At 72.7% G+C, this 49994-nt stretch carries 47 protein-coding genes (1 of these 47 running past the window's edge); 25 read left to right on the forward strand and 22 right to left on the reverse strand.

Annotated elements, in window-relative coordinates; all coding sequences use genetic code 11:
• The 3 genes in view from QWJ41_RS13860 to QWJ41_RS13870 are tightly spaced (at most 20 nt apart) and all read left to right on the forward strand, a layout consistent with a single transcriptional unit that may run on beyond the window.
• Positions 1 to 493: the 3' portion of a lytic murein transglycosylase gene (locus QWJ41_RS13860; RefSeq protein ID WP_302709003.1), read on the forward strand. 263 nt of this gene lie to the left of the window's left edge; 493 of the gene's 756 nt are visible here — the last part of the coding sequence; its start codon lies beyond the left edge, outside the window; the stop codon is at positions 491 to 493.
• Between the two features lie 20 nt (positions 494 to 513).
• The gene (gene tsaB / locus QWJ41_RS13865; RefSeq protein ID WP_302709004.1) at positions 514 to 1152 is read left to right on the forward strand and encodes a tRNA (adenosine(37)-N6)-threonylcarbamoyltransferase complex dimerization subunit type 1 TsaB; all 639 of its coding nucleotides are present in this window, start codon (positions 514 to 516) and stop codon (positions 1150 to 1152) included.
• Complete coding sequence (locus QWJ41_RS13870; protein WP_302709005.1) at positions 1149 to 1622, forward strand: GNAT family N-acetyltransferase; 474 nt, start codon at positions 1149 to 1151, stop codon at positions 1620 to 1622. The genes tsaB and QWJ41_RS13870 overlap by 4 nt, the downstream gene beginning before the upstream one ends.
• Here the strand turns inward: QWJ41_RS13870 and QWJ41_RS13875 are convergent.
• The gene (locus QWJ41_RS13875; RefSeq protein ID WP_302709006.1) at positions 1619 to 2344 is read right to left on the reverse strand and encodes a GNAT family N-acetyltransferase; all 726 of its coding nucleotides are present in this window, start codon (positions 2342 to 2344) and stop codon (positions 1619 to 1621) included. The two genes, QWJ41_RS13870 and QWJ41_RS13875, sit on opposite strands and share 4 nt — an antisense overlap.
• 73 nt (positions 2345 to 2417) lie before the next feature.
• On the opposite strand from QWJ41_RS13875, the gene tsaD reads away from it, so the two are divergent.
• Positions 2418 to 3464 carry a tRNA (adenosine(37)-N6)-threonylcarbamoyltransferase complex transferase subunit TsaD gene (gene tsaD, locus QWJ41_RS13880; RefSeq protein ID WP_439117329.1) on the forward strand — a complete coding sequence of 349 codons (1047 nt, stop codon included), beginning with the start codon at positions 2418 to 2420 and terminating at the stop codon, positions 3462 to 3464.
• A 13-nt stretch (positions 3465 to 3477) separates the two neighbouring features.
• Here tsaD and QWJ41_RS13885 read toward each other — a convergent pair whose 3' ends face one another.
• Positions 3478 to 4740, reverse strand: coding sequence for a hypothetical protein (locus tag QWJ41_RS13885; protein WP_302709008.1), 1263 nt, complete (start codon positions 4738 to 4740; stop codon positions 3478 to 3480).
• The gene (locus tag QWJ41_RS13890; protein ID WP_302709009.1) at positions 4740 to 5162 is read right to left on the reverse strand and encodes a hypothetical protein; all 423 of its coding nucleotides are present in this window, start codon (positions 5160 to 5162) and stop codon (positions 4740 to 4742) included. The genes QWJ41_RS13885 and QWJ41_RS13890 overlap by 1 nt, the downstream gene beginning before the upstream one ends.
• A gap of 130 nt (positions 5163 to 5292) precedes the next feature.
• Between QWJ41_RS13890 and QWJ41_RS13895 the strand changes: the two genes are divergently transcribed.
• Entirely contained in the window at positions 5293 to 5919 is a 627-nt protein-coding gene (locus QWJ41_RS13895; RefSeq protein WP_302709010.1) for a hypothetical protein, read from the forward strand.
• Positions 5920 to 5922: 3 nt separating this feature from the next.
• Here the strand turns inward: QWJ41_RS13895 and QWJ41_RS13900 are convergent, their stop codons facing one another.
• Both QWJ41_RS13900 and QWJ41_RS13905 read right to left on the reverse strand, forming a co-directional pair.
• Positions 5923 to 7104: a WD40 repeat domain-containing protein gene (locus QWJ41_RS13900; RefSeq protein WP_302709011.1), complete on the reverse strand. Its 1182-nt coding sequence runs from the start codon at positions 7102 to 7104 to the stop codon at positions 5923 to 5925.
• The gene (locus tag QWJ41_RS13905; RefSeq protein ID WP_302709012.1) at positions 7101 to 7691 is read right to left on the reverse strand and encodes a SigE family RNA polymerase sigma factor; all 591 of its coding nucleotides are present in this window, start codon (positions 7689 to 7691) and stop codon (positions 7101 to 7103) included. Before QWJ41_RS13905 ends, QWJ41_RS13900 begins: the two co-directional genes overlap by 4 nt.
• 138 nt (positions 7692 to 7829) lie before the next feature.
• Here QWJ41_RS13905 and QWJ41_RS13910 point away from each other — a divergent pair, with 138 nt between their 5' ends.
• The gene (locus tag QWJ41_RS13910) at positions 7830 to 8942 is read left to right on the forward strand and encodes an S-(hydroxymethyl)mycothiol dehydrogenase (protein ID WP_302709013.1); all 1113 of its coding nucleotides are present in this window, start codon (positions 7830 to 7832) and stop codon (positions 8940 to 8942) included.
• Positions 8942 to 9556 (forward strand): MBL fold metallo-hydrolase, encoded by a 615-nt coding sequence (locus QWJ41_RS13915; protein WP_302709014.1) that lies wholly within the window; start codon positions 8942 to 8944, stop codon positions 9554 to 9556. Before QWJ41_RS13910 ends, QWJ41_RS13915 begins: the two co-directional genes overlap by 1 nt.
• A gap of 17 nt (positions 9557 to 9573) precedes the next feature.
• Here QWJ41_RS13915 and QWJ41_RS13920 read toward each other — a convergent pair whose 3' ends face one another.
• Complete coding sequence (locus QWJ41_RS13920) at positions 9574 to 10743, reverse strand: class I SAM-dependent methyltransferase (RefSeq protein WP_302709015.1); 1170 nt, start codon at positions 10741 to 10743, stop codon at positions 9574 to 9576.
• Between the two features lie 197 nt (positions 10744 to 10940).
• On the opposite strand from QWJ41_RS13920, the gene groES reads away from it, so the two are divergent.
• Together groES and groL are read left to right on the forward strand one after the other, a co-directional pair.
• Positions 10941 to 11237, forward strand: a complete 297-nt coding sequence (gene groES / locus QWJ41_RS13925) for a co-chaperone GroES (RefSeq protein WP_179614115.1) — start codon at positions 10941 to 10943, stop codon at positions 11235 to 11237.
• 102 nt (positions 11238 to 11339) lie between these two features.
• On the forward strand, positions 11340 to 12962 hold the full coding sequence (gene groL, locus QWJ41_RS13930) for a chaperonin GroEL (RefSeq protein ID WP_302709016.1): 1623 nt from the start codon (positions 11340 to 11342) through the stop codon (positions 12960 to 12962).
• Positions 12963 to 13136: 174 nt separating this feature from the next.
• On the opposite strand, the gene QWJ41_RS13935 is transcribed toward groL, so the two are convergent.
• Positions 13137 to 14624: a hypothetical protein gene (locus QWJ41_RS13935; RefSeq protein WP_302709017.1), complete on the reverse strand. Its 1488-nt coding sequence runs from the start codon at positions 14622 to 14624 to the stop codon at positions 13137 to 13139.
• Positions 14625 to 14744: 120 nt separating this feature from the next.
• On the opposite strand from QWJ41_RS13935, the gene QWJ41_RS13940 reads away from it, so the two are divergent.
• From QWJ41_RS13940 to rnhA, 7 genes are all read left to right on the forward strand, one after another.
• Positions 14745 to 15668: a GNAT family N-acetyltransferase gene (locus tag QWJ41_RS13940; RefSeq protein ID WP_302709018.1), complete on the forward strand. Its 924-nt coding sequence runs from the start codon at positions 14745 to 14747 to the stop codon at positions 15666 to 15668.
• A gap of 56 nt (positions 15669 to 15724) precedes the next feature.
• Positions 15725 to 17227 (forward strand): IMP dehydrogenase, encoded by a 1503-nt coding sequence (guaB, locus tag QWJ41_RS13945; protein WP_302709019.1) that lies wholly within the window; start codon positions 15725 to 15727, stop codon positions 17225 to 17227.
• Positions 17228 to 17244: 17 nt separating this feature from the next.
• Complete coding sequence (locus tag QWJ41_RS13950; RefSeq protein ID WP_302709020.1) at positions 17245 to 18153, forward strand: cation diffusion facilitator family transporter; 909 nt, start codon at positions 17245 to 17247, stop codon at positions 18151 to 18153.
• A gap of 34 nt (positions 18154 to 18187) precedes the next feature.
• Positions 18188 to 19294, forward strand: coding sequence for a GuaB3 family IMP dehydrogenase-related protein (locus QWJ41_RS13955; protein ID WP_302709021.1), 1107 nt, complete (start codon positions 18188 to 18190; stop codon positions 19292 to 19294).
• 31 nt (positions 19295 to 19325) lie between these two features.
• Positions 19326 to 20156, forward strand: a complete 831-nt coding sequence (locus QWJ41_RS13960) for a carbon-nitrogen hydrolase family protein (protein WP_302709022.1) — start codon at positions 19326 to 19328, stop codon at positions 20154 to 20156.
• Positions 20157 to 20222: 66 nt separating this feature from the next.
• Positions 20223 to 23003: an alpha-amylase family glycosyl hydrolase gene (locus QWJ41_RS13965; RefSeq protein WP_302709023.1), complete on the forward strand. Its 2781-nt coding sequence runs from the start codon at positions 20223 to 20225 to the stop codon at positions 23001 to 23003.
• Positions 23004 to 23030: 27 nt separating this feature from the next.
• Entirely contained in the window at positions 23031 to 23495 is a 465-nt protein-coding gene (rnhA, locus tag QWJ41_RS13970; RefSeq protein ID WP_302709024.1) for a ribonuclease HI, read from the forward strand.
• 64 nt (positions 23496 to 23559) lie between these two features.
• On the opposite strand, the gene QWJ41_RS13975 is transcribed toward rnhA, so the two are convergent.
• Together QWJ41_RS13975 and QWJ41_RS13980 are read right to left on the reverse strand one after the other, a co-directional pair.
• Positions 23560 to 23697 (reverse strand): hypothetical protein, encoded by a 138-nt coding sequence (locus QWJ41_RS13975; RefSeq protein WP_302709025.1) that lies wholly within the window; start codon positions 23695 to 23697, stop codon positions 23560 to 23562.
• Positions 23697 to 24131, reverse strand: coding sequence for a hypothetical protein (locus QWJ41_RS13980; RefSeq protein ID WP_302709026.1), 435 nt, complete (start codon positions 24129 to 24131; stop codon positions 23697 to 23699). The genes QWJ41_RS13975 and QWJ41_RS13980 overlap by 1 nt, the downstream gene beginning before the upstream one ends.
• A 214-nt stretch (positions 24132 to 24345) precedes the next feature.
• Between QWJ41_RS13980 and QWJ41_RS13985 the strand changes: the two genes are divergently transcribed.
• From QWJ41_RS13985 to guaA, 5 genes are all read left to right on the forward strand, one after another.
• On the forward strand, positions 24346 to 25458 hold the full coding sequence (locus tag QWJ41_RS13985) for an Rv3169 family protein (protein ID WP_302709027.1): 1113 nt from the start codon (positions 24346 to 24348) through the stop codon (positions 25456 to 25458).
• A gap of 57 nt (positions 25459 to 25515) precedes the next feature.
• A complete protein-coding gene (locus QWJ41_RS13990; protein WP_302709028.1) occupies positions 25516 to 27006 on the forward strand; it encodes an aldehyde dehydrogenase in 1491 nt (496 codons plus the stop codon).
• A gap of 92 nt (positions 27007 to 27098) precedes the next feature.
• On the forward strand, positions 27099 to 28721 hold the full coding sequence (locus tag QWJ41_RS13995; RefSeq protein WP_302709029.1) for a succinic semialdehyde dehydrogenase: 1623 nt from the start codon (positions 27099 to 27101) through the stop codon (positions 28719 to 28721).
• Between the two features lies 1 nt (position 28722).
• The gene (locus tag QWJ41_RS14000; protein ID WP_302709030.1) at positions 28723 to 30441 is read left to right on the forward strand and encodes a GMC family oxidoreductase; all 1719 of its coding nucleotides are present in this window, start codon (positions 28723 to 28725) and stop codon (positions 30439 to 30441) included.
• A 293-nt stretch (positions 30442 to 30734) separates the two neighbouring features.
• Positions 30735 to 32330: a glutamine-hydrolyzing GMP synthase gene (guaA, locus tag QWJ41_RS14005; RefSeq protein WP_302709031.1), complete on the forward strand. Its 1596-nt coding sequence runs from the start codon at positions 30735 to 30737 to the stop codon at positions 32328 to 32330.
• Between the two features lie 12 nt (positions 32331 to 32342).
• Here guaA and QWJ41_RS14010 read toward each other — a convergent pair whose 3' ends face one another.
• The 5 genes from QWJ41_RS14010 to QWJ41_RS14030 form a co-directional block, all read right to left on the reverse strand.
• The gene (locus QWJ41_RS14010) at positions 32343 to 32738 is read right to left on the reverse strand and encodes a LapA family protein (protein WP_302709032.1); all 396 of its coding nucleotides are present in this window, start codon (positions 32736 to 32738) and stop codon (positions 32343 to 32345) included.
• Positions 32739 to 32969: 231 nt separating this feature from the next.
• Complete coding sequence (locus QWJ41_RS14015) at positions 32970 to 33368, reverse strand: VOC family protein (protein ID WP_302709033.1); 399 nt, start codon at positions 33366 to 33368, stop codon at positions 32970 to 32972.
• A gap of 33 nt (positions 33369 to 33401) precedes the next feature.
• Positions 33402 to 33851 carry a DUF5709 domain-containing protein gene (locus tag QWJ41_RS14020; protein WP_302709034.1) on the reverse strand — a complete coding sequence of 150 codons (450 nt, stop codon included), beginning with the start codon at positions 33849 to 33851 and terminating at the stop codon, positions 33402 to 33404.
• A 59-nt stretch (positions 33852 to 33910) separates the two neighbouring features.
• Positions 33911 to 34957 (reverse strand): mechanosensitive ion channel family protein, encoded by a 1047-nt coding sequence (locus QWJ41_RS14025; RefSeq protein WP_302709035.1) that lies wholly within the window; start codon positions 34955 to 34957, stop codon positions 33911 to 33913.
• Between the two features lie 34 nt (positions 34958 to 34991).
• Positions 34992 to 36230 carry an ROK family transcriptional regulator gene (locus QWJ41_RS14030; RefSeq protein ID WP_302709037.1) on the reverse strand — a complete coding sequence of 413 codons (1239 nt, stop codon included), beginning with the start codon at positions 36228 to 36230 and terminating at the stop codon, positions 34992 to 34994.
• A 185-nt stretch (positions 36231 to 36415) separates the two neighbouring features.
• On the opposite strand from QWJ41_RS14030, the gene QWJ41_RS14035 reads away from it, so the two are divergent.
• From QWJ41_RS14035 to QWJ41_RS14045, 3 genes are read left to right on the forward strand one after another with little or no spacing between them, the layout of a single operon-like run.
• Positions 36416 to 37522: a substrate-binding domain-containing protein gene (locus QWJ41_RS14035; RefSeq protein ID WP_302709038.1), complete on the forward strand. Its 1107-nt coding sequence runs from the start codon at positions 36416 to 36418 to the stop codon at positions 37520 to 37522.
• Positions 37522 to 38346: an ATP-binding cassette domain-containing protein gene (locus QWJ41_RS14040; protein ID WP_302709039.1), complete on the forward strand. Its 825-nt coding sequence runs from the start codon at positions 37522 to 37524 to the stop codon at positions 38344 to 38346. Before QWJ41_RS14035 ends, QWJ41_RS14040 begins: the two co-directional genes overlap by 1 nt.
• Positions 38339 to 39610 carry a sugar ABC transporter permease gene (locus QWJ41_RS14045; RefSeq protein WP_302709040.1) on the forward strand — a complete coding sequence of 424 codons (1272 nt, stop codon included), beginning with the start codon at positions 38339 to 38341 and terminating at the stop codon, positions 39608 to 39610. The genes QWJ41_RS14040 and QWJ41_RS14045 overlap by 8 nt, the downstream gene beginning before the upstream one ends.
• 117 nt (positions 39611 to 39727) lie before the next feature.
• Here QWJ41_RS14045 and QWJ41_RS14050 read toward each other — a convergent pair whose 3' ends face one another.
• From QWJ41_RS14050 to QWJ41_RS14060, 3 genes are read right to left on the reverse strand one after another with little or no spacing between them, the layout of a single operon-like run.
• A complete protein-coding gene (locus QWJ41_RS14050) occupies positions 39728 to 42271 on the reverse strand; it encodes a bifunctional FO biosynthesis protein CofGH (RefSeq protein ID WP_302709041.1) in 2544 nt (847 codons plus the stop codon).
• A 59-nt stretch (positions 42272 to 42330) separates the two neighbouring features.
• Positions 42331 to 44430, reverse strand: a complete 2100-nt coding sequence (locus QWJ41_RS14055) for an MMPL family transporter (RefSeq protein WP_302709042.1) — start codon at positions 44428 to 44430, stop codon at positions 42331 to 42333.
• A gap of 50 nt (positions 44431 to 44480) precedes the next feature.
• A complete protein-coding gene (locus tag QWJ41_RS14060; protein ID WP_302709043.1) occupies positions 44481 to 45629 on the reverse strand; it encodes an acyl-CoA dehydrogenase family protein in 1149 nt (382 codons plus the stop codon).
• Positions 45630 to 45726: 97 nt separating this feature from the next.
• Between QWJ41_RS14060 and QWJ41_RS14065 the strand changes: the two genes are divergently transcribed.
• Positions 45727 to 46458 (forward strand): MerR family transcriptional regulator, encoded by a 732-nt coding sequence (locus QWJ41_RS14065; RefSeq protein ID WP_302709044.1) that lies wholly within the window; start codon positions 45727 to 45729, stop codon positions 46456 to 46458.
• 19 nt (positions 46459 to 46477) lie between these two features.
• Here QWJ41_RS14065 and QWJ41_RS14070 read toward each other — a convergent pair whose 3' ends face one another.
• The 5 genes from QWJ41_RS14070 to QWJ41_RS14090 all read right to left on the reverse strand — a co-directional run.
• Positions 46478 to 46921 carry a ferritin-like domain-containing protein gene (locus QWJ41_RS14070; RefSeq protein WP_302709045.1) on the reverse strand — a complete coding sequence of 148 codons (444 nt, stop codon included), beginning with the start codon at positions 46919 to 46921 and terminating at the stop codon, positions 46478 to 46480.
• A 73-nt stretch (positions 46922 to 46994) separates the two neighbouring features.
• A complete protein-coding gene (locus QWJ41_RS14075) occupies positions 46995 to 47654 on the reverse strand; it encodes a methionine ABC transporter permease (protein ID WP_302709046.1) in 660 nt (219 codons plus the stop codon).
• Positions 47654 to 48733 carry a methionine ABC transporter ATP-binding protein gene (locus tag QWJ41_RS14080; protein WP_302709047.1) on the reverse strand — a complete coding sequence of 360 codons (1080 nt, stop codon included), beginning with the start codon at positions 48731 to 48733 and terminating at the stop codon, positions 47654 to 47656. The genes QWJ41_RS14075 and QWJ41_RS14080 overlap by 1 nt, the downstream gene beginning before the upstream one ends.
• 7 nt (positions 48734 to 48740) lie before the next feature.
• Entirely contained in the window at positions 48741 to 49706 is a 966-nt protein-coding gene (locus QWJ41_RS14085; RefSeq protein WP_302709048.1) for a MetQ/NlpA family ABC transporter substrate-binding protein, read from the reverse strand.
• A 97-nt stretch (positions 49707 to 49803) separates the two neighbouring features.
• Positions 49804 to 49994: hypothetical protein (locus QWJ41_RS14090; RefSeq protein WP_302709049.1), on the reverse strand; the 191-nt coding region annotated here is incomplete at its 5' end.

The raw sequence follows: 49994 nt of genomic DNA on the forward strand, positions 1-49994 counted from the left end.
CGCCCAGCTCTCGGGAGTCGGTGGGTGCGAGGTCGGATGGACCACCCTGGCCGGCATCGGCTGGATCGAGTCGCAGCACGGCACCCTGGGCGGGCGCACCATCGACGCCGAGGGCCGCTCCTCGTCGGCGATCCTGGGCCCGGCCCTCGACGGCTCCGGTGACTTCGCCGCCATCCGCTCCACGGCCGCCTCCCGCGCCTGGCACGGCGACGCGACCTGGGAGCACGCCGTGGGTCCGATGCAGTTCCTGCGCTCGTCGTGGGAGCCGTGGGCCGCCGACGGCGACCGCGACGGCACCATCGACCCGCACGACCTCGACGACGCCGCCGCGACCGCGGCGCGCTACCTGTGCGCCGGCGGGCGCGACCTGGCCCGGGGCGACGGCTGGGCCAGCGCGGTGCTGTCCTACAACCACTCCGACGAGTACGTCGCGGCCGTGCACGCCGCCGCCAGCGCCTACGCCGAGCGGGCCGCCGGGCGCCGCGCGGGCTGACCCGGGCTAGCCTGCCGCTCATGCTGCTGACCTTCGACACTGCGACGCCGCGGGTGGCCGTGGCCCTGCACGACGGCTCCGACGTGGTCGCCGAGCTCGAGGCCGAGCGGGCGATGAAGCACGGCGAGCAGCTCGCCCCGCTCGTCGACGCCGTGATGCGCCAGGTGGGGGTGGTCCGCCAGGACCTCACCGCCATCGGTGTGGGGGTCGGCCCGGGGCCGTTCACGGGCCTGCGGGTCGGGCTGGTGACCGCGCGCACCCTGGCCTTTGTGCTCGAGATCCCGGTCTACGGCGTCTGCACCCTCGACGTGCTGGCGGTCGAGGCCGTCGACACCGGCGCCGTCGACCGCGACTTCGTGGTCGCCACCGACGCGCGCCGCAAGGAGGTCTACCTCGCGTCGTACGACGCCGACGGCACGCGGCTCGACGGTCCGGTGGTCGACAAGCCCGCCGAGCTGGCCACCGACCTGCCCGTGGTGGGGGAGGGCGCCCTGCTCTACCCCGAGGCGTTCCCGCTCGCGGTCGGGCCGCAGCGGCCCAGCGCCGGCTGGCTGGCGCGGGTGGTGGCGCAGGAGCGCGCCGAGCTGCTCGACCCCGAGCCGATGTACCTGCGCCGCCCCGACGCGGAGGTCACGCGCAGCCGCAAGACGGTCTCGTGACCGTCCGCGAGGCGCGCCCCGACGACCTGGTGGCGCTCGTCTCGCTCGAGCACGACAACCTCGGCGCCGACGCCTGGCCGCCGGGGCTGTTGCAGGAGGGCGTCGAGGGCCGGGTGCCCTACGCGACCTACCTGGTCGCGGAGGTGGAGACCCCGACGGGTCCGGTGGTCGCCGGGCACGCCGTGCTCAGCGTGGTCGGCGACATCGCCGAGCTGCAGCGCATCTCCGTCGACGCCGAGCAGCGTCGCGCCGGCCTGGCCACCGCGCTGCTCGACACCGTCGTGGCCGCGGCCCGGGCCGGGGGCGCCGACCGGCTGCTGCTCGAGGTGCGCGAGGACAACGCCGGGGCGCTGTCCTTCTACGCCGCGCGCGGCTTCGTCGAGGTCGACCGACGCCGGCGCTACTACCGCGACGGGGCCACCGCCGTGGTGCTGCGCCGCGGTCTCGGCCCGGCCTGCGGCGGCTCCTAGGAGAGCACGGCCGAGCGGAACGTGTGGACGGTGCGGTAGCCGAGCCGCTCGTAGAGGCGGATCGCGGGTGCGTTGTCGGTGTAGACGCCGAGGCTGGCGGTGCCCGAGGCGCCGGCGAGCGCGCGCCGCGTCAGGGCGGTCGAGACCAGGCGGCCCAGGCCGCGCCGCTCCTCGGTGGGCAGCACCGTGATCCCGCGCAGCTGGCCGGTGCCGTCGTGCTGGCGGTTCAGCGCGCCGGCGGCGACCAGCCGGTCGCCCTCGACGACGCCGAGCCAGGCCTCGACGCCGGGGCTGTCGGGGCGCGCGAACGAGCCGGGGTTGCCCGTGTCGAGCAGGGCGACCAGGTCGTCGCGACGCCCGACCTCCACGACCTGCGGGGTCGGCTCGGTGGGCTGCTCGCGGGTCAGCATCCAGTCCCAGCGGGTCGCCGCGTCGTGCTCCCAGCCCGCCGGCAGGGCGTCGTACGCCGCCGCCTCGACGGTGATCCGCCACGGGCGCGGGTGCCGCGCGGCGACGTCGGCCATCAACGGCGCGAGGGCCTCGGCGGGCCCCAGGCAGACCATCTGCGGGCCGGGGGCCGGGCCGGTCCAGCGTGGGTGGTTCTCGACCACGGCCGCGGCCCCCGCCACCCAGGCGCGCGGGGCCAGGGCCGGGTCGACCTGGTGCCGCACGAAGCGGTGCTGCGAGGTGGTGACCAGCTGCTCGACCGAGATCTCCTGCACGGCCAGATCATGCCCGGGGCCCGGTGACGATCTGGGCGCGGGGCCGGTGGGCTCGCGTGCGACGATGAGCCGCGTGAGCGAACCGCTGGTGCTGGGGATCGAGACGTCCTGCGACGAGACCGGGGTCGGGATCGTGCGCGGCCACACGCTGCTGGCCGACGCGGTCGCGAGCAGCGTCGACGAGCACGCCCGCTTCGGCGGCGTGGTGCCCGAGGTGGCCAGCCGGGCGCACCTCGAGGCGATGGTGCCCACGATCGAGCGGGCCTGCGAGACGGCGGGCATCTCGCTGCACGACGTCGACGCGATCGCGGTGACCAACGGGCCCGGCCTGGCCGGTGCGCTGCTCGTCGGGGTCGCCTCCGCCAAGGCGCTCGCGCTGGGCCTGGGCAAGCCGCTCTACGGCGTCAACCACCTGGCCTCCCACGTGGCCGTCGACCAGCTCGAGCACGGCCCGCTGCCCGAGCCCTGCCTGGCGATGCTGGTCAGCGGCGGGCACTCCAGCCTGCTGCGCGTCGAGGACGTGACCGTCGGGGTCGACCCGATGGGCGAGACCATCGACGACGCGGCGGGCGAGGCCTTCGACAAGGTGGCCCGGCTGCTCGGGCTGCCGTTCCCCGGCGGGCCGCACATCGACCGGATGGCACGCGAGGGCGACAGCGTGGCCATCGACTTCCCGCGCGGGCTGACGGCGCGCCGCGACCTCGAGCGGCACCGCTTCGACTTCTCCTTCTCGGGCCTCAAGACGGCCGTGGCCCGGTGGGTCGAGGCCCGCGAGCGGGCCGGTGAGCCGGTGCCGGTCGCCGACGTGGCGGCCTCGTTCCAGGAGGCGGTCTGCGACGTGCTGGTGCGCAAGGCGCTCGACGCCGCCTCCAGCGAGGGCATCGACCACCTGCTCATCGGCGGCGGGGTCGCGGCCAACTCGCGGCTGCGCCACCTCGCCGAGGAGCGCGCCGAGCGCCTCGGCATCCGGGTGCGGGTGCCCCGCCCGGGCCTGTGCACCGACAACGGCGCGATGGTGGCGGCGCTGGGCGCCGAGATGGTCGCCCGTGGGCGCACGCCGTCGTCGCTCGACCTGCCGGCCGACTCCAGCCTGCCGGTCTCCTCGGTGCTCGCCGGCTGAGCAGGAGCCTGGGTCAGTCGAGGACCGGGGCGTGACCCTCGTCGTCGGTCCAGTCGTCCTCGGTGGCGTAGAAGGCCTGGTCGGGCCGGTCCTGGTCGCGACCGCGTTGGCGGCCTCGCCCGGCGGCGCTGCCCACGCCACCGGCCGCGGCAGCACGTGAGCCGGCCGGACCGGCGGAGCCACGAGTGCCCGCAGCGGCCCCGCGCGCGCCGGTGGCGGGGGTGGCTGCAGTGGTCGTCGTGCTGCGCCCCAGCGTCGCTCCTCCCGAGGTCCGTCCCGCGCCGATGGCCCGGGCCGCGGCGGGGCGTGCGGCCGTGGACCCGGCGGCCGCCCCGCCCACCGGCGTGACGGAGGCTCCTGCGGCCAGGCGCCCGCCCAGGAGCGCCGCACCACCCATCACGGCGCTGCCGGCGATGCCGCCGCCGATGCCCGCGGTCAGCCCGCCGGCGCCACCGATGCCGCTGGTCCCGCTGGTCCCGGTCGAGCCGGGGTCCGTGGGTTGCTCGAACGGGTTGTCCCCGCCGTCGGACGTGGCGGTGCCGGTGCCCTCCGGGTCGCCCGGGCCGGTGTCCCCGACGAGGGTGCCGCCGGCCGATGCCTGCTGGGTGCCGTACGGATAGGTGTGCGCGCTGCCGACGGGCTGGCCCCAGCCGGCGCTGCCGCCGGTCGTCGCGGCCCCGGTCGCGCCGGGTCCGCCGCCGGCGCCCCCGGACGAGCCGGCGGCGCCACGCATGACCCGCTCGTCGGGCTCGCCGTGGATGCGCCGCATCACCTCGGCGGCCTCGGTGTAGGTGGTGTCGACCTCGTCCGCGCGCTGCTTGGCACGCATCTCGCGGTCCGCCATCGCGGACTGGTAGGAACCCATCTGCCGGCTGTAGCTCTGCTCGGCACGGATCGTGTCGGGGGAGTCCGGGACGCCGGGCGTCCTCTCCGGTGCCTGGGGCTCGCTCGGGGCGGAGGCCGCCAGTGCGCGCTGCTCGGCGGCGGCGGCGCTCAGCGAGGCGTTCGCCCGGTCGAGGGCGTCGGAGGCGTCGCGCATCTGCTTGCTGCGCGTGCGCGCCTTCTCGGCGACCCGCTCGAAGGCGGTGACGGCGGCCGCGCTGACCTCGGAGCCCTCGCCGAAGCCGTTGCGGACGTCGTCCAGCGCCTCGAGCAGCACCTGCCCGACCCGCTCGAGCTTCGTGCTGCCCTCGCGCCACCGGAACCCGGAGGTGGAGATGTCGGCGAGGTTCGCCCCGGCCACGGTGCGGTGGAGGCGCTGCTCCTGCTCACCCATCAGGCCTGTGCTCGCTGCTCGTTGCGGGCCCGGTCGTAGGCGGCGTCGCCCTCGGAGCTCACCCAGGCGTCGTTCATCATCTCCACCGCCCGCTGTGCACGGACCAGCTCCTCGGCGGTCGCGTCGTCGGCGTCGCGGATCATCCCCGCGGCCTGCCGGACCCCGGTCGCGAACGCCGTCAGGTCGGCGATGATGCCGTGCACGGTCTCGGCCATCACCTGTTGGGCGCGGTCGTGGTGCAGCCCCAGCTCGTCGGCGCGGTCGCCGCGTCCCAGGGAGGGGAGCGCGATCGGCGCGCCGCTGGCGAAGCGCTCGCCCCAGCTCTCGGCGGTGCAGTCCTCGAGAGCCGCGATGACGCGGTCGATGGTGTGCTGCTCGACCTCGATGGACGACAGTGCTGCGGAGAGCCCTGCGACCAGCATCTGTGACGCCTCCGTGGGGTGATGGACGAGACAGGCGTTGGATACCCGCGGGCGTGAAAGGTCAAACCCGGCTGGGTGGGGCCTGGCGGTACCGTCTGACGACCTCGTCACCCGTCGACTCGGAGCCCTCGTGATCAAGCCTGCCTCCCCGACCCCCCTCGTGGCCCTGCTGCTGGGCGCGACCCTGGCGCTCGGCTCGTCGGCCTGCGGCTCCGGCGAGGGGCCGGAGGCGGCCCCCGCGTCCTCGTCCGGTGCACCCGTGTCCCCGAGCGAGTCGGAGGCCTCGCCCAGCGCCGCGCCCGAGACCGGAGCCGAACCCGAGGCGGAGCCCGCTACCGGGCCCCGGGTGCGGCTGCCGGTGCTGCAGGTCCGGCTGCCGGACGACACCTGGACCCCGTCGCCGGTGCAGGGCGGCTTCGGTGGAGGGTTCACCGAGGACGGCACCGGCCAGCTGTTCGTCAACCAGTTCCCGACGGTCTCGAGCAACCCCAGCCTCGACCAGCTCGCGGAGATCCGGCTGGAGCAGCTCCGGCGCGACGAGTCCTTCCCCGTGGCGATCGGCGACGAGGTCACGGTGGACGGCATCGGCGGGGTCAGCCTCGAGGGCAGCGGGGGCGGCACCCACGTCTTCGTCCTCGAGACGCTGGTCCTGCAGCCCGAACCGCTGGCGGTGGCGGTCGAGATCCGCACCCGGGGAGGCCAGGCGCTGCACCGCGAGCGCGTCGAGTCGGTGCTGGCCTCCTGGCAGTGGCGCTGAGCGTCACTGCGACATCCGGAACTCCGCCTCGATCTCGGGGTTCCCACCCGGCACCGGACCCACCAGGGTGCTGGGTCCGCTGCCGTCGACCGGCACCTCGAGCAACGACCACTGGTTGTCGCGCAGGCCCGCGACCGAGACCAGCAGCGCGTCGGTGGAGGCCCAGCCGGTCCGGCTGACCACCCGGCCGTCGTCGGGCTCGTGGGCCAGCACCGTCTCCAGCGACAGGTCGAGCACCCGGAGGTCGCCCAGCATGTTGTTCTCGGCGAAGGCCGCCTCCACGTGGCGCCCGTCGGGGGAGAACGAGAGCCCCCAGACGTCGCAGGACCGGGCCGTGGTGGTCGCGGCAGCGACGTCGTACAGACCGACGCAGCCGTACTGCTCGAGCTCGCCCGGGGGCTCGGAGTAGGCCCACAGGCCACCGTCGGGGCTGACGTCGTGGACGCGCGCCGGCCGGCCCATGTCGAAGGGCTCGGCGCCGTCGAGGGTGACCTCGTGCGTGGTGGTGGTCCCGTTGCCGGTGAGCACCGTGCAGCCCCCGGCGGCGCAGCCGCTGCCGAGCACCGCGTCGACCGTGCGGAAGGTCCCGGGGAAGGGCGGCGGCGTGGCCAGCACCGTCGGCTCGGTCGTGCCCGACTCGAGCACCCGCACGGCACCGTCCTCGCCCACCCAGGCCACCGTGTCGCGCGTCGGTCCGGCCACGAAGTGGTTCACCTCCGCCGGGTACGACGCCTGCGGCTGACCGTCGGCTCCCAGCACGTCGATCTGCGCCCCGGCATTCGCCGCGACGACGACCCGGCCGTCGCCGAGCACGGTGTAGTCCATGACGTCGCCGTCGGGCAGCTCGAGCTCGACGGTCGTGCCGTCGGGGCGGGTCAGCGTGCTGCCCTGCAGTACCGACGAGAGCGGCGCGGTGGTCACGTCGGGCGCCTCGGTGGCCGACTGCGAGGGACCGGCCGGGCCGGGACCGTCGGTGCGGTCCAGCGCGCCGCCGACCAGCAGCACCGAGGGCACCGCGACGGCGACGGCGGCCACGGCGACCCCGGCCAGCAGGGCGTGGCGGCGGCGTCGGATGCCGCGGGCGCGGCCCTGCACGTCGGCGAGGGTGAAGGGCGTGTCGTGCAGGTCGGCGACCTCGCGCTCGAGCGCTGCACCGATCTCCTGGTCGTGGCTGTGGCGGTTCATCGCTCCTCCTCCCGGGGGTGCAGGTGGTCGGGTGTGCGCTCGCGCAGCATGCGCAGTGCCCGGTTCGACTGGGACTTCACGGTGCCGACGGAGATGCCGAGGGTCTGCGCGGTCTCCGCCTCGCTGAGCTGCTCGTAGTAGCGCAGCACCACCACCGCGCGGGCCCTGGGCGGCAGCGACCGCACGACGTCCCACAGGGCCGCGGAGCCACCGTCGTCGTACTGGTCGTGGTGGACGGCGGTCTCGGGGAGCCGGTCGGTGGCCCGCTCGCGACGGTGCCAGGGGCGACGCCAGGCCGACGTGGTCTCGTTGACGACGATGCGCCTGACGTAGGCGTCGATCGCGCCGCGGTCGCGCACCTTGTCCCACGACAGGTAGAGCTTGGCCAGCGCGGTCTGCAGGACGTCCTCGGCCTGGTCCCGGTCACCGCAGACCAGGTACGCCGTGCGCAGCAGCGCCGCCTGGCGTGCCGCGAGGTACTCGGTGAACTCGGCGTCGCGGCGCTCGCTCCTGCCGCGGGGCGGTGCCTGGTCGGTCTCCACCACGCTCACCTCCTCGGCCCGCCGGACCGGTGCTCGTGCGCTCATCGTCTCCTCCTCGGTCCCACACCCACCAGACGCAGCACCGGCGCGGAAGGTTGGAACCGCCTCCCCGGGGGTGCCCTCGTCCCCCTGGATGGGGTTGCATGGACCGGTAGTCATCCGGACCGATCGAGGAGATCGCACATGCAGCAGGTGAAGGCCGTCGTCGCGCGCGCCAAGGGCGCGCCCGTCGAGGTGACCACGATCAACGTCCCGGACCCCGGCCCGGGGGAGGCCGTGGTGCAGGTGCAGACGTGCGGCGTGTGCCACACCGACCTGCACTACCGCGAGGGCGGGATCAACGACGAGTTCCCGTTCCTGCTGGGCCACGAGGCCGCGGGCGTCGTGGAGTCCGTCGGCGAGGGCGTCACCAGCGTCGCGCCCGGCGACTTCGTGGTGCTCAACTGGCGGGCGGTGTGCGGCGACTGCCGCGCCTGCAACCGCGGGGAGCCGCAGTACTGCTTCAACACCCACAACGCGACCCAGAAGATGACGCTGGCCGAGGGCGACGACGCCGGCACCGAGCTGTCGCCGGCGCTGGGCATCGGCGCCTTCGCCGAGAAGACCCTGGTCGCCGCCGGCCAGTGCACCAAGGTCGACCCCGAGGCGCGTGCCGCCGCGGTCGGCCTGCTCGGCTGCGGCGTGATGGCCGGCATCGGTGCGGCCATCAACACCGGGCAGACCACGCGCGGCCGCTCGGCCGCCGTGATCGGGTGCGGCGGCGTCGGTGTCGCCGCGGTCGCCGGTGCGGCGCTGTCGGGCGCCAGCCCCGTCATCGCCGTCGACATCGACCCCAAGAAGCTCGAGAAGGCCCGCGAGCTCGGCGCCACGCACACCGTGGACTCCTCGCAGGTCGACCCGGTCGAGGAGATCAAGCGCATCTGCGCCGAGACCTACCCCGGCGCCGAGGGCGCCGACGTGGTGGTCGAGGCCGTGGGCCGCCCCGAGACCTGGAAGCAGGCGTTCTACGCCCGCGACCTGGCCGGCACCGTGGTGCTGGTCGGGGTGCCGACGCCCGACATGAAGGTGCCCGACCTGCCGCTCATCGACGTCTTCGGGCGCGGCGGGGCGCTGAAGTCGAGCTGGTACGGCGACTGCCTGCCCAGCCGCGACTTCCCGATGCTGGTCGACCTCTACACCTCCGGGCGGCTCGACCTCGACGCGTTCGTCACCGAGGAGATCGGCATCGACGACGTGGAGGCCGCGTTCGACAAGATGCACCACGGCGACGTGCTGCGATCGGTGGTGGTGCTCTGATGACCGCCCGCGTGGACCACGCCGTCGTCTCGGGGACCTTCTCGCTCGACGGGGAGACCCACGAGGTCGACAACAACGTCTGGGTCGTGGGTGACGACGACGAGTGCGTCGTCATCGACGCCCCCCACGACGTCGACGCGATCATGGAGCTGGTGGGCGACCGCGCGGTGCGCGCGATCCTGCTGACCCATGCCCACGACGACCACTGCCGCGTCGCCCCCGAGCTGCGCGAGCGGGTGGTGGCGCCGATCATGCTGCACCCCGACGAGCGGCCGCTGTGGGAGCTCACCCACACCGACCACCTGTGGGACGTCGACCTGGGCGACGGGTTCGAGATCCTCGTGGGCGGCACCCGCCTGCAGGCCATCCACACCCCCGGCCACGCCCCGGGCGCGGTCTGCTTCCACGCCCCGTCGCTGGGGTGCGTCTTCACCGGCGACACCCTCTTCCAGGGCGGCCCCGGTGCGACCGGACGCTCGTACAGCGACGAGGACGTCATCAAGACCTCGATCCGACAGCGGCTCTTCGACCTGCCCGAGGAGACCGTGGTGCACACCGGGCACGGCCCCGACACCACCATCGGTGCGGAGAAGGAGGCCCTGGGCACCTCCTGACCGTCCTGGGAACCGGGTCAGAGGGGGCGGACCAGCAGCGCGGTGCCGGCGCCGGCGACGCGGGTCAGCACGATCGTGGCCTCCGCGTCGCCGGCGAGGGCGAGCCGCCTGCGCAGCTCCTCGGGCACCACGTCGACGCCGCGCTTCTTGATCGTCAGGCGACCCACACCACGCTCGCGCAGGGCGGCGCGCAGCGCCTTCTCGCGGTAGGGCAGCTGCTCGAGCACCTCGTAGCCGCGGGCGAACGGGGTGCGGGCATCCACGACGTCTGCGTCGGTGGTGACGTAGGCGATGTGCTCGTCGAGCAGCCCGCCGTCGCAGGCGGCGGCCACGGCGGTCACGAGGCCGGCGCGGATCACCGCCCCGTCCGGCTCGTAGAGATAGCGCCCGACCGCTCGTACGCCGGCGCCCGGGTCGTCCTCGTCGGTGAGCGTGGCCAGGCCGCCGTCGCCGATGACGGTCGCGCGCCGGCGGGTGGTGGCCAGGCGGCCCGACCACAGGGCGGCCTCCTTGACCTCGCCGTGGTCGCTGACCCACTCGGCCTCGACGCCCTCGGGCACCAGGTCGTGGGGGATGCCGGGTGCGACCTTGACGCAGGAGTCGCGGGCCAGCAGGGACTCCACGAACGACCACGGGGGAGTCCAGTCGTCGACGTCGAAGCTGCGCCCGCGCGCCGAGCGGCGCGCGGGGTCGGCGTACGCGACGTCGAAGGGGGAGGTGTCGATCGTGGTCGCGTCGACCACGCTGACGACGCCGTCGAGCCCGAGGGCCGCGAGGTTGGCGCCCGCGACCGCGACCCGCACCGGGTCGAGGTCGACCCCGACGCTCACGATGCCGGTCTCGGCCGCGGCGAGCAGGTCTCCGCCGATGCCGCAGCCGAGGTCGACGAGGCTCAGGGCGTCGAAGGCCCGCAGGCGTGCGGCACGGTGCCGGGCGACGGCCAGGCGGGTGGCCTGCTCGAGCCCGTCGGGGGTGAAGTAGAGGCGCGCGGCCAGGTCGCCGAACTTCGCGACCGCCCGGCGTCGCAGCCCGGCCTGGGTCAGCGCGGCCGCCGCGTGCTCGGCGCCGGCGTGGCGGCGCAGCGCCGTCTGGGCGCGAAGCGGGTCGGCCGGGTCGAGCTCCTCGGCGCGGGCCAGGAGCGCCTGGCCGTCGTCGGTGAGCAGCCACCGGAAGGCGTCGAGGTCCATCGGGCGATCCTGTCACCGCCCTCCCGCTCTGGCACTCCTCGAGGGGGAGTGCTAGTTTTTGAGCTGGCACTCTCCCCGTGAGTGTGCCAGCGCTCATCAGGTCGGCGCGACCCCCGCGACGGCGTGCCAGGGCCTGCGAGCACCCCTTTACGTTTTCCACCAGCCAACGTGTGCAAGAAAGTGGAGGTCGATCCAACGTGTCGATCAACATCAAGCCCCTCGAGGACCGCATCGTCGTGAAGACGCTCGAGGCGGAGCAGACCACCGCCTCGGGTCTCGTCATCCCCGACACGGCCAAGGAGAAGCCCCAGGAGGGCGAGGTCGTGGCCGTGGGCCCGGGCCGCTTCAACGAGGACGGCGACGAGCGCGTCCCGATGGACATCTCCGTGGGCGACAAGGTCATCTACAGCAAGTACGGCGGCACCGAGGTCAAGTACGGCGGCGAGGAGCTGCTGATCCTCTCGGCGCGCGACGTCCTCGCGATCGTCAACTGATCCACCGGCCCGGGCGTCATGCCGACCGGTCGCCCTGCGACCCGCGTCGCATGGCGCCCGGGCCCGTTTCATCTCCCACACCACTGACCTAGGAGCATCCACATGCCCAAGATCCTGGAGTTCGACGAGAACGCCCGCCGCGCGCTCGAGCGCGGCGTCGACGCCCTCGCCAACGCCGTCAAGGTGACCCTCGGCCCCAAGGGCCGCTACGTCGTCCTCGACAAGAAGTGGGGCGCCCCCACGATCACCAACGACGGCGTGACCGTCGCGCGGGAGATCGAGCTGGACGACCCGTTCGAGAACCTCGGTGCCCAGCTCACCAAGGAGGTGGCCACCAAGACCAACGACATCGCGGGTGACGGCACCACCACCGCGACGGTGCTGGCCCAGGCGATGGTCCACGAGGGCCTGCGCGCCGTGGCCGCGGGTGCGAACCCGATGGGTCTCAAGCGCGGCATGGACGCTGCGGCCAAGGCCGTCGGCGACGCGCTGCTCGAGGCGGCCCGCGAGGTCGACTCGGTGGAGGACATGGCCTCGGTGGCCACCATCTCCAGCCGCGACAAGGTCATCGGCGACCTGCTCTCGCAGGCCTTCGACAAGGTCGGCAAGGACGGTGTCATCACCGTCGAGGAGTCCAGCTCGATGGGCACCGAGCTCGACTTCACCGAGGGCATGCAGTTCGACAAGGGCTACCTGTCGCAGTACTTCGTGACCGACCCGGAGCGCATGGAGGCCGTCCTCGACGACCCCTACATCCTCCTGCACCAGGGCAAGATCTCGGCGATCGCCGATCTGCTGCCGCTGCTGGAGAAGGTCATCGCCGCCGGCAAGCCGCTCTTCATCCTCGCCGAGGACGTCGAGGGCGAGGCGCTCTCGACCCTGGTCGTCAACAAGATCCGCGGCACGTTCAACGCCGTCGCGGTCAAGAGCCCCGCCTTCGGTGACCGCCGCAAGGCGATGATGCAGGACATCGCGACCCTGACCGGTGGTCAGGTCATCGCCCCCGAGGTCGGCCTCAAGCTCGACCAGGTCGGTCTCGAGGTGCTGGGCCAGGCCCGCCGCGTCGTGATCACCAAGGACAACACGACCATCGTCGACGGTGCCGGCGACGCCACCGCCGTCGAGGGCCGCGTCAACCAGATCAAGGCCGAGATCGAGAACACCGACTCCGACTGGGACCGCGAGAAGCTCCAGGAGCGCCTCGCCAAGCTCGCTGGCGGTGTCTGCGTGATCAAGGTCGGCGCCGCCACCGAGGTGGAGCTGAAGGAGAAGAAGCACCGCATCGAGGACGCCGTCTCCGCGACGCGCGCCGCGATCGAGGAGGGCATCGTCCCCGGTGGTGGCTCCGCGCTGATCCACGCCGTCTCGGTGCTCGAGAAGGACCTCGGCCTCGAGGGCGACGAGGCGGTCGGCGTGCGCATCGTGCGCAAGTCGGCCGACGAGCCGCTGCGCTGGATCGCCGAGAACGGTGGCGTCAACGGCTACGTCGTGACCACCAAGGTCCGCGAGATGGGCGTCGGGAACGGCTACAACGCCGCCACCGAGGAGTACGGCGACCTGGTCGCCCAGGGCGTCCTGGACCCGGTCAAGGTCACCCGCTCCGCGCTGGTCAACGCCACCTCGATCGCCGGCATGCTGCTGACGACCGAGACGCTGATCGTCGACAAGCCCGAGGACGACGACGAGTCCGCCGGCGGCGGCCACGGCCACGGCCACGGTCACTGATCGGCACTGATCGACACTGATCCACCCGCAGCGGGGTCACCCGCTGCAGCACGACGGCCCGTCCGGGGAGACCCGGGCGGGCCGTCGTCGTTCCCTGGACCGCCCGGGACGTCATACGGGCAGGACGTCCGTCGATGCCAGGCGTATGACGTCCCGCGGCGCAGCCGCCGGGGCTCAGCCGCGGCAGGTCGGCCGGGGCGCCGGCCGGTCGACGTCGCGGCGCAGGTAGACCCGGTGGTCGCCGCAGGCGCCGCCCACCTCGACGTAGTGCTCCTCGACCTCCTCGCGCAGCGCGGCGCCGGCCTCCGGCGTCCAGGCGCCGAGGTAGACCCACTCGACGAACCAGGTGGGCCGCTCGTCGGAGTCCAGCAGCGCCCGCAGCTGCTCGAGCTCGGGGTCGAGGGTGCGCATCGGCAGGCTCCACAGGTAGCGGTAGGGCGAGTCCATCCCGCTGGTCAGCTGCAGGTCGGCGCGCCCACCGAAGACGGTGAGGGTGTCGCCGGGCTCCGCGGCCGCGGCCAGCGCCGCGCCGGTGTCGGCCTCGTCGAGCTCCTGCAGGTCGAGCACCTGCACCGTGCCCCACACCACCAGCGACACCGCGCTCGAGACCGCCGTCGCGACGACCACCGCCCGCATCGCCAAGCCGCGCTTCGAGCGCCGCCGCACCAGCAGGGCCGCGGCCAGCGCCGTCGACGGCACCAGCACCAGCAGGTAGTCGCGCCAGTAGGAGCCGCTGGCCACCAGCGCCACGGTGTCGGCGCCCAGCATCGCCAGCACCGCCCAGGTCACGGGTGCGTCGCGACCGACCTCGTCGCGCACGTGCACCAGCAGACCGCCGATCACCGCCACCATTCCGGCCCCGGCCGCCACCACCACCAGCAGCGCGGCCCGCTCGGTCGGCGCCGAGGCCGGTTGCGCGGCCAGCACCGCCGAGGCGTCGGCGCGGAAGCCCCACACGGCGTAGGCCAGCGCCTCGAGCCGTACGCCGGCCGCCGCGGCCCAGCCGACCGTGGCCAGCACCGGCACCGCGGCCCCCGCTAGGGCTGCGCCGGCGAGGGCCGCACCGCGCCGCAGCGTCACCTCCCGCCCGAGCACCGCGACCAGGAGCAGCGCCCCGCCGAAGACCAGCCCGCCCACGAGGCTCTGCTTGAGACCCGGCGCGGTCGCCGACACGGTGCCCGCGGCGCCGGCCAGCAGCAGCGCGCGTCGACCGTCGGCCCTGCGCAGCGCCAGCAGCGCGAGCAGGCAGCCGCCCATCACCAGCGGCAGCGCGAGCAGCTCGCCCTTGGCGGCCACCACGTCGATGAGCGGCGTCACGCACAGCGCCGCCACCAGCACCGCGGTCCACCGCGCCGCCGACGCTCCCGCCACCAGCCGGGCGGTCATCGCGGCCAGCAGCACCAGCGCCGCGACGGCCACCGCTCCGAGCACCCGCACCGTGAGTGGCCCGGCCAGCCAGTCGGCGGCACCGAAGGTGGCCACCAGCAGCGGCGGCCGGTCGACGAAGTAGGGCCCGTAGACGCTCTCGGCGTCGGGCGCCCAGGCGCGCGCCACGAGCGTGAAGCCCGCCTCGTCGGGGCGCACCGGGCGGAACAGGCCGACCAGCCGCAGCGCACCCGCCACCAGGGCGACCAGCAGCACGAGGCGCCGCTCCCGGCCCATCGCCCACCTCCGCCCAGCCTCGCGTCACCGCACGACCCACGACCGAAACGTCGCCGCAACGTCGGTGGGCCAACGTAGTCCACACCCCGCCGCCGGAGCGGGCGCACGGAGGAGGAACCCATGCTGTGGAAGGTGCGGGCCAGCTCGCCGGACCGCCCGGGAGGTCTCGCCGCGCTCGCGCAGTGCTGTGCCGCGGCGGGCGCTGACATTCGGGCGATGCAGGTCTTCCCGGGCGTCGACGAGGTCACCGACGAGGTGGTCGTCGACGTGCCGGGCGACTGGGGCGAGGCCGACGTGGCGGTGCTGGTGGAGTCCGCCGGCTGGCGGCACGTCTTCTCCACCCCGTGCACCGGCGCGGCGCTGACCGACCAGCCCACCCGCTACGTCGAGGCCGCCCGGCAGGTGCTGGCCGCGCCCGAGAGCTTCCCCGAGGTGGTGGCCGCGCTCTTCGACACCGAGCCCGACCAGGGCCCCGGCGGCGACCTGCTGGAGATGACGGTCGGCGACGTGCTCGTGCAGGTGCGGCGCGCCACGCCGTTCACCGACACCGAGCGGGCGCGCGGCGTCGCGGTCGCCGAGCTGGTCACCGACGTGCTGCGGCGTGGGCGCCCCGAGCCGTCGCTGGCCGCCCCGGTCGCCGGGCGCCGTCTGGGCGACGGCGCGCGGCCGTCGTACGTCGTGGAGGGCAGGGTGGTCTCGGCGGTCGTCGCCGACGTGGTCGTGGGGCGCGCGAGCCTCGGGCTGCCCGGGGAGCCGGCCACCGACGAGCTCGAGGACGGCTGCCTGCCGCTGGTGCTGCGGGTCGACCCCGCCTGGCGCCGGCGCGGGGTCGGGACCCGGCTGCTGGTCGCCGCGTCTCGCCTGGCGCTGAGCCTCGGCGCGCGCGAGGTCGCGCTGAGCACCACCGCCGACAACCGTGCGGTGCTGCCGCTGGTGCTCGCGGCCGGCATGCACGGACGCATCCGGCTGGCCTCCGACCAGCTGACGGTGCGGGTGCCGGTGCAGGGCCTGCGGCCGCTGGAGGTCGGCTCGGCGCCGGTGTGACCAGGGACGCGCCCTCCGCCAGCGCCGGGCCCCGCCACCGCCCGTACGATGAACGGGTGGAGATCCCGGAGAAGTTCGCCGCCCTCGGCCTCACCTACGACGACGTGCTGCTGCTGCCCGGTCACTCCGACCTGGCGCCGGCCGACATCGACACGACCTCGCGCCTGACCCGCGAGATCTCGCTGAAGGTGCCGCTGGTCAGCGCCGCGATGGACACCGTGACCGAGTCGCGGATGGCGATCGCGATGGCCCGCGAGGGCGGGATGGGCGTGCTGCACCGCAACCTGTCCATCGAGGACCAGGCCTACCAGGTCGACCTGGTCAAGCGGACCCAGACGGGCATCATCTCCAACCCGGTCGTGATCGGGCCCGACGCGACGCTCGAGGAGCTCGACCGCCTGTGCGGCGAGTACCGCGTCTCGGGCCTCCCCGTGGTCGACGCCGACTCGCGCCTGCTGGGCATCATCACCAACCGCGACCTGCGCTTCACCCCGGTCGCGGAGTGGTCGACCCTCAAGGTCGAGGAGGTGATGACCCCGATGCCGCTGATCACCGGCCCGGTCGGCATCTCCCGTGACGAGGCCACCGCGCTGCTGCGCAAGCACAAGCGCGAGCGGCTGCCGCTGGTCGACGACCAGGGCCGCCTGGCCGGCCTGATCACGGTCAAGGACTTCGTCAAGAGCGAGCAGTTCCCGCACGCGTCGTACGACGCCCACGGCCGGCTGCTGGTCGGTGCCGCGATCGGCTACTTCGGCGACGCCTGGCAGCGTGCCACCACCCTGGTCGAGGCCGGCGTCGACGTGCTGGTCGCCGACACCGCCCACGGCAACGTGCGGCTGCTGCTCGACATGGTCGCCCGGCTCAAGAGCGACCCGGCCACCCGCCACGTGCAGGTCATCGGCGGCAACGTCGCGACCCGCGAGGGCGCGCAGGCCTTCGTCGACGCCGGCGCCGACGCGGTCAAGGTCGGGGTCGGCCCCGGCTCGATCTGCACCACCCGCGTCGTCACCGGCGTGGGCGTGCCGCAGGTCAGCGCGGTCTACGAGGCGTCGCTGGCCACCAAGCCGGCTGGCGTGCCGCTGATCGCCGACGGCGGCATGAAGTACTCCGGCGAGATCGCGAAGGCGATCGTCGCGGGCGCCGACGCCGTGATGCTCGGCTCGCTGCTGGCCGGCTGCGAGGAGTCGCCCGGCGAGCTGGTCTTCGTCAACGGCAAGCAGTACAAGTCCTACCGCGGCATGGGCTCGCTCGGCGCGATGTCGAGCCGCGGCAAGAAGTCCTACTCCAAGGACCGCTACTTCCAGGCCGAGGTCGCCAGCGACGACCAGATCGTGCCCGAGGGCATCGAGGGCCAGGTCGCCTACCGCGGCCCCCTCTCCGCGGTCTCCCACCAGCTCACCGGCGGGCTGACCCAGTCGATGTTCTACGTCGGCGCGCGCACCGTGCCCGAGCTGCAGGAGAAGGGCCGCTTCGTGCGGATCACCTCGGCCTCGCTCAACGAGAGCCACCCGCACGGCGTGCAGATGACCGTCGAGGCACCCAACTACACCGGGCGCTGAGCCGGCGGGGAGCTGACGTGGGCGCCGGGCACGACCACGGGGCGGGTGCGAACCGCACCCGCCTGAGCCTCGCGCTCGCCCTGACCGGTGTGGTCGTCGTCGCCCAGGCGGTCGGCTCGATCGTCACCGGCAGCCTGGCGCTGCTGGTCGACACCGCCCACATGCTCACCGACACCGTCGGGCTGGGCATGGCCCTGGTGGCCAGCGTGCTGATGACCCGGCCGGCCACCGACCGGCACACCTGGGGGCTGCGGCGCGCCGAGGTGATCGCCGCGCTGGCCCAGGCCGCGCTGCTGCTGGCGGTGGGCGGCTTCGCGCTCGTCGAGGGCGTACGACGCCTGGTCACCCCCGCCGACGTGCCCTCGACGTCGCTGCTGGTCTTCGGCGTGGTCGGTCTGGCGGCCAACCTCGTCGCGCTGGTGGTGCTGACCGGCGGCCGCCGGTCGAACCTCAACATGCGCGCGGCGTACCTCGAGGTGCTCAACGACGCGCTGGGCTCGGTGGCGGTGATCGTGAGCGCGGTGCTGATCGCCGCCTTCGGGTGGGTGCGCGCCGACAGCGTCGCGGGCCTGCTGATCGCGCTGCTGATCCTGCCGCGCACCCTGCTCCTGTTGCGCGACAGCACCCGGGTGCTGCTCGAGTCGGTGCCGCCGGGCCTCGACCTGGCCGACGTGCGCCGCCACATCCTGCAGGTGCGCCACGTCGTCGACGTGCACGACCTGCACGTCACCCGGGTCTCCTCCGACCTGCCGGTGCTGACCGCCCACGTGACCATGCAGCGGGCCTGCTTCGAGTCGGGGCACTCCGGCGAGGTGCTGCGCGAGCTGCAGGAGTGCGTGGCCGAGCACTTCGACGTCGCCATCGAGCACTCGACCTTCCAGATCGAGCCCGAGGGCCACGCCGGCACCGAGCACGCCCACCACTGAGCCGCCCACCGGCGCCAAGCGTTAGCCTTGCGCGGTGAGCGAGATCGAGATCGGCCGCGCCAAGCGGGCCCGCCGGGCCTACTCCTTCGACGACGTCGCGATCGTGCCCTCCCGGCGCACGCGCGACCCCGAGGAGGTCAGCACGCACTGGCAGATCGACGCCTACCGCTTCGACCTGCCGGTGATGGCCGCGCCGATGGACTCGGTGATGTCGCCGAGCACCGCGATCGCCTTCGGTCGCCACGGCGGCCTGGGCGTGCTCAACCTCGAGGGCCTGTGGACCCGCTACGAGGACCCCGAGCCGCTCCTCGAGGAGGTCGCCGGGCTGACCGGTACCGAGGCCACCCGCCGGATGCAGGAGATCTACCTCGAGCCGGTCAAGGCCGAGCTGATCACCCAGCGCCTGCGCGAGGTCCGCGAGTCGGGGGTGACCGTCGCCGGGTCGCTCTCGCCCCAGCGCACCAAGGAGTTCGCCAAGACCGTCGTCGACGCCGGCGTCGACATGTTCGTCATCCGCGGCACCACCGTCTCGGCCGAGCACGTCTCCAGCCAGTCCGAGCCGCTGAACCTCAAGGAGTTCATCTACGAGCTCGACGTGCCCGTCATCGTCGGCGGCTGCGCGACCCACCAGGCGGCGCTGCACCTGATGCGCACCGGCGCGGCCGGCGTGCTGGTCGGCTTCGGTGGGGGAGCCGCCCACACCACCCGCACCGTGCTGGGCGTCGCGGTGCCGATGGCCTCCGCGGTCGCCGACGTCGCCGCCGCGCGCCGCGACTACCTCGACGAGTCGGGTGGGCGCTACGTCCACGTCATCGCCGACGGCTCGATCGGCCGGTCCGGCGACATCGCCAAGGCGATCGCCTGCGGCGCCGACGCGGTGATGGTCGGCTCGCCGTTCGCCCGGGCCAGCGACGCCCCGGGGCGCGGCTTCCACTGGGGCACCGAGGCGCACCACGCCGAGCTGCCCCGCGGCCAGCGGGTGCAGTTCGAGACCGTCGGCACCTTCGAGGAGATCCTCTTCGGCCCCTCCCGGGTCGCCGACGGCACCATGAACCTCATCGGGGCGCTGCGTCGGTCGATGGCCACCACCGGCTACACCGACTGCAAGGAGTTCCAGCGCGTCGAGGTCGTCGTCGAGTAGCCAGGTGTCGTGACCACGCCGTGAGCACCTCGTGAGCATCGCGACCACCGCCCTGCGCGTCGCCGCCGGCCAGGCAGCGGCCGCGCCGGGCGACCTCGACGCCAACCTGCGCACCACCGCGCGCCTGGCCGCCCTGGCCGGAGACCAGGGGGTGCGGGTGCTGGTGCTGCCCGAGGCGTTCCTGACCGGGTACGACGCCGCCGTCTTCGCAGGCGCCCTGCCCGGGCCCGCCGACCTCACCGGCGCCCGGCTCGACCCGGTGCGTGAGCAGGTGCGGCGTACCGGCGTGACGGTGGTCGTCGGCACCGCGCTCGACCGCGGCGCCCGGCGCACGCTCTCGACGCTCGTGGTCCGGCCCGACGAGGCGGTCGCCGACGGCGTCGGTGTCCACCTGCCCTACGACAAGCAGCACGTCGACCGGCCCGAGCGGCAGTGGTTCGAGGCCGGCGACCACGGCGCCTCCGTGGTCGTCGACGGCGTCGAGCTGGGGCTGTCCACCTGCTACGACGGCTGCTTCCCCGAGCACGCCCGGGCCGCCAGCGACGCCGGCGCGCTCGGCTACCTGTGCTCGGCGGCGTACTTCCCCGGCGGCGCCCACCGCCGCGACCTCTACTACGCCGCCCGCGCGCTCGACAACGGCTTCTACGTCGTCCTCTCCGGGCTCACCGGCAGCTGCGGCGCCAGCTCGTTCATCGGTGGTTCGGCCGTCTACGACCCCGAGGGCCACCCGCTGGCCCGGCTGGGGGAGGAGGAGGGCCTGGCCATCGCCGAGATCCAGCCCGAGCTGGTGACCGCGACCCGCGAGCGGCACCGGATGCACCACGAGCACCGCGACGACCTCGGAGACCGCGTCCGGGTCTGACGTCCTCCGGCCCGAGGGGCTAGGATCGGCGGGCTCTGTGACCGTCATCACTCTCGGGAGACGTCCGTGAACCGCTTGATCCCTGCCCTGACCAGCGCGCTCGCGCTGGGCCTCCTCGCCACCGGCGCCTCGCTGCCGAGCGCGGCCGAGCCGGGTGCAGCCGCTGCCCGGCCCGACCGCGCCGGCGACGTCGCCCGTCCGGCGCTGCGCACCGGCCTGACCGACCACAGCTTCTACTTCGTGATGGCCGACCGGTTCGCCAACGGCGAGAGCGCCAACGACACCGGCGGCATCGAGGGCGGTCGTCTCGAGCACGGCTTCGACCCCACCGCCAAGGGCTTCTTCAACGGCGGCGACCTCGTCGGCCTGCGCGAGCAGCTCGACTACATCGAGGGCCTGGGCACCGACGCGATCTGGCTGACCCCGGTCTTCGAGAACAAGGCCGTCCAGCTCGAGGACGGACCCTCCGCGGGCTACCACGGCTACTGGATCACCGACTTCACGCGCATCGACCCGCACCTGGGCACCAACGCCGACCTGGCCGACCTGGTCGACGCCGCGCACGAGCGGGGCATGAAGGTCTTCTTCGACATCATCACCAACCACACCGCCGACGTCATCGGCTACGAGGAGGGTGCGCGCACGGCGTACGTGCCCAAGGACGTCGAGCCCTACCGCACCGCCGACGGCGAGCCCTTCGACGACCGCGACCACGCCGGCGGCGACGACTTCCCCGAGCTCGACGCGCAGACCTCCTTCCCCTACACCCCGGTGCTCGAGGAGGGTGAGGAGGACCTCAAGGTCCCGGCCTGGCTCAACGACCCGACGCTTTACCACAACCGCGGCAACACCACCTTCACCGGCGAGGACAGCCAGTACGGCGACTTCTTCGGCCTCGACGACCTCTTCACCGAGCACCCGACCGTGCGGGAGGGGATGATCGACATCTACCGCACCTGGGTCGACGAGCTCGGCATCGACGGGTTCCGCATCGACACCATGAAGCACGTCGACGACCCGTTCTGGCAGGCGTTCGGGCCGGGGCTGCTCGACTACGCCCGCAGTCACGGCAAGCCCGACTTCTTCATGTTCGGCGAGGTCGCGCTCGACGGCGCCGACGCCGCCGCCAAGGCCTTCACCGCCGGCTACACGACCCGCGCGGGCATGCAGTCGGTGCTCGACTTCCCGTTCCAGTGGGCGGCGCGCGACTTCGCCTCGCGCAGCACCAGCGCCGCCGACCTGGCCCGCTTCTTCGTCGACGACGACTTCTACACCGACGCCGACTCCAACGCCTACGCGCTGCCCACCTTCCTCGGCAACCACGACATGGGCCGCTTCGGGCACTTCGTCGGCGCCGACAACCCGGGGGCCGGCGAGGCCGAGCTGCTGCGTCGCGACCGCCTGGGTCACGAGCTGATGTTCTTCTCGCGCGGCAACCCGGTCGTCTACTACGGCGACGAGCAGGGCTTCACCGGCACCGGCGGCGACCAGCTGGCCCGGCAGACGATGTTCGCCAGCCAGGTGCCGGAGTACGCCGACGACACCCAGCTCGGCACCGAGGCGAAGACCCCGGCCACCGACAGCCTCGACCCGACGCACCCGCTCTACCGCCGCATCGCCCGCCTCGACCGGCTCACCGAGCGCCACCCGGCGCTGCGCGACGGCGCCCACCAGGTGCGGCTGGGCCAGGACGGCCCCGGGGTGGCCGCCTTCTCGCGCCTCGACCGCGACCAGCAGCGCGAGTACGTCGTGCTGCTCAACAACGCGAGCACCGAGCGCTCGGCGAAGGTCCCCACCTGGGTCCGCAAGGGCGCCTTCCGCAAGGTCTACGGCCCGGGGGAGCGGCGGGTGCGCACCAACGGCTCCGGCGCGATGCGCGTGCAGGTGCCCGCCCTGTCCACCGTGGTGTACGCCGCCACCGAGCGGTTGGCGCCCTCGCGCCGGGCCCCGGCGATCACGGTGCGCACCCCGCGCGCCAGCGCCGTCGACCGTGGCCGGATGCTGGTCGGGGCGCGGGTGGCCGGTCGCTCCTTCGCCGAGGTGACCTTCCAGGCCCGCGTCGGCGACGGCGCCTGGCAGAGCATCGGCACCGACGACTCGGCGCCCTACCGGGTCTTCCACGACACCAGCGCGCTGGCGACCGGCACCCCGGTGCGCTACCGCGCCGCGGTCCTCGACAACGCCGGCCACGCCCGGCTGGCGAGGTCGCGGGGCGCCGAGGTCGCCGCGCCGGCGATCGCGCTGAGCACCTCCGGCTCCGGCGGCACGGTCAGCAGCATCGACCCGGTCACGGTCAGCGCCGAGGTCCAGCCCGAGCGGCCCACCCAGTCGGTGCGCTTCGAGCGCCGGGTCGGGCCCGACGGGGAGTGGGAGGTGCTCGGCACCGACACGTCCTCGCCGGCCTACCAGGTCACCGACGACGTCGAGGGGCTCGAGCTCGGCACCGAGCTCACCTACCGTGCGGTTCTCCTCGAGGCGGGCGCCGAGCCGGTGACCAGCGACGAGGTCACGGTGCGCACGGCCGCGCCGCAGCCGGCCCGCGACAGCGTCACGCTCGCGGGCAGCCTGCAGGACGAGCTCGGCTGCCCGGCCGACTGGCAGCCCGACTGCGCGGCCACGCACCTGGCCTTCGACGAGACCGACGGCCGCTGGCACGCGACCTTCACGCTGCCCGCGGGCAGCTACGAGTGGAAGGTCGCCGTCGACGACTCGTGGGACGAGAACTACGGGGCGGGCGGAGCGGCCGGGGGAGACAACCTGGTGCTGGACGTGCCGGTCGGTGGTGCGGCGTACACCTTCACCTGGGACCAGGTCACGCACGTGCCCTCGGTGTCACCTGCGTCGTAGGCGGCACCCTCTGGGAGGATGCCGGGCGTGAGCGAGGACGTGCCCGATGTCGTGGTCATCCACACCGACGGGGCGTGCGTGCCCAACCCCGGTCCCGGCGGGTGGGGCGCCCTGCTGCGGCAGGGCTCCCACGAGCTCGAGCTCTGCGGAGGCGAGGCCGGCTCGACGACCAACAACCGGATGGAGCTGACCGCGCCGATCATGGCGCTGACGGCCCTGAAGCGACCGGTGCGCGTCGAGCTCTACACCGACAGCACCTACGTGCGCTCGGGCATCACCACCTGGGTGGCGGGCTGGATGCGCAACGGCTGGCGCACCTCGGCCAAGCAGCCGGTCAAGAACGTCGACCTGTGGCAGCAGCTGCACGCGGCCTGCGAGCGCCACGACGTGCACTGGCACTGGGTCAAGGGCCACGCCGGCGACGAGGGCAACGAGCGGGCCGACCGGCTGGCGGCGCGCGGGCTGGCCGAGGCGGTCGCGGGCGCGCGTTGAACCGCCCCCGGTGAGCTTGTCACCGGGGGCGGTCCATTGCCCTGGAGGACCGTTGGACGGGGGCCTAGGCCACCAGCTGCACGAGCAACCCTGCGCTGATGGTCGCGCCGGTCACCAGGCACGTCGCGGCGAGCAAGCCCGACGCGACGTCGTCCTCCACGCACCGTGCCAGGTGCGCGCGGGCTGAGTGGAGCAGGTGCATCAGCGCAGACGGACGGTCCGGCCCTTGGCCACGTCGGAGTAGGTGCCCGACGGGTCCTGGGTCTCGAACACGAAGTCGGTGACCCGCGCCTTGCCCTTCTCCCACTTGAAGCCGCCGGTCGGACGGCGCATGGCGAGCCACACCGTCTCCTCCTCGCCGTCGCACTCGAAGGCGTTGATGTGGGTGACCTGCGCCGTCTGGGTCTGCGTCCCACCGACGGTGACCTGGGTCAGCGTCGCGGTCAGCCGGGCGCTGGTGGTGTCCTCGGAGCAGGTCACCGTGCCCTTGACGTAGGCGATCTTGTAGGAGTCGGAGAGGTGTCCCCGCTTCTTGATCTTGACGATGGTGCTGTCGGCCTGTGCGGCCGGCATGGCCGACAGAGTCAGGCCGGCCATGGTGGTCGCTGCTGCGAGCAGCTGAACGGACTTGCGCATTGTTGTCTCCCGAAGTGTTGTGAATGGTCGTGTGGCCCCCTGGCGACCACGAGGAGGACGCTAGGCCGATGCCGCGGGCATCTCGTCGCCCAATTCGATGATCTGTGGCGAGCCCGACGACCATTGACAAACGAGAACACGTTCCACCAGTCTGACGCGTGTCAATTCATGGCCCACATCACCCGTTCACCACGATGAAGAGGCGGTACCCGAGATGGTCGGACCGCTCGACGAGTTCCCGCTGCACCAGGCCCCGCTGCCCGTGGAGTGGGCCGCCACCAGCGACCGCAACTTCTACGACCGCAGCTACTTCAACGCCCACGACCGCAGCGGCGACCGCTTCTTGATCATGGGGCTGGGCTATTACCCCAACCTCGGCACCAAGGACGCGTTCGTGCTGTGGCGCCGCGGCGACACCCAGACCGCGCTGCACCTCGGCGACCCCGTCGACGGGGACCGCCTCAACATGCACGTCGGCCCCTTCCGGATCGAGGTCCCCGAGCCCCTGCGGCGGCTGCGGGTGGTGCTCGAGGAGACCGAGGGGATGGCCCTCGACCTGCACTGGGCGGGCTCCTTCGACGCCCTGCAGGAGCTGCCGCACGTGATGCGCTCGGGCAGCCGCGTCACCCTCGACGCCCAGCGCTTCGCCCAGGTCGGCTCGTGGGAGGGCACGATGCTCGTCGACGGCGAGGAGATCACCGTCTCGCCGGACACCTGGCTCGGCACCCGCGACCGCTCGTGGGGCATCCGCCCGGTCGGCGAGCCCGAGCCCGCCGGCCGCCCGTCCGACCCGCCCTTCGACGGGATGTGGTGGACCTACGTGCCGATGCGCTTCGACGACTTCTGCGTCGTGCTGCTGATGCAGGAGACCCCCGAGGGCCACCGCGTCTTCAACGACTGCAGCCGGGTCTTCCCCGACGGACGCATCGAGCAGCTCGGCTGGCCCCTGGTGCAGGTGCACTACGCCTCGGGCACCCGCAGCGCCACCGGCGCCACGATCCGCTGCACCCGCCCCGATGGGGTCGAGGTGCTGCTCGAGGTCGAGGCCAGGCTGCCCACCCCGCTGCACCTCGGCGGCGGCTACGGCGGCGACGGCGACTGGAGCCACGGGCTGTGGAAGGGCGAGGGGTTCGTCGAGCGGCTCAGCTACGACGTCACCACCCCCGAGAACGCCGGCAGGCTCATGTTCGGCGTCGTCGACTACGTCGGGCGCAGCACCTGCCACGAGGAGGGCCGCACCAGCGAGGGCTGGGGCCTCTTCGAGCACGGCGTGATCGGGCGCCACGACCGCAGCGGGTTCTCCGACTGGTTCGACCTCGCGCCCTGACCGACGCCCACCCGACCGCCCACCCCCGCACAGCGACCAGCAGCCAGGAGCCCCCGGATGCCCCAGACCCAGGACCACCGACCGATCAGCGCCGACGCGCTCGACCGCGACAGCTTCTACATCGACGGGCGCTGGGCCCGGCCCGCCACGGGCGACGTCATCGAGGTCGTCTCCCCGCACACCGAGCAGGTCGTGGCCCGGGTGCCCGAGGGACGCCCGGCCGACATCGACGCCGCCGTGGCGGCCGCGCGCCGAGCCTTCGACGAGGGGCCCTGGCCACGGACGTCCCCCGCCGAGCGGATCGAGGTCGTCCAGCGCCTCTCCCACCTGTACGCCGCCCGGCTGGGCGACATGGCCGAGCTCATCACGATCGAGATGGGCTCGCCCACCTCGTTCGCCAACCTGGCGCAGTCGCCGGCGCCCTGGATGCAGATCGAGGCGTTCATCGCCATCGCCCGCGACTTCCCCTGGGAGGCGGCCCGGCCCGGCGTGCTGGGCTCCGAGGTGCTGGTGCGCCACGAGCCGGTGGGCGTGGTCGCGGCGATCCCGCCGTGGAACGTCCCGCAGTTCACCCTGGTCTCCAAGGTGGTGCCGGCGCTGCTGGCCGGCTGCACGGTGGTGGCCAAGCCCGCCCCCGAGTCGCCGCTCGACGCCTACCTGCTCGCCGAGCTGCTCGACGAGGCCGGGGTGCCGCCGGGCGTGGTCAACATCGTCGCCGGGGGTCGCGAGACCGGCGCCCACCTGGTCGCCCACCCGGGCATCGACAAGGTGGCCTTCACCGGCTCCACCGCCGCGGGCCGCACCATCGGCGCGCTGTGCGGCGAGCAGCTCAAGCGCTGCTCGCTCGAGCTGGGCGGGAAGTCGGCGGCCATCGTGCTCGACGACGCCGACCTCACCGCCACCATGGAGGGGCTGCGCTTCACCTCCTTCATGAACTCCGGGCAGGCCTGCGTGGCCCAGACCCGGGTGCTGGCCCCGCGCAGCCGCTACGCCGAGGTGGTCGACGCGCTGGCGCAGACCGCCGCGTCGATGCCCGTGGGCGACCCGGCCGACCCCGCCACCGAGGTCGGCCCGATGGTGGCGCGTCGGCAGCAGGAGCGGGTGACGTCGTACATCGAGATCGGCCTCGGCGAGGGCGCCCGCGTCGTCACCGGCGGCACGGGGATGCCCGAGGGGCTCGACCGCGGCTGGTACGTGCGCCCGACGGTCTTCGCCGACGTCGACAACCGGATGCGCATCGCCCAGGAGGAGATCTTCGGGCCGGTGGTCTCGGTGATCGCCTACGACGGTGTCGACGAGGCCGTGCGGATCGCCAACGACTCCGACTACGGGCTCGCCGGGACGGTGTGGACCGCCGACGTCGCGGCCGGGCTCGACGTGGCCCGGCAGGTGCGCACCGGCACCTACGGCGTCAACACGTACACGATGGACTTCGCCGCGCCCTTCGGTGGGTTCAAGGCCTCGGGGCTGGGACGCGAGTTCGGGCCCGAGGGGATGGCGCAGTACACCGAGGTCAAGTCCATCTACACCCCGCCGCCGGCGGGCTAGCCGAGGCGCTTGACAATCTCTTTGCCTGTGTAAAAGAGCACACTGGCTACCAATCGGTAGTGAGCGAGACCGCGGTCACATACTCTCGGTACATGAACGCGCAACAGCCCGACCGGACCGGTGCCTCGTCGCTCGACGGGCCGCACGACCCCGAGCACGACCCGACCGCGTCGTACGCGCTCGAGCCCGAGTACGTCGCGTCCCTGACCAGGCGGGTGCTCAGCAGCACCGGGCGCACCGCCGAGGTGCGCACGCCGATCAGCGGCGCGCCGCTGGCGCACGTGCCGCAGTCGAGCGAGCACGACGTGCAGGAGGCCTTCACCCGGGCGCGACGTGCCCAGGTCGCGTGGGCGCGCACCAGCCTCGAGCACCGCTCGGCCATCATGATGCGCCTGCACGACCTGGTGCTCGACCGCCAGGAGGAGATCCTCGACCTGGTCGTGTGGGAGTCGGGCAAGTCGCGCCAGCACGCCTTCGACGAGCCGGTCCACATCGCGCTCACCGCGCGCTACTACGCCCGCACCGCCCACCAGCACCTCGACCCCCAGCGTCGCCTCGGCGTGGTGCCCGGGCTGACCCGCGTCGAGGTCAACCGGGTGCCCAAGGGCGTCGTGGGCATCATCTCGCCCTGGAACTACCCCTTCACGATGGCGCTGTGCGACGGGCTGCCCGCGCTGATGGCCGGCAACGCCGTGGTCGCCAAGCCCGACGCCCAGACCATGCTCTCGGCGCTGCTCGGCGCCCAGCTGCTCGAGGAGGCGGGCTTCCCGAAGGACCTGTGGCAGGTCGTGGCCGGCCCCGGCTCCGAGGTCGGCCCCCAGGTGATCGGCCGGGCCGACTACATCTGCTTCACCGGCTCCACCGCCACCGGCCGTCGCGTCGCGGCTGGCTGCGCCGAGCGGCTGATCGGCTGCTCGCTCGAGCTGGGCGGCAAGAACCCGATGCTGGTGCTGCGCGACGCCGACGTCGAGCGGGCCGCCGAGGGCGCGGTGCGGGCGTCGTTCTCCAACGCCGGCCAGCTGTGCGTCTCGGCCGAGCGGCTCTTCGTCGCCGACCAGGTCTACGACCGCTTCGTCGAGCGCTTCGTGGCCCGGACCCAGGCGATGACCCTGGGTGCGAGCCTCGAGTGGGGCAACGACATGGGCTCGCTGGTCAGCCAGGCGCAGCTCGACACCGTCACCAGCCAGGTCGAGGACGCCGTCGCCAAGGGCGCACGCGTGCTGACCGGCGGACGGGCGCGGCCCGACCTGGGGCCCTACGTCTTCGAGCCGACCATCCTCGAGGGCGTCACTCCGGAGATGACCTGCTTCGGCCAGGAGACCTTCGGGCCGGTCGTCTCGCTCTACCGCTTCCACGACGAGGCCGACGCGGTGGCGCGCGCCAACGCGGGGGAGTACGGCCTCAACGGCTCGGTCTACAGCCGCGACGGCGCCCGGGCCCGGGCGATCGCCCGCGAGATCGCCTGCGGCACCGTCAACGTCAACGAGGCGTTCGCGGCCACCTTCGCCTCGGTCGACTCGCCGATGGGCGGCATGCGCCAGTCGGGGATGGGTCGTCGCCAGGGGAGCGAGGGCATCCACCGCTACACCGAGACCCAGTCGGTCGCCACCCAGCGGCTGATCCGCATCGCCCCGATGCTGGGCATGTCCGACGAGACCTACGCACGGGTGATGACCGCCCAGCTGCGAGTGATGAAGAAGCTGGGAAGGGCCTGACATGAGCGAGCACGACTACGACGTCCTGGTGATCGGCTCCGGCTTCGGCGGCTCGGTGAGCGCGCTGCGGCTGACCGAGAAGGGCTACCGGGTGGGCGTGGTCGAGGCGGGCGCCCGCTTCGAGGACGTCGACTTCTCCTCCGGCACCTTCGACATCACCCGTTACCTGTGGGCGCCCGCCCTGGGCTGCTACGGCATCCAGCGCATCGACGCGGTGCACGACACGATGATCGTGGCCGGCGCGGGCGTCGGCGGCGGCTCCCTGGTCTACGCCAACACGCTCTACGAGCCCCTGCCGGCCTTCTACAACGACCCGCAGTGGAGCCACATCACCGACTGGAAGTCCGAGCTGGCCCCCTACTACGACCAGGCCAAGCGGATGCTCGGCGTGGTGCAGAACCCGGTGCGCACCCCGGCCGACGACGTCATGGAGAAGGTCGCCGGCGACATGGGCGTGGCCGACTCCTTCCACCCGACCCCGGTCGGCGTCTTCTTCGGCGGCCCGGGCCAGCAGCCCGGTGAGCAGGCCGAGGACCCCTTCTTCGGCGGAGCCGGCCCCGCGCGCAACGCCTGCCTCAACTGCGGCGAGTGCATGTCGGGCTGCCGGCACAACGCCAAGAACACCCTGGTCAAGAACTACCTCTACCTCGCCGAGCAGCAGGGCGCGCGGGTGATGCCGCTGAGCACCGTGACCCGCATCCGGCCCCGCGAGGGCGGCGGCTACGACGTCACCATCAAGTACACCAAGGCCAAGCGGGCCACGGCGCGCACCACGCGCACCCTCACCGCCGAGCACGTGGTGATGGCCGCCGCCTCGCTGGGCACCCAGAAGCTGCTGCACCGGATGAAGGACGAGGGACACCTACCGCGCCTCTCCGAGCGGCTGGGCTACCTCTCGCGCACCAACTCCGAGTCGATCCTGGGCGCCATCGCACCCAAGTCGGACACCACCGACTACTCCTACGGCGTCGCCATCACCTCGAGCTTCCACCCCGACGCCGACACGCACGTCGAGCCGGTGCGCTACGGCAAGGGCTTCAACGCGATGGCGATGATGCAGACCGTGCTCACCGACGGCGACGGCGACGTGCCCCGCTGGCGCGCCTGGCTGAAGGAGATGTGGACCCAGCGCCGCGAGATCACCAACCTCTACGACCTCAAGCACTGGTCGGAACGGACCGTCATCGCGCTGGTGATGCAGAGCCTCGACAACTCCATCACCACCTACGGCAAGCGCAACAAGGTCACCGGGCACTGGCGGATGACCTCCCGCCAGGGCCACGGCGCGCCCAACCCGACATGGATCCCAGCGGCCAACGACGCCGTGCGCCGCATCGCCGGGGTGCTCGGCGGCACCCCCGGCGGCAACATCGGCGAGCCGTTCAACATGCCGCTGACCGCCCACTTCATCGGCGGCTGCGCGATCGGCGACTCGCCCGAGACCGGCGTGATCGACCCCTACCAGCGCGTCTACGGCCACCCCGGCCTGCACGTGATGGACGGCGCCGCGATCACCGCCAACCTCGGCGTGAACCCGTCGTTGACGATCACAGCGCAGGCCGAGCGCGCGATGGCCCTGTGGCCCAACAAGGGCGAGGCCGACCGGCGCCCCGGGCTGGGCGCCGACTACCGCCGCGTCGACCCCGTCGCGCCGCTGCACCCGGTGGTCCCCGAGGGCGCTCCCGGCGCCCTGCGGCTGCCCATCGTCGGGGTCTCCTGAGTCCGGTTGTCTAGCCCACCGATAAAAGGTGCGAGAAAGACCGTCACCCGCGTAACCCCGTGAGATCGACCTCGTTGTGAAGATCAGACCCGGCAGTCATGCTCCCTCCCACAAGGTCGGGTCGTTGTCCAAGCTGCTGTCCAACAGAGGCGTGGACGATCAGGGCCCGGCCATCCTCCCTCCCCGGCCGGGCCCTGGTGCTATTTCCGGGGGTCTGCGCTGCGGGAGGACCCCAGCAGGGCGGGGCAGGTGGCGACCCGAGGCCCCGGCCGGTACGCCGATAGGCTGGCCCCATGAGCGACGTGACCCCCGGCATCCCCGACCACGACCTCGTGCTGGTCGTCGACTTCGGGGCGCAGTACGCCCAGCTGATCGCCCGGCGGGTGCGCGAGGCGCGGGTCTACTCCGAGATCGTGCCGCACCACATGCCGGTCGAGGAGATGCTGGCGCGCGAGCCGAAGGCGATCATCCTCTCCGGCGGCCCCAGCTCGGTCTACGCCGAGGGCGCGCCCGGCATCGACTCCTCGATCTTCACCTCGGGCACCCCGGTCTTCGGCATGTGCTACGGCTTCCAGCTGATGGCGGCCGGCCTGGGCGGCACCGTGGCCCGCACCGGCTCGCGCGAGTACGGCCGGACCCCGGTCACCGTCGGCGAGGCGGGCACCCTGCTGGCCGACGTACCGTCGTCGCACACGGTGTGGATGTCGCACGGCGACGCCGTCACCGCGGCCCCCGAGGGCTTCTCGGTGCTGGCGGAGACCACGAAGACCCCCGTCGCGGCGTTCGAGCAGGTCGACCGCGGCCTGGCCGGCGTGCAGTGGCACCCCGAGGTGCTGCACACCGAGCACGGCCAGGCGGTCCTCGAGCACTTCCTGGTCGACATCGCCGGCTGCCGCCAGACCTGGACGATGGTCAACATCGTCGAGGAGCAGATCGAGTCGATCCGCGCCCAGATCGGCGAGCGCGGCCAGGCGATCTGCGGCCTGTCCGGCGGCGTCGACTCCGCCGTGGCCGCCGCGATCGTCCAGCGCGCCATCGGCGACCGGCTCACCTGCGTGTACGTCGACCACGGGCTGATGCGCTCGGGCGAGACCGAGCAGGTCGAGCGTGACTTCGTGGCCGCCACCGGGGTCGACCTGCGCGTGGTCGATGCCGAGAAGCAGTTCCTCGACGCCCTCGCCGGGGTCTCGGACCCCGAGGAGAAGCGCAAGATCATCGGCCGCGAGTTCATCCGCACCTTCGAGGCCGCCGAGGCCGAGGTGCTGGCCGACGCGGTGACCGGCGAGGGCGGCGACAAGGTCGCGTTCCTGGTGCAGGGCACCCTCTACCCCGACGTCGTGGAGTCGGGCGGCGGCGCCGGCACCTCCAACATCAAGAGCCACCACAACGTGGGCGGCCTGCCCGAGGACCTCGAGTTCGAGCTCGTCGAGCCGCTGCGGACCCTCTTCAAGGACGAGGTGCGCCTGGTCGGTGAGCAGCTGGGCCTGCCCGCCGAGATCGTGCACCGCCAGCCGTTCCCGGGCCCCGGCCTGGGCATCCGGATCATCGGCGAGGTCACCCGTGAGCGGCTCGACATCCTGCGCCAGGCCGACGCGATCGTGCGCGAGGAGATGACCCGCGCCGGGCTCGACCGCGACATCTGGCAGATGCCGGTGGTGCTGCTCGCCGACGTGCGCTCGGTCGGGGTGCAGGGCGACGGCCGCACCTACGGCCACCCGGTCGTACTGCGCCCGGTCACCTCCGAGGACGCGATGACCGCCGACTGGGCGCGGCTGCCCTACGACGTCCTCGAGACCGTCTCGACCCGCATCACCAACGAGGTCGAGGAGGTCAACCGGGTCACGGTCGACATCACCAGCAAGCCCCCGGGCACCATCGAGTGGGAGTGAGCGGGGCGGGCCTCAGCGCTGCTTGATGTCCTTCTTCGTACGCCGCCGCAGCTGGATGATGCGCAGGCTGCCGGCGGTCGCCGTCAGCAGGATGCCGGCGGTGGTGGCGATCAGCATCGCGACCGCCACGGGGGTCTCGCCCTCGAAGGAGAGGAACCGCACGGTCGTGGTGTCGGTGTTCTGGGCGATGAAGATGATCAGCAGCACCAGGAGCACACCCAGCCCGACGACGGCGGCGTACAGGCCGCTGGTGCGCGAGCCGCGCAGCGGGTCGTCGCCGGCCTTCTTGCCGGCCGGCTCGCTCGGCTCGGTCCGCGGGTGCTCCTCGCCGGGGCCGTCGGCACCGCCGGGCTTGCCGCCGGTCTTGTCGGTGGGCTCGTCACCGGGAGCGGGCTGCATGGTGCTCATGTGGTCAACCGTAGTCCCGTGCGCAGCGGTGCGGGGCCACCCCGGTGGGCGCGGGAGCGCCGGGCATGCCGCACCTGAGGTAAAAAAGCGTGAGGGCGGTCACGATGTGCAGGTTTTACTGGTGAGCGCCGGCCAGTCGTTGTAGATTCATCTTCAGAACCGCCGGAGACCCGAGACTCCGGCGGTTCTTTCCATTTGCTGGTGTTTCAGGGGTGCCGGGCGCGCCGGGCGTCAGCCCACCAGGACGACCTCGACCTCGAAGCCCTCCGAGCTCTCGACGTAGAGCGCCGTGTGCTGCTCCCCGCCGGCGTGGGGGTAGCGGTCGGCGAACATCTCGTGCCACCCGTGCGCGGTCGACTCCGCACGCATCCGGTCGAGCAGGGCGCGCGAGTCGACGCACAGGGCGAGGTGGTTGACCCCCGCCCGCATCCGGTCGTACCCCGCGTCGTGCTGGTCGGGGGAGTGCTCGAGGAAGAGGTAGGTGCCGTCGGGGTGGCACCACGACGAGCCCGGGAGGTCGACCTCCCAGCCCAGCTCGCCGAGGAGCCAGCCCCACTCGTCGACGGCCCGCTCGAGGTCGCCGACCCACAGGTCGAGGTGGTGCAGGGCCCGGGACGGCTGCTCGCTCATGCCCGGGACCCTATGCCCACCCGCGGTGGCGCGTCAGGCGTCGGCGGGGTCGTCGGGGATCACGTGCACCGCGGCCTCCTCGGCCGACGCGGCCGCACCGTCGATGCCGACGTCGTCGCCGACCAGGTCCTTCTCGACGTCCTCGCCCAGGCCCTCGTCGGGGTCCACGAGGCGCCCGGCCCGCTCGTCGCCGACCTCGCCGGCGACCTGCTCGCGGTCGGCCTCGGCCTCGGCCTGGGCGTACGGGTCGGGCTCGGGGACCTCCTGGGCCACCCGCTGGTCGAGCGACTCGCCGACGGCCTCCTCGTAGGGCGTGTTGCCGAAGCCCTGGGCGGGCGAGTACTTCTCGGGCGGCGAGTAGCCGCGGTCGAGCTGGTCCTCCACGTCGCCGTCGGCGAGGGTGTCCTCGCCGGTCAGCTGGTCGCTCTCCTCGACGGAGTAGTCGCCGTAGGTGTCGTCCTGTTCGTTCGGTCCGGTGCTCATGCCTCCACCGTAGCCACGCGGCGGAGCCCACCGTCCCACCCGTTCGGGGCCGTGAGGGCTCACTGCTCGTCGAGCAGCAGGCGCTGCACGGGCAGCGCGTCGGGCTGCTGCTCGCGCACCCACGCGACCAGCTCCTCGCGCACGTGGCAGCGCAGGTCGTAGAGCGTGGGGGCGTCGTACGACGTCACCAGGATCCGCACCCGCACCCAGCCGTTGACAGCGCCGGTGACCTGCACGTGCGAGACGCGCCGGTCCCACATCTCGCCGGCCCGCTCCATCACCGAGGGCAGGTGCTCGCGCAGCGCGTCGACCCCGATCCGCCAGTCGAGGTCGAGCTCGACGGAGCCCATCAGCTCGGAGTTCTTGCGCGTCCAATTCTGGAAGGGCGTGGTGGTGAAGTAGGTCGAGGGCAGGATCATCCGGCGCTCGTCCCAGATCCGCACCACGACGTAGCTCAGGGTGATCTCCTCGATGGTGCCCCACTCGCCCTCGACGATGACGGCGTCGTCGACCTTGACGGCGTCGTTGAAGGCCAGCTGCATGCCGGCGAAGACGTTGGCCAGCATCGACTGCGCCGCCAGGGCCGCGACGACCGAGATCAGGCCCGCCGAGGCCAGCACGCTCGCCCCGATGGTGCGCACGGCGGGGAAGGAGAAGAGGATCGCGCCGATGGTCACGATGGTCACCAGCGCGATCGTGAGCCGGCGCACCAGCAGCACCTGCGTGCGCACCCGCCGGGCCAGCCGGTTGTCGCGCACGTCGGTGCGGGTGCGGCCCAGGGTGAGGTCCTCGGCGAAGAGCAGCACGGCCGTCAGCAGCCACCCGCCGGTCCCGATCGCCAGCACCCGCAGCGACAGCGCGCCGGCGTCCCACCAGGTCGCCCAGTCGGAGGAGGGGTCGGGTCGGACCCCGGCGACCCAGCCGCTCACCGCGAGCAGCAGGACCAGCGCCCGGAACGGCAGCCTGGCCGAGTGGGCCAGGCGCGACGCGGGCGGCCAGCGGCGCGCCAGGAGACGCACCACCAGGTGCGTGACCACGATGACGGCGAGCGCCCCGGCGAGCACGGAGCCGGCGGCGAGCAGGGCGTTGGTCCAGGTGACGGCCATGCGCCCCATCGTGCAACGGGCGCGACCGGGAGCCTCAGGCCCCTCTGGGTGAACCGTGGGCCGCGACGGAGCCCTCGCCGACCAGCTCCGTGCGGTCCGCAGCGAGCAGCGCGGCGCCCAGGAGGCTGGCTCGCTCGCCCAGCTCGCTCGCGAGCACGGGGGTCTGCGCGACGGCGCTGAGCGCGTGGCGGCGCAGTCCGAGCCGGGCCGACTCGAGCAGCAGCTCGCCGGCGCGGGCCATGTCGCCGCCCACCACGACCACGTCGGGGTTGATCAGGTTCACGATGCTGGCCAGGCCCCATCCGAGGTGCAGGCCGGAGTCCTCGAAGACCCGACGAGCAGCCACGGAGCCCGACGTGGCGGCCTCGATGATGTCGTCGAGCGTGGCCCCGGGCAGCTGGGCCGCCATCAGGGCCTGCACGGTCTCGACCGAGGTGTAGGCCTCGAGGCAGCCACGGCTGCCGCACCGGCACACGGGCCCCTGCTCGTCGAGCGTCAGGTGCCCGATCTCGCCGGCGGTGCCGCGCGCGCCCCGGAACACCTCCCCGTCGATGATGATGCCGGCGCCGGCGCCGGAGGAGATCTTGATGAAGACCGAGGTGCGGTGCCCGCGCGCCACGCCGCGGCGGTGCTCGGCCAGCGCGCCGAGGTTGGCGTCGTTCTCGATCGAGACCGGCACGCCGAGGTGCTGCTCGGCGGCCCGGCGGGCGTCGACGCCCTCCCAGCCCGGGAAGATCTCCGAGGAGCTGATGGTGTCGTCGGTGACGGGTGCGGGCAGGCCGAGTCCGACGTGGTGCAGGCTCTCGGGCAGCCGGCCTTGGAGATGGGGCAGGCCCAGCTCGTCGGCCAGCCCCAGCGCCATCCGGTGCGCCTGGTCGAGCGCGCTCGCGTGGTCGAGCCCCGCGGCCATCCTGCTCCGGCTCTCGCCGAGGGGACGACCCGCGGTGTCGGCCAGGGCGACGGCGACGTGGCTGTGGCCGAAGTCGATGCCCAGGACGTGGCCGGCGCCGGGGCCGATCCGCACCGACGACCCGCGGCGTCCGCTGCCGGGATCGGACTCGAGCAGGCCGGCTGCGCCGAGGTCCCGCACGATGTTGGAGATCGTGGCCGGGGCCAGGCCGGTCGCCCTGGCCAGCTCGGCCTGGGTGAAGCTGTCGGCGTCGTGGTCCGGGCTCGCCTCGGGGTGCTCCAGGGGGCGCCCGCGCAGGACTGCGAGCACGCGACGTTGGTTGGCGGTGCGCAGCGACGCGGTGGACCCGGGGGCGGAGCTCATGGTGCGAACTGTGACCCACGCCGCATCGTGCGGTCAAGGAGTTTCCGGCATGTCATGACCACAACAGGACGCTTGCAGGAAAATCCGAGCGTTTTGTGTTCAGGTCTTGACGACTACGGTGTGACGCCTGACACTCGACCCAGACCGTCGTGGCCGTCCGGCCCCACCAGCTCGAGGAGATCCCCGTGTTCACATCCCTGCCCCGCGTCGCGGCGCTCGCGACCGCCATCGTCATCGGTGGTGCCGGCCTGTCCGCCTGTGGCGCCAACGAGGCGCAGACCTCCGGTTCCGACGAGGGCTCCTCGGGCTCCGCCGGCGGCAAGATCGCGCTGCTGCTGCCCGAGTCCAAGACCACGCGCTACGAGGCGTTCGACAAGCCGCTCTTCGAGGCGAAGGTCGCCGAGCTCTGCAGCGAGTGCGAGGTCGACTACTTCAACGCCGACCAGGACGAGCAGAAGCAGGCCCAGCAGCTGACCAGCGCGCTGACCGCGGGCGCCGACGTCGTGGTGCTCGACCCGGTCAACGGTGCGGGTGCCACCGGCATGGTCGCCGAGGCCCAGGGCCAGGACGTGCCGGTCATCGCCTACGACCGCTTCATCGAGGGCGCGGACTACTACATGTCCTTCGACAACGAGACCGTCGGCCAGATGCAGGGCGAGGCGCTCATCGAGGCGATGGACGACCAGGGCAGCATCCTGATGCTCAACGGTGCGCCCAGCGACCCCAACGCCGCGCAGTTCAAGGCGGGTGCCCACAGCGTCCTGGACTCCAGCGGGGTGACGATCCTCGAGGAGTACGACAACCCCGACTGGAGCCCCGAGAACGCCCAGCAGTGGACCAGCGACCAGCTCAGCAAGTACAAGCCTGCCGACATCAACGGCGTGTACGCCGCCAACGACGGCCAGGCGGGCGGGGTCGTGGCGGCCCTGACCGGCGCCGGTGTCTCCCGTGACTCGCTGCCCCCGATCACCGGCCAGGACGCCGAGATCGCTGCGATCCAGCGCATCCTCGCCGGCGAGCAGGCGCTGACCATCTACAAGCCGATCCCGATCGAGGCCGAGACCGCGGCCGAGGTGGCCGTGGAGCTGGCCACCGGCGAGGAGGTCGGCGAGACCACCGACACCGGCGTCACCCAGAGCGACTACAACGGCGTCACGTCCTACATCTTCGAGCCGATCGCGGTCACCCAGGACAACGTCGCCGACACGGTCATCGCCGACGGCTTCTACGACGCCTCCGACATCTGCACCGGCGACTACGCGAAGGCCTGCCAGGAGGCTGGCATCTCCTGATGAGCACCACGACGACGCGACCGGTCAGGGACACCCACGTCCTGTCCCTGACCGGCATCAACAAGCGGTTCGGCGCCGTCCAGGCGCTCACCGACGTCTCGCTGCAGGTGGCCGCCGGTGAGGTGGTCGCCCTGGTCGGCGACAACGGCGCCGGCAAGTCCACGCTGGTCAAGGTGATCGCCGGGGTCTACCAGCCCGACGGCGGGGACATCACCTTCGCGGGACGCAAGGTCACCGTGGGCGGTCCCAAGGACGCCCAGGCCCTCGGCATCGCGACCGTGTTCCAGGACCTGGCGCTGTGCGACAACCTCGACGTCGTCGCCAACCTCTTCCTGGGCCAGGAGCGGACGACCGGTCCGGTGCTCGACGAGATCGAGATGGAGAAGGAGTCGTGGCGGCTGCTGCGCACCCTGTCCGCCAAGATCCCCTCGGTGCGGATCCCCATCGCCGCGCTCTCAGGCGGTCAGCGCCAGACCGTCGCGATCGCGCGGTCCCTGGTCGGCAAGCCGCAGGTGGTGATGCTCGACGAGCCCACCGCCGCGCTGGGCGTCGCCCAGACCGCGGAGGTGCTCAACCTCGTCGAGCGGCTGCGCGAGACGGGGCTCGGGGTCATCCTGATCAGCCACAACATGGCCGACGTCCAGGCGGTCGCGGACCGCATCGTCGTCCTGCGCCTGGGACGCAACGCGGCCGAGTTCCGCACCGAGGACGTCTCCACCGAGGAGCTGGTGGCAGCGATCACCGGCGCCTCCGACAACGTCGTGACGGCCCGCGCGCAGCGCACCGCCGACTCCCAGACCCACCCGGAGGCCGGCGATGAGTGAGACCCTCGACCAGCGCAGCGACGACGCGACCAGGTCCGTCGTCGCTGCCGACGCGGCCGACGAGCGGCTGATCCGGCACCAGGGGCTGCAGGGCTACCTGCACTCCACCTGGGCCCGCCTCAAGGGCGGCGAGCTCGGGATGCTGCCGGTCGTCTTCGGCCTGATCGTCATCTGCCTGGTGTTCCAGCTCAACGAGCCGACGTTCCTCTCGAGCCGCAACCTGGTCTCGATCACCCAGTTCGCGGCGCCCACCGGCGTCATCGCGCTGGGCATCGTGCTGGTGCTGCTGCTCGGCGAGATCGACCTGTCGGTCGGCTCGGTGTCGGGCTTCGCGGCCGCCACCATGGCGGTGCTCGTCGTCAACGAGGGTCTGTCGCTGGTCGTGGCGATGCTCGCGGGCGTCGGTGTCGGCCTGGCCATCGGGTGCACCTACGCGTTCCTGTACGTCAAGGTCGGCGTCCCGAGCTTCGTGTTCTCGCTGGCGGGCCTGCTGGCCTTCCAGGGAGCCCTGCTCTACGTGCTCGGCGACCAGGGCACCATCGTGCTGCCGCAGGACTCGGGGCTGCGCGAGTTCGCCCGCGACAGGTTCCTGACCGATGCCCAGGCCTACGCGCTGGTCGCGCTCGTGGTGCTGGTCTACGTCGGCTCCAAGCTGCTCGACATCCGTCGTCGCAAGGCGGCCGGCCTGACCCCCGGCAGCCCGGTCGGCGTCGCGGTCAAGGCCGCGCTGCTCGGCCTGGGACTCGGCTACCTGACCTACTACCTGGGCATCGACCGGGGCTGGAGCTACCTGCCGGTCCTCTTCGCCTTCCTCGTGGTGGTGATGGACTTCGCGCTGCGCCGCACCCGGTGGGGACGCCACGTCTTCGCCACCGGCGGCAACGAGGAGGCGGCGCGCCGCTCGGGCATCAAGGTGACCAGGGTCTACGTCTCGGTCTTCGCCCTGACCTCGTCGTTCGCCGCCCTGGGCGGCATCCTGTTGGCCGGGCAGCTGACCTCGGTCTCGCAGAGCAGCGGCACCACCGACACCAACCTGACGGCCATCGCCGCCGCGGTCATCGGCGGCACCAGCCTCTTCGGCGGGCGCGGATCGGCGTACTCGGCGCTGCTCGGCATCATCGTGCTGCAGTCGATCCAGAGCGGGTTGAACCTGATGAACGTCGACTCCTCGGTGCGCTTCATCGTCACCGGTGCGGTGCTGCTGCTCGCCGTGGCCATCGACTCGGTCTCGCGTCGGGCCCGCTCCTCCAGCGGACGCGGTTAGCGCCCGCGCCGTCACTTCCGCACCATCGAGGCGTCAGTCCTGCACCCTGCGCGGGTGCGGGGGTGACGCCTCGGTGGTGCAGGACCGACCGGTGGGTGGTGTGAAGGTGACTGCTCGTCAGCGGGGGGTGTAGAGGGTGGTGCGCTCGTGGACGGGGCGGCCGATGCCGGCACCCATCTCGCGCAGCTCCTCGACCGTCTTGGCCGAGCCGTGCTCGGAGCCGGCCATCCGGCTGATGGTCTCCTCCATCAAGGTGCCGCCGAGGTCGTTGGCGCCGGCGCGGAGCATGTCCTGGGTGCCCTCGACGCCGAGCTTGACCCACGAGGTCTGGATGTTGTCGATGCGACCGTGCAGCAGGATGCGCGCCATCGCGTGCACCGCGAGGTTGTCGCGGTGGGTGGGGCCGGGGCGCGCGACGCCGGCGAGGTAGATCGGCGAGGAGGTGTGCACGAAGGGCAGCGGCACGAACTCGGTGAAGCCGCCGACGCCCGCCTCGCGGGCCCGGTCCTGGATGCCGGCGAGCACCCGCAGGTGGCCCACCCAGTGCCGCGGGCTGTCGACGTGGCCGTACATCATCGTGCTGGTCGTGGGCAGCCCCACGCGGTGCGCGGTGGAGACGATCTCGACCCAGGTGCTGGCGGGCAGCTTGCCCTTGGTCAGCACCCAGCGCACCTCGTCGTCGAGGATCTCCGCGGCGGTGCCGGGCAGCGACCCCAGCCCCGCCTCGCGGGCCTTGATCAGGAAGTCCTCGATGGAGAGCCCGGTGCGCGCGGTGCCGTTGACGACCTCCATGGGGGAGAAGGCGTGCACGTGCATCTCGGGCACCCGCTGCTTCACGGCGCTGACCAGGTCGAAGTAGGCCGTCGCGGGCAGCTCGGGGTCGATGCCGCCCTGCATGCAGACCTCGGTGGCGCCGAGGTCCCACGCCTCGGCGGCCCGGTCGGCGACCTCGTCGAGGGAGAGCGTGTAGGCGTCGGCGTCGCTCCTGCGCTGCGCGAACGCGCAGAACCGGCACCCGACGTAGCAGACGTTGGTGAAGTTGATGTTGCGGTTGACGACGTAGGTGACGTCGTCGCCGACCGCCCGGCGGCGCAGGTCGTCGGCGAGGCGGCAGACCTCGTCGAGCAGCGCGCCCTCGGCGGTCATCAGGGTCAGCGCGTGCTCGTCGGAGAGCCCGCCCGGGTCGGACTCGGCGGCGGCCAGCGCCTCGCGGCCGTCGGCGTGCAGCACCGCGGGCGCGCCGGCCGGTGACGGCCTCGAGGTGCCGGCGGCGGCGTCGCGCACCGACTCCCAGTCGCCGTAGACCTCGCTGAAGTCGGAGCGCCGGTCGTCGGTGCGGCCGTCGGTGTCGACGGCCTCGTGCAGGTCGGTGCGCCCGGCCGACTCGAAGCCGCCGTCGGGCTCCTGCCACGCCCGGCCCTCCGGTCGTACGCCGTCGCGGGCCAGGCCGTCGGGGGCCGCCAGCGCAGCCACGTGACCGGCCACCCGTGGGTCGAGCCACGGCGCACCGTCGTGGAGGGCGGCGCGGACGTACTCGGGCTGCAGCGTGAGCCGGGCGGCGAGCCGGAACCCGGCGGCGTCGCTGATCTCGCGCAACCGCTCGAGGGAGGGCCAGGGCCGCTCGGGGTTGACGTGGTCGGGGGTCAGCGGCGAGACGCCGCCCCAGTCGTCGACGCCGGCGCCGAGCAGCGCCTGGCACTCCGTGGCGTCGACGAGGTTGGGCGGTGCCTGCACCCGGGCGCGCGGGCCGAGGACCAGGCGGGTGACGGCGAGGGCGGCGCGGTACTCGTCGAGGGCGAGGTCGTCGCTGTGCCGCATCGCGGTGTCGGGCTTGGCCCGGAAGTTCTGGACGATGATCTCGTGCAGCGAGCCGTAGGCCTTCATCACCTTGCGCAGCGCGAAGATCGTCTCGGCGCGCTCGGCCAGCGTCTCGCCGATGCCGACCAGCAGGCCGGTGGTGAACGGGATGGAGAGCCGCCCCGCGTCCTCGAGCACCCGCAGGCGCACCGCGGGGTCCTTGTCGGGGGAGCCGTGGTGGGCCTCGCCCCTGGTCTCGAAGAGCCGCCGCGAGGTGGTCTCGAGCATCATCCCCATCGACGGCGAGACCGGCTTGAGGCGGTTCATCTCCTCCCAGGTCATCACCCCCGGGTTGAGGTGCGGCAGCAGGCCGGTCTCCTCGAGCACCCGCACCGCCATCGCGCGCACGTAGGCCAGCGTCGAGTCGTAGCCCTGCTCGTCGAGCCACTCCTGGGCCTCGGGCCAGCGGTCCTCGGGCCGGTCGCCGAGGGTGAACAGCGCCTCGAGGCAGCCGAGCTCGGCGCCCTGACGGGCGATGTCGAGGATCTCGTCGGGCGACAGGTACGGCGCCCGGCCCTCGCGCGCCGCCTGGCCCGGGGTCTCGACGAACGTGCAGTAGTGGCACCGGTCGCGGCACAGCCGCGTCACCGGGATGAAGACCTTGGGCGAGTAGGTCACCACGCCGGGTCGGCCCGCGGCCAGCAGCCCCGCGTCGCGCACCTGCGCCGCCGCGGCGCACAGGCGGTCGAGGTCGGCGCCGGTCGCGGCCAGCAGCGCCTCGGCCTCGGCCACGTCGAGAGCCGCGCCGCGCTCGGCCCGGGCCAGCGCGCGGCGTACCTGCTGGGGGGTGGGCGCGGCGTTCATCACCGCACATTAACCCCCGGTCGGCGCGGCCCCCCGAGCCGGGACCACCGGTCGGGACGTCAGCCGGTGGCGTGGTCGGCGTGCTGGCCGCCCGAGGCCAGCCGGGAGGGCCACCAGGTGCGCGGACCGACCAGGTAGCAGACCGACGGCACCAGCAGCGAGCGCACCACCAGGGTGTCGAGCAGCACGCCGAAGGCGACGATGAAGGCGATCTGGGCCAGGAACAGGATCGGCACCACGCCCAGGGCCGCGAACGTCGCGGCCAGCACCACGCCGGCCGAGGTGATGACGCCGCCGGTGACCGAGAGCCCGCGCAGGATGCCCGGGCGGGTGCCCAGGCGCAGCGACTCCTCGCGCACCCGGGTCATCAGGAAGATGGAGTAGTCGATGCCCAGGGCGACCAGGAAGACGAAGGCGATCAGCAGGGTCGAGGGGTCGCTGGCCGGGAAGCCGAAGACGTGCTCGAAGACCAGTGCGCTGACGCCCATGGTCGCGCCGAAGGACAGCACGTTGGCCACGACCAGCAGCCCGGCGGCGGCCAGCGAGCGCAGCAGCAGCGCCAGCACCACGAAGATCACCACCAGGATCGCCGGGATCACCACGGCCCGGTCGCGGCTGGTGGTTTCCCGGGTGTCGAGCAGGGTTGCCGTGGAGCCGCCGACCAGGATGTCGTCGTCGACCTCCGACAGGTCCGCGCGCAATCGCTTGACCGTCTCGGTGGCGGCCTCGGTCTCGCTGCCGTCGGCCAGGTTGGCCAGCAGGACGGAGACCCCGTCGACGCTGCGCGGCTGCTGCGGGTCGTCCGCCTCGGGGATCGGCGCGATCGCCGGCTGCGGGCCCTCGCTCTGCTGGGAGACGCCCTCGTCGGCGCGCAGCACCTCGACGGCCTCCCCGATCCGGTCGGTCGGGACCACGATCTGCAGCGGGCTCGCGGTGTCGGCCTCGTAGTGGGCGTCGAGCACGTCCTGGGCGGCGACCGACTCCTCGGCGGTGAGGAACAGGTCGGTCTGGGGGACGGGGTCCTCGTCGAGGGTGAAGGCGAAGCCGGCGAAGACGGCCAGCACCAGCGTGGTCACCGCGGCCACGGCCACGGCGCGGTCGCGCACGAGGCGGGCCACCGCGCCCCACAGGCCCTCGGTGTTCTTGTGCTCGGAGCCGTAGGTCGGCACGAGCGGCCAGAAGGCGCGACGGCCCAGCAGCACCAGCGCCGCGGGCAAGAAGGTCAGCGAGACCAGCATCGCCGCGGCGATGCCCAGTGCGCCGACCGGGCCCAGGCCGCGCAGGCTGGCCAGGTCGGAGAGCAGCAGGCACAGCAGGCCCAGGATGACCGTCGCGCCGGAGGCGCCGATCGGCTCGACCACCGCGCGCAACGAGGCCCGCATGGCGTCGTACTTCGACTCCCGGTCCTTCAGCTCCTCGCGGTAGCGGGCCACCAGCAGCAGCGAGTAGTCGGTCGCGGCGCCGATGGCGAGGATGAAGAGGATGCCCTGGCTCTGGCCGTTGAGCGCGAGCAGGTCGGCCGAGGCCAGCGCGTAGATCACCGCGGACGCGGCGCCCAGCCCGAGCACGGCGGAGAACAGCACGACGAAGGGCAGCACCGGGGTGCGGTAGACCACCACCAGGATCACCAGCACGACCGCGAGCGCGACGACCAGGAGCAGGCCGTCGATGGCGCCGAAGGCCTTGACCAGGTCGGCGAGGATGCCGCCGGGGCCGCCGACGAGCGCCTCGAGGCCCTCGGGCGGGTCGTCGAGCACCGCCCGCAGCGCCTCGACGCGTTCGATGATCACCTCGCCGTCGGTGGTGGCCACCTGCACGACCAGCTGGGCCGCGTCGCCGTCGTCGGAGGGCACCGGGCCCTGCACGCCGGTGACGTCGTCGACCTGGCCCAGCTCCTCGGCGTACGCCGCGATCGCCTGCTGGTCGGAGCCCTCGAGGCCGCCGTCGCGCTCGAAGACGACCGTGACCGGGATGGTCTCCTGCTCCTGGAAGCCCGTGAGGGTCTCCAGGACCTGCGTCGACTCGGCGCTCTCGGGCAGGAAGGCGGCGTTGTCGTTCTCCTGCACGCTGCCGAGCTGGCCGGCGAACGAGCCCAGCGGCCCTCCCACGAAGACCCAGACGAGCACGATCAGCAGCGGCCAGACCCAACGTCGCTTCATGTCGCCAGCCTGCCAGAGGTCTCGGGAGGACCGACGGGTGAGGACCGGTCCTAGATGCCCAGCGCGCGCCCGATGATCTCCTTCTGGATCTCGGTGGTGCCGCCGTAGATCGTCTGGATGCGGCTGTCGACGTAGGCCTTGGCGATGGGGTACTCCATCATGTAGCCGTAGCCGCCGTGCAGCTGCACGCCCTGGTCGACGAGCTTCTTCTGCAGCTCGGTGGTCCACCACTTGGCCATCGAGGCCAGGCTGGCGTCGACCTCGCCGGCGTTGAGCTTGGTGACGCAGTCGTTGACGAAGGTGCGCGCGATGTAGACCTCGGTGGCCATCTCGGCGAGCGTGAACCGGGTGTTCTGGAACTTGCCGATCGGCTTGCCGAAGGCCTCGCGCTCCTTGACGTAGGCCAGCGACAGGTCGAGCACGTGCTCGCAGGCGGCCAGCGCGATGCAGGCGATCGAGACCCGCTCCTGGGGCAGGTTCTCCATCAGGTGGATGAAGCCGTGCCCCTCGGTGCCGAGCAGGTTGTCCTTGGGCACCTCGACGTTGTCGAAGAACAGCTCGGCGGTGTCCTGGGCCTTGAGGCCCATCTTGTCGAGGTTGCGGCCGCGCTCGAAGCCGGCCATCCCGGCCTCGACGACCAGCAGGCTGAAGCCCATGTGGCCGGCGTCGGGGTCGGTGCGCGCCACCACGATGACGACGTCGCTCATGATGCCGTTGCTGATGAAGGTCTTGGAGCCGTTGAGCACCCAGTGGTCGCCCTTGTCGACGGCGCTGGTGCGGATGCCCTGCAGGTCGGAGCCGGCGCCGGGCTCGGTCATCGCGATCGCGGAGATCAGCTCGCCGGAGACCAGGCCGGGCAGCCAGCGCTGCTTCTGCTCCTCGGTGCCCAGGGAGGAGATGTAGGGAACGATGATGTCGGTGTGCACGGGGAAGCCCAGCCCGCTGGCGCCGACCTTGGAGATCTCCTCGGCGACGATCGCGTTGTAGCGGAAGTCGCGCACACCCATGCCGCCGTACTGCTCGTCGACGTCGAAGCACAGCAGCCCGGCCTCGCCGGCCCTGCGCCACACCTCGCGGCTGACCTGGCCGTCCTTCTCCCACTGGTCGTGGTGGGGCACGACCTCCTTCTCCATGAAGGCGCGCGCCATGGCGCGGAAGTCCTCGTGCTCCTCGGTGTAGATCGACGTGGGCTGGGCCATGGGGTTGCCTCCGGTGTGGTGCCTGCCGCGGGTGCGGACCGTACGAGCAGAACTGTGACAGCAGAACTGTCACACTTCAAGCGTTAGGGTCGGGTCCATGACGGCGAGCACCCAGCTGGACGACGCGGACGCGCTGCTGACGGTCGACGAGCTCGCCGCCGCCGTCGGCCTGACGGTGCGCACCACGCGCTACTACGCCAGCCTCGGGCTGCTGCCCCCGCCGCTGCGCCGGGGCCGGGTCGCCTACTACGACAGCGTGCACCGCGCGCGGCTCGAGCTGGTGCGCGCGCTGCAGGAGCACGGCTTCACCCTCCAGGCCATCGAGCGGTACGTCGCCTCGGTGCCGGCCGAGGCGGGAGTCGAGGAGCTGGCGATGCAGCGCGCGATGCTGACCTCGTGGACCTCGCAGGTGCCCGAGGAGCTCGACCGTGCCGAGCTCGACGCCCGGGCGGGTCGCGCGCTGAGCGAGGAGGACCTCGGGCTGCTGGAGCGCCTGGCGCTGCTCGACCCGGTCGAGGGTGGTCGCTACCGGGTGATGCCCAACCTGCAGATCGGCCTCGACCTGCTGGCTCTCGACGTGCCCCCCGAGAGCGTGGGTGCCGCGGGCGACGCGATCACCCGGCACATGACCGCGCTGGCCGAGGAGCTGACCGACATCCTGCGCAGCGGCGTGCTGGCGCCGTACCGGCGCGGCGAGCACAGCCCGGCCGAGGCCGAGCGGATCGAGCGCACGCTGCCGCAGCTGCGTCGGCTGACCCTGGAGTCGGTGGTCGCCGGGTTCCAGCGCGCCGCCAACGCGGTGATCACCCGGTCGCTGGCCCGCGACTGAGGGCAGCGACGTCGGTGGCTCAGCCGGCGTCGCGGAGCGCCCTGACCTCGTCGCGCGCGCTGACGACGGCAGCGTGCTGGCGGCTCACGACCTCGCGGAAGCCGGCGCTGAGGTCGGCGTCGAGCGCCTTCTCGTACTCGGACACCGCGTGGTCCTCCCCGGTGAGCGCCGCCTCGAGGACCTTCTCGGCGTCGTCGCCGGTCAGGGCGTCCTTGAGCGAGATCCACCCGCGGTGCACGGCTGCTGCGACGGTGCCGCTCTCGTCGACGTCGTCGCCGTACTCGTGACCGAGCTCGACGATCTCGGCCTGGAAGTCCTTGCGCTGCTGCGCCAGGCGCTGCAGCGTCGAGGCCCACTCCGACCGGTCGCTGTCGCGGAGCTTCTCAGCGGCACTGGTGAACCCCTGCTCCCCGTCCTTCAGGGTCTCGACCAGCTCCTTGGCGACCTTCTCGTCCTGCGACATGTGCGCTCCTTCGGTGAGAGTGATGGCCAGCGGTTCCTACCCGCAGACCCGCCTCTTCAACCGTGGTCGCGGCTCAGCGCCGCATCGCGCGGCGGGCCAGCCGGTTGCCACCGAACTGGACCAGCTGCACGAAGGCGATGATCACCAGCACCGCGGCCCAGGTCACCACCGGGTCGAACTGCCGGTAGCCGTAGGTCAGCGCGAAGGCGCCCAGACCACCGCCACCGACCACGCCGGCGATCGCCGTCATGTCGACGATCGCGACCAGCACGAAGGTGTAGCCCAGCACCAGCGGACCGAGGGCCTCGGGCAGCAGGACGGTCAGGATCGTGCGCAGCCGGCCGGCGCCCATCGCGCGGGAGGCCTCGATGACGCCGGGGTCGACCGAGACGAGGTTCTGCTCGACGATCCGGCTGATGCCGAAGGTCGCGGCCAGGGAGAGGGCGAAGATGATCGCCCGGTTGCCGATCCCGATGCCGACCACCAGGCGCGCCAGCGGCTGCGCGGCGGCGATGAAGATGACGAAGGGGATCGGGCGGAAGAAGTTGACGACCAGGTTGAGGCCGACGTGCACGGCCCGGTTGGGCGTGATGCCGCCGGCGCGGGTCGTGTAGAGCAGCGTGCCCAGCAGCAGGCCGCCGGTGCCACCGATGCCGAGGGTGAGGGCGACGATGTAGAGCGTCTCCAGCGCGGCCTCGAGGAAGAGCGAGTCGAGCTCGATCAGGCGGTCCATCAGCGGGCCTCCGTCGGGTGGGTCTCGGTGACCTCGGCGAGGGTGGCGACGTGCGCGAGCGCCGCCGCCACGGCTGCGTCGTCGCCGGTCAGGGTGAAGGTCAGGTGGCCGAAGGTGCGGCCGCGGACGTCCTCGACGCCGCCGTGCACCAGCTCGAAGGCCACACCGCGCTCGATGAAGGCGGCGAACACGTCGGCGGGGGAGGCGTGCTCGTCACGGAAGGAGAGCGTCACCATCCGGCCCGGGTGCCGCTCGCGCAACCGCTCGAGCGCCCGCGGAGGCGGACCCTTCTCCACCAGCGTGCTGACGAAGCGCTGGGTGGCGGGGTGCTGCGGGTCGGCGAAGACGTCGTAGGTGTCGCCGATCTCGACGACACGGCCAGCCTCCATCACCGCCACGCGGTGGGCCAGCGAGCGCACCACCTCCATCTCGTGGGTGATCAGCACGACGGTCAGCCCCAGCTCCTCGTTGACCCGGCGCAGCAGCGCCAGGACCTCGCTGGTGGTCTGCGGGTCGAGCGCGCTGGTCGGCTCGTCGGCGAGCAGGATGCGCGGGCTGGTGGCCAGAGCGCGGGCGATGCCCACGCGCTGCTTCTGCCCGCCCGAGAGCTGCTCGACGTGGGTGTGCGCCTTGTCGGCGAGCCCGACGAAGTGCAGCAGCTCGGAGATGCGGGCGCGGTGCTGGTCCTTGGGCACGCCGGCCACCTGCAGCGGGTAGGCGATGTTGCCCCACACGGTGCGCGAGGTGAACAGGTTGAACTGCTGGAAGATCATCCCGATGTCGCGGCGCACCTCGCGCAGGTCGCGCTCCGAGAGCGCACTGACCTCGCGGCCGGCGACGCTGACGCTGCCGCTGGTGGGTCGGTCGAGCGCGTTGACCAGGCGCAGCAGCGTCGACTTGCCGGCCCCGGAGTAGCCCACCACCCCCAGCACCTCGCCCTGCGCCACGTCGAGGTCGACGTGGTCGAGGGCGTGCACCGGCGTCCCGCGCCGCGAGGCGGCGGGGAAGGTGCGGCTGACGTCGCTGAGCCGGATCAGCGGCTCGGCCGTCGGCCCGGTGCGGGTGGAGGTGGTGGGCACGGCGACCTCAGCCCTGCTGGTCGCGGGTGTCGGACTCGACCTCGGCGAGGATCGCGCGCAGGTCCTCGACCGGGGTGTCGAGCATGACCGCGGTGCCGCCGGAGACCTCCACGACACCCTCCTGCACGGCCTGGGTCTCCTGGTAGATCTCCACCAGGCGCTGGTACGTCGGGTCGTCGAGGTCGTCGGCCTGCGCCGCGAAGACGTTGGCGTAGGGCAGCGCCTTGGTGTCGTCGGGGTCGTCCTGGGCCAGCGCGTCGTCGAAGTCGAGGCCGGCGCGCTCCACGAAGTCGTTGTTGACCACGGCGCCGGCCAGGTCGTCGAGCGAGGTCGCGGTCAGGGCGGCGTCGAGCGCCTCGACCTGCACGCGTGAGGCCTCGGTGTCGATGTCGGCGAGGTCGGAGAAGATCGACCCACCGCTCTTCAGCTCGACCAGGCCGGCCGACTGCAGCAGCACGAGGGCGCGAGCCTGGTTGCTGGCGTCGTTGGGCACCGCCACGGTCGCGCCGTCGGGGATCTCCTCGACGGACTCGTACTGCTTGGAGTGCAGGCCCAGGGGGTAGATCGCGGTCGCGCCGATCGGCTGCAGGTCGTCGCCGCTGGCGATGTTGTAGTCGGCGAGGAAGACCAGGTGCTGGAACTGGTTGAGGTCGAGCTCGCCCTCGGCGACAGCCGGGTTGGGCTGGTTGTAGTCGGCGAAGTCGACGATCTCGACGTCGATGCCCTCGTCCTCGGCGGCCTGCTCGTAGGTCGCCCAGTAGGGGTCGCTGGCGCCGACGACACCGATGCGCACGGTCTCGCCGGCGGTCGCGTCGTCTTCGCCGCCGGTGGTGGCGACCACGACGCCGGCGATGACGGCGAGGGCCACGAGGGCGCCCAGCACGAGCGGCCAGCGTCGCCGGCTCGGGGCCTCGACGAGGTCGGGGCCGTCGGGGCCGTCGGGGGAGGAGGGGGTGGGGGAGGAGTCAGTCACGGGAGCGACCTTCCGGGTCAGCAACGGGGAAACGTGGCTACAACCGATGGGCGCCCACGACATTCCGGTTCCGGGCCTCCCGGCGCCGTCATCTGCGTCACACGAGGAGGAAGTCGAGCACCAGATAGGCGGACATCGCCGGGTCCTGCCCTCGTTGGTCGAGCAGCGACGAGCGCCAGCGAGGAGCGTCGCCGAGACCGGGTGACGTGCCCACGTGCCGTACGCCGGGTGGGTGCGGGGTCTCGGCGTCGCTCGAGCCTTCGGCCCTCGCTGCTCGACCCACGGGGC

Source organism: Nocardioides cremeus (assembly GCF_030518195.1).
Lineage (GTDB): Bacteria > Actinomycetota > Actinomycetes > Propionibacteriales > Nocardioidaceae > Nocardioides > Nocardioides cremeus.

What these genes read in the sequence shown, in the direction of transcription:
- tsaB (WP_302709004.1), top strand. Translation starts at nt 514, where the DNA reads ATGCTGCTGACCTTCGACACTGCGACGCCGCGGGTGGCCGTGGCCCTG.
- QWJ41_RS13885 (WP_302709008.1), bottom strand. Translation starts at nt 4,740, where the DNA reads ATGGGTGAGCAGGAGCAGCGCCTCCACCGCACCGTGGCCGGGGCGAAC.
- QWJ41_RS13890 (WP_302709009.1), bottom strand. Translation starts at nt 5,162, where the DNA reads ATGCTGGTCGCAGGGCTCTCCGCAGCACTGTCGTCCATCGAGGTCGAG.
- QWJ41_RS13900 (WP_302709011.1), bottom strand. Translation starts at nt 7,104, where the DNA reads ATGAACCGCCACAGCCACGACCAGGAGATCGGTGCAGCGCTCGAGCGC.
- QWJ41_RS13905 (WP_302709012.1), bottom strand. Translation starts at nt 7,691, where the DNA reads ATGAGCGCACGAGCACCGGTCCGGCGGGCCGAGGAGGTGAGCGTGGTG.
- QWJ41_RS13910 (WP_302709013.1), top strand. Translation starts at nt 7,830, where the DNA reads ATGCAGCAGGTGAAGGCCGTCGTCGCGCGCGCCAAGGGCGCGCCCGTC.
- QWJ41_RS13915 (WP_302709014.1), top strand. Translation starts at nt 8,942, where the DNA reads ATGACCGCCCGCGTGGACCACGCCGTCGTCTCGGGGACCTTCTCGCTC.
- QWJ41_RS13920 (WP_302709015.1), bottom strand. Translation starts at nt 10,743, where the DNA reads ATGGACCTCGACGCCTTCCGGTGGCTGCTCACCGACGACGGCCAGGCG.
- groL (WP_302709016.1), top strand. Translation starts at nt 11,340, where the DNA reads ATGCCCAAGATCCTGGAGTTCGACGAGAACGCCCGCCGCGCGCTCGAG.
- QWJ41_RS13935 (WP_302709017.1), bottom strand. Translation starts at nt 14,624, where the DNA reads ATGGGCCGGGAGCGGCGCCTCGTGCTGCTGGTCGCCCTGGTGGCGGGT.
- QWJ41_RS13940 (WP_302709018.1), top strand. Translation starts at nt 14,745, where the DNA reads ATGCTGTGGAAGGTGCGGGCCAGCTCGCCGGACCGCCCGGGAGGTCTC.
- QWJ41_RS13975 (WP_302709025.1), bottom strand. Translation starts at nt 23,697, where the DNA reads ATGCACCTGCTCCACTCAGCCCGCGCGCACCTGGCACGGTGCGTGGAG.
- QWJ41_RS13980 (WP_302709026.1), bottom strand. Translation starts at nt 24,131, where the DNA reads ATGCGCAAGTCCGTTCAGCTGCTCGCAGCAGCGACCACCATGGCCGGC.
- QWJ41_RS13985 (WP_302709027.1), top strand. Translation starts at nt 24,346, where the DNA reads ATGGTCGGACCGCTCGACGAGTTCCCGCTGCACCAGGCCCCGCTGCCC.
- QWJ41_RS13990 (WP_302709028.1), top strand. Translation starts at nt 25,516, where the DNA reads ATGCCCCAGACCCAGGACCACCGACCGATCAGCGCCGACGCGCTCGAC.
- QWJ41_RS13995 (WP_302709029.1), top strand. Translation starts at nt 27,099, where the DNA reads ATGAACGCGCAACAGCCCGACCGGACCGGTGCCTCGTCGCTCGACGGG.
- QWJ41_RS14000 (WP_302709030.1), top strand. Translation starts at nt 28,723, where the DNA reads ATGAGCGAGCACGACTACGACGTCCTGGTGATCGGCTCCGGCTTCGGC.
- guaA (WP_302709031.1), top strand. Translation starts at nt 30,735, where the DNA reads ATGAGCGACGTGACCCCCGGCATCCCCGACCACGACCTCGTGCTGGTC.
- QWJ41_RS14010 (WP_302709032.1), bottom strand. Translation starts at nt 32,738, where the DNA reads ATGAGCACCATGCAGCCCGCTCCCGGTGACGAGCCCACCGACAAGACC.
- QWJ41_RS14015 (WP_302709033.1), bottom strand. Translation starts at nt 33,368, where the DNA reads ATGAGCGAGCAGCCGTCCCGGGCCCTGCACCACCTCGACCTGTGGGTC.
- QWJ41_RS14020 (WP_302709034.1), bottom strand. Translation starts at nt 33,851, where the DNA reads ATGAGCACCGGACCGAACGAACAGGACGACACCTACGGCGACTACTCC.
- QWJ41_RS14025 (WP_302709035.1), bottom strand. Translation starts at nt 34,957, where the DNA reads ATGGCCGTCACCTGGACCAACGCCCTGCTCGCCGCCGGCTCCGTGCTC.
- QWJ41_RS14030 (WP_302709037.1), bottom strand. Translation starts at nt 36,230, where the DNA reads ATGAGCTCCGCCCCCGGGTCCACCGCGTCGCTGCGCACCGCCAACCAA.
- QWJ41_RS14040 (WP_302709039.1), top strand. Translation starts at nt 37,522, where the DNA reads ATGAGCACCACGACGACGCGACCGGTCAGGGACACCCACGTCCTGTCC.
- QWJ41_RS14045 (WP_302709040.1), top strand. Translation starts at nt 38,339, where the DNA reads ATGAGTGAGACCCTCGACCAGCGCAGCGACGACGCGACCAGGTCCGTC.
- QWJ41_RS14050 (WP_302709041.1), bottom strand. Translation starts at nt 42,271, where the DNA reads ATGAACGCCGCGCCCACCCCCCAGCAGGTACGCCGCGCGCTGGCCCGG.
- QWJ41_RS14055 (WP_302709042.1), bottom strand. Translation starts at nt 44,430, where the DNA reads ATGAAGCGACGTTGGGTCTGGCCGCTGCTGATCGTGCTCGTCTGGGTC.
- QWJ41_RS14060 (WP_302709043.1), bottom strand. Translation starts at nt 45,629, where the DNA reads ATGGCCCAGCCCACGTCGATCTACACCGAGGAGCACGAGGACTTCCGC.
- QWJ41_RS14065 (WP_302709044.1), top strand. Translation starts at nt 45,727, where the DNA reads ATGACGGCGAGCACCCAGCTGGACGACGCGGACGCGCTGCTGACGGTC.
- QWJ41_RS14070 (WP_302709045.1), bottom strand. Translation starts at nt 46,921, where the DNA reads ATGTCGCAGGACGAGAAGGTCGCCAAGGAGCTGGTCGAGACCCTGAAG.
- QWJ41_RS14075 (WP_302709046.1), bottom strand. Translation starts at nt 47,654, where the DNA reads ATGGACCGCCTGATCGAGCTCGACTCGCTCTTCCTCGAGGCCGCGCTG.